The following is a 55928-nucleotide window of genomic DNA, read 5'->3' on the forward strand; positions in this document are numbered from 1 at the left end:
TAAATACATCCATTACTACAACCATACGCGAATCAAAGTGAAGCTTGGCGGACTGAGCCCTGTAGAGTACAGAGCTCGATCCGCTGCAGCCTAACCAACAGCTGTCCAACTTTTGGGGCGCACTTCAGTGGGTCAGTCGATATCTATGGTGACTGACACTCAGCATTCGCGAGCAAGCCCGCTCCCACATTTTAACGGCGTACATCCGTGGTTACTGAATGTCCTCAGGCTTGACGATCACCCAGTTCTTGTCCGCCGTCACCGCCTGCCCTTCCTTGGCCTGCGCCGCCGCGTGCTTGGCGATCATGCCGTTAAGCTGCGTCATGTATTTGTCCTTGCGGTTGATCCACAGGTGGATGCCGCCCTTGGCCACGTCCACATCATGGAACAGCATATAACCATCGCTGGTCGGGGTATCGCCGCCTACCAGTACCGGTTTTTTCCATTCGTCGATGTAGGTCAGGATCGCCGCGTGCTTGCCGGCCATCCAGGTGGCCGGGGTCCACAGGTAAGGCGTGAGTTCCAGGCCGAGGTTGGCCTTCTCGTCATACGTGCCGGCGGTGATCTGTTTGCGTGCGGTGGTCAGCTCGCCGGTTTTGCGGTCCTTGAGCAAGGTGGTCACGCCGATCACGTTCTGGGGCTTGACGTTGTAGCCATACTTCGGATCGGCGGCGACCATGCGCACCAGCTCTTCCGAAGCGGCGGTCATCACGTACACCTCGATGCCGTTTTCCATCAGCTTGTTGTACAGCTCGGCCTGGCCGGTGAAGACTTTTGGCGGTTGCACCTCAGACTTTTTCACCACGTCGCCTTCGAAGTAGCTGACCGGCACGGGCTTGCCGGAGGCCATCAGCTCATCGACCTGCACCTTGAGCTCCTTGAGGGTGAAACCCGAGAACACTTGGGCGACCCACGGGTAGCAAACCATGTCGTCCACTTCGCAGAGGCGATAGTAGTAACTGAACAGGCTCTCCTTATGGTCGGCGGTGTCTTTGAACGGCATCAGCTTGAGCGACGGGTCAAGGCTGTCGCGGGTGATCAGGCCTTTGTTTTCCATGTAGGGCAACAGCGACTCTTCCAGGTCGTAGCGGTAGCTGGTGTTGTCCATGTCGAACACCGCGAAATTACCCTTGTTGGCGTTGGCGGCGATCATTTCGTTCAGTTGCTTGGCGGCAGGCGCGGGCCAGTGTTTCAACTCGGTGGCGGCGAACGCCTGGCTGGCGAGTCCCAGGCAAAGTGCGGCGGCTAGTAGTTTCGGCGCGAGCTTCATAGGCGTTGTCTCCCTGAGTGAAAGACATCGACGCTAACAAATCCCTGTGACAGTTACCGCCCGAGCGCGACCGCTTGCATCGTGATCGCGCCAGCGGCATGTGCCTGAGCGCCAAATGCTTATTCCAAAAACGACAGTCTTCATTCCACATTGATATTAAATCAATATATTTCAAAGTGTTAGGCTGCCCGGCTCGCAATCGCAGGCTCACGCGATTGGCTGCCCTTTCAACGGAGCTTCAATGAATCTGCCCCTGATTCTCAACTTATTGGTGTTCGTGGCCCTGTTGCTGGGCCTGGCACAAACCCGTCGCACGAACTGGAGCCTGGCCAAGAAGGTGCTATTCGCCCTCGTCCTTGGCGTGGTGTTCGGTGCGGTTCTGCACACGATCTACGGCGACGGCCATCCGGTGCTCAAAGCCTCCATCGGCTGGTTCGACCTCGTGGGTAACGGCTACGTCCAATTGCTGCAGATGATCGTTATCCCGCTGGTGTTCGCCTCGATCCTCAGCGCCGTGGCGCGCCTGCATAACGCCTCGTCACTGGGCAAGATCAGCTTCCTGACCATCAGCACGTTGCTGTTCACCACCGCCATCGCGGCGCTGGTCGGTATCGCCCTGACCAACCTGTTCGGCCTTACCGCCGAAGGCCTGGTGGCCGGCACCCAGGAAATGGCGCGCCTGCAAGTGATCCAGAGCGATTACGCCGGCAAGGTGGCCAACCTGAATGTCCCGCAACTGCTGCTGTCGTTCGTGCCGGCCAACCCGTTCGCCGACCTGGCGCGGGCGAAGCCGACCTCGATCATCAGCGTGGTGATTTTCGCCGCCTTCCTGGGAGTTGCCGCGCTGCAACTGCTCAAGGATGACGTGGAAAAAGGCCAGAAAGTGCTCAACGCCATCGACACCTTGCAAGCTTGGGTGATGCGCCTGGTACGCCTGGTGATGAAGCTCACGCCCTACGGTGTGCTGGCGCTGATGACCAAAGTGGTCGCCGGTTCCAACCTGCAGGACATCATCAAGCTCGGCAGTTTTGTGGTGGTGTCTTACCTGGCCCTGGGCCTGATGTTCATGGTGCACGGCCTGCTGCTGTCCCTGGCCGGGATCAACCCGCTGCGCTTTTTCCGCAAGGTATGGCCGGTGCTGACCTTTGCCTTCACCAGCCGCTCCAGCGCGGCGGCGATCCCGCTGAGCATCGAAGCGCAGACCCGCCGCCTGGGCATCCCGCAATCCATCGCCGGGTTTGCCGCCTCGTTTGGCGCGACGATTGGCCAGAACGGCTGCGCCGGTCTGTACCCTGCGATGTTGGCAGTGATGGTCGCCCCGACGGTGGGCATCAACCCGCTGGACCCGCTGTGGATCGCGACCCTGGTGGCGATAGTGACCCTGAGTTCGGCCGGCGTTGCCGGGGTGGGCGGCGGAGCGACCTTCGCCGCGCTGATCGTACTGCCGGCCATGGGCCTGCCGGTGTCGCTGGTGGCGCTGCTGATTTCCGTCGAACCGCTGATCGACATGGGCCGCACGGCGTTGAACGTCAACGGCTCGATGACGGCCGGGGCGATTACCAGCCAGGTCATGGGGCAGACGGATAAAGCGTTACTGGATGCCGATGAGCATGCGGAGTTGGCGCAGGTTTAACGAAATCGGCTAGCAGGGATTTTGCTCCCTGCTAGCTCAATCGATCGCCAGCCTTTCGGTAAGCTTCTTCACGCTCACGCTTGTCGACAGCAACGACAAATACCGTGATCTCCTGCTCAATCACTTGATACACCAACCGATAACCGCTGCTGCGAAGCTTGATCTTGTAGCAATCGGGCAAACCATGCAGGCGGCTGGCCTCAATACGTGGATTGATCAAAATCTGAGCCAGCTTCTTTTTAAACTGTTGGCGCACGGTAGCGCCGAGTTTGTGCCATTCCTTTAAAGCGCGTGCATCGAAATCGAGTTCATAGGTCATCCAGTGAGACCTTCACCCGCTGAGGCGCAGACAGCCGTTCCCGAACTGTTGCCAACAATGCCTCATCGTCTTCGGTCATGAGGACAGGCTTGAACGGTAACTGGCCGCGCTCTGCCACATACTGCAAGGCTTGGCGCATTAATTCAGATGGAGTGACGCCGAGTTTTTCCAGCTCGTGATAAGCACGAGCCTTAAGGTCGTCGTCGATACGTACGTTGATAGAGGCCATTGGGCAGCCCTCACTGTAAAGACATTGGTCATTACAGTGGCGCATAAAGGTTCCTTTTGCAAGCCTGACTAATCGGGTGCCAGTCAGGCCTTTTATGATCGTTCCCACGCTCCGCGTGGTAATGCAGCCCTGGACGCTCTGCGTCCGCTCTTGAGAGCGGGACGCGGAGCGTCCCAAGAGGCGTTCCCACGCGGAGCGTGGGGACGATCTTAAGTTAGATTTTTTCCCACATTTCGAAGCTGTATGCCGGCTTGTCACCTTCGGCCGCATTCTCGACATTCGACACTAGCTTCCACTGGCTCCGATCAAACTCCGGAAACCACGCGTCCCCTTCCGGGCTCAACGCGACCCGCGTCAAATACAGGCGATCCGCGTGTTCCAACCCCTGCGCATATAGCTGCGCACCGCCGATCAGCATCAGCTCGTCCACGCCCTGCTCCAGCGCCCAGGCCTCGGCGCGCTGCACTGCGGCATCCAGTGACGGAAAAACTTCCGCACCTTCCAGCACCAGGCCGGTCTGACGGCTGACCACCAGGTTCAAGCGCCCCGGCAACGGTCGGCCCAGGGAATCCCAGGTCTTGCGCCCCATGATGATCGGCTTGCCGAGCGTGGTGGCCTTGAAATATTTGAAATCCCCCGGCAAATGCCAGGGCATGCTGTTGTCGACGCCGATCACGCGGTTTTCACCGAGGGCTGCGATCAGGCTGAGAGGGAGAGTTTTTTTCATGCCGACGAGAATACCAGAGCCACGACCCAGCGGTTATGCTCCAACCTCATTGACTCAACAGGAAGGCGCGTGACTGCACTGACTCCTCTGCACACACTGTGGCTGACAGAAACCGTGCGCCTGCGCGAAGAACACGCAGGCAACCTGGAAGACCTGGAAGCCAACCGCCTGGCCCGCGCGGCCGGTGGCGACTTGCCCACGCGCATCCAGCACCGCGCCCTGCACCTGGCCGAGCGCGACGGCCTGACAGGCGCCCTCACCCGCTGGCTGCAAGGCGCGCGCCTGGCGCTGGTGCTGCTGGCGATCGTCGCGGTGATCAGCGGCGCCGGACTGGCCTTTGCCGCGATGGGCAATGGCCTGACGCCAGTGAATGTGTTCTGGGCCTTGGGCAGCCTGCTCGGTTTGAATCTGCTCTTGTTGATCAGTTGGGCCCTGGGCCTGCTGTTTGCCGGCGAACACAGCGCCAGCCTCGGGCGCCTGTGGCTGTGGCTCAGCGAAAAACTCGCGCGTGACGCCAAGGCCGCGCAATTGGCCCCGGCGTTGTTACTGCTGTTGCAGCGCCAGAAGCTCAACCGCTGGGCCGTGGGCGTGCTGGTCAACAGCCTGTGGTTGCTGGCGCTGCTCAGCGCCATGGTAATTCTTCTTACGTTGCTTGCCACCCGCCGCTACGGCTTCGTGTGGGAAACCACCATTCTTGGCGCCGATACCTTCGTTGCCGTGACCCAGGCGCTCGGCACCCTGCCGGCGTTGCTGGGCTTTAACGTGCCGACCGTCGACATGATCCGCGCCAGCGGCGATTCCGCGCTGAACATCGAGAGCGCGCGCCAGGCCTGGGCCGCCTGGTTGGTCGGCGTGCTGCTGGTGTATGGCCTGCTGCCGCGCCTGATCCTCGCCCTGCTGTGCCTGTGGCGCTGGAAACGCGGGCGCGCCGCCCTGCGCCTGGACTTGAACCTGCCCGGCTACAGCCAACTGCGCGAACGCCTGATGCCGAGCAGTGAACGCCTGGGCGTCAACGATGCCGCGCCGCAACAACTGCATCAGGTCAGCGGTGGCGTCAACGAACTGGAAAGCGAAGGCGCCCTGGTGGTCGCCATCGAACTGGACGACCAGCACACCTGGCCACCCAAACTGCCCGCCGGCGTAAAAAACGCCGGCATCCTAGACAGCCGCGAATCGCGCCACACACTGCTGGAACAACTGACGCGCTTTCCGCCCGCACGCCTGGCCATCGCCTGCGACCCGCGCCGCTCGCCGGATCGCGGCAGCCTGGCGCTGATCACCGAACTCGCGCGCAGCGCCACCGCCACCCGCGTATGGCTGCTGCAAGCGCCGCCAGGCCAGGCGCTGGACGCCGAGCGGCTGGGCGATTGGCACGCCGCGCTGCAACAACTGGAACTGCCCTTCGCCGATTGCGCGCCGCTGAACTGGCTGGAGACCGGTCATGACTAAACCGCTGAAGCTCGCCGTGGTCGGCCACACCAATGTGGGCAAGACTTCGCTGTTGCGCACGCTGACCCGTGATGTCGGCTTCGGCGAGGTGTCCCATCGCCCCAGCACGACGCGGCATGTCGAAGGCGCGCGGTTATCGGTGGAGGGCGAAGCCTTATTGGAGCTGTACGACACGCCCGGCCTGGAAGACGCCATCGCCCTGCTCGATTATCTGGAGCGCCTCGACCGCCCCGGCGAACGCCTCGACGGCCCGGCTCGCCTGACACGCTTCCTCGAGGGCAGCGAAGCACGCCAGCGTTTCGAACAGGAAGCCAAGGTGCTGCGCCAACTGCTGGCGTCCGATGCGGGGCTGTATGTGATCGACGCCCGCGAACCAGTGCTGGCCAAGTACCGCGATGAGCTGCAAGTGCTGGCCAGCTGCGGCAAGCCGTTGCTGCCGGTGCTCAACTTCGTCAGCAGCAACGACCACCGCGAGCCCGACTGGCGCGAAGCCCTGGCCCGCCTGGGCCTGCATGCGCTGGTGCGCTTCGACAGCGTGGCGCCGCCGGAAGACGGCGAGCGGCGGCTGTATGAAAGCCTGGCCCTGCTGCTGGAAACCGCGCGACCGCAATTGGAGCGCTTGATTCTTGACCAGGACGCGCAACGCCAGGCCCGTCAGCAAAGCGCTGCACGGCTGATCGCGGAACTGCTGATCGACTGCGCCGCCTGCCGACGCAGCGTGGTCACCGAAGATGAACCGCAAGCCATTGGTGAGCTGCGCAAAGCCGTGCGCCAACGGGAACAAAAGTGTGTCGAAGCGCTGCTCAAGCTGTTCGGCTTCCGCCCCCAGGACGCCGCCGCCAGCGACTTGCCGCTGTTGGACGGGCGCTGGGGCGATGACCTGTTCAACCCCGAAACCCTCAAGCAGCTCGGCGTGCGCGTCGGTGGCGGAATCGCCGCAGGCGCGGCGGCAGGTGCCGGGGTGGATTTACTGGTCGGCGGGCTGACACTGGGCGCCGCTGCCCTGGCCGGCGCGATTGCCGGTGGCGCGCTGCAAACCGCGCGCAGCTACGGCGGGCGCCTGCTGGGCAAGATCAAGGGCCAGCGCGAACTGACCGTCGACGACAGCGTTTTGCGCCTGCTGGCCCTGCGCCAACGCCAGTTGCTCAAGGCCCTGAATCTGCGCGGGCATGCGGCGATGCACAGCATCAAGGTCGACACGCCCCAGGACAAGACCTGGCGCGAAGGCAAATTGCCCGACGCCTTGCACAAAGCTCGCGCCCATCCGCAATGGTCGTCCCTCAACCCCTACGCCAAGCTGAGCCAGGCCGAGCGTCAGGAACAGGTCGAAGCCCTGGCCCGGCGCCTGGACGAAACCTAAGCCGCCAGCACTTGCCGAGCCTTGGCCTTGAGCAGTTCAAGGTCGAGTACAGGCACGTGCGTTTGCTTGGCCTGTTCGTCCCAATGACGCAGGCGCAGGCTGATCGCGTAGAGCGGGTCCTGCTCGAAGGCCTTGGCTTCTTCGGCACTCATCACCCCGCCTTGGTACGCCAGTGTGCGACGGCTGGCTTCGCTCAGGCGAGCGTAGTAGTCCGGCTGGCTGAAGGTGAGGTAGCGCTTGGCCAGCACGTGGTACTCCACCAGTCTGGCCAGGCGTTCGCTGAACCCTGCATGACGCAAATAATCCGCGCCCAAGCGCTCATGGCTGACCACGCCGTAACCGCCCATGTTTTCGCCGCCCTGCCCGCATAAATGCCCGATGTCGTGAAAAAACGCCGCCAATATCACTTCGTCATCAACGCCTTCGGCCATGGCCAACTGCGCCGCCTGGGACATGTGTTCGAGTTGCGACACCGGCTCGCCGATGTAATCCGCCGCGCCGTGCCGCTCGTACAAGCCGAAGACGTCGGCAATCGCCTGTTCCGGGCTCATCATGCCGGGCCCCACAAAGCGCGGATATTTCGCTCGGCCAGTGCGGGCCCCACGCTCATGCCCACGCCGGTGTGCATCAATGCCGCGCTCACGCCGGGCGCTGCCCGCAGGAACGAAAACGGCCCCGGCCCGCGCGAGCCGTAAACACCCTGCCAACGCTCCACCACCTGAACCGCGCAGCCGAGGGTCTGCTCGGCCAGTTCGATCATCCAGTCATCGACCTGCTCGGCGTTGAAGGGCGACGCATCGCGGCCGTAATCATGGGAGTCGCCGATGATCAGCTCGCCATGGGGCGTCGGGCTGATCAACAAGTGAATGCCGTGTTCCTGCAGGTGCGGTGCCTCACGCAGGATCTGCGCCTGTACCGGCGCCGCTTCCGGCAGGTCGGCAAAAGCGCCGTAATGCACGCAACTCAGGCCGGTGAGCAAGGCGTGTTGCAGGTTCAGGTTCACCGCCGGCCGCGCGCGCAGCATTTGCAGGCGGCAGACACTCGGGTTGAGCTCGGCGAGCGCTTCGGCCAGCAGGGTCTGATAGTCGTGGCCGGAGCAGACGATGATCTGCTCGCCGCGAAAACTTCCCGCCGTGCTGTGGACCTGGCCTGGTTCGACGTCGCGCACCAAGGTGGAGAAGTGAAATTCGACGTTCAGCTCAGTGCGCAGGTAATTAATCAACGCCGGGATCGCTTCGCGCGAATACAGCTGCTGATCGTCCTTGCCATGCAGCGCGGCGCGGTGATGGCGGAACTGGCCGCCGTACAGGGCCTTCATTGCCGGACCTTGCAGCAGGTCGACGTTGTAGCCGTGTTCTTTCGCACGACCGCTGCAAAAAGCTTCGAGTAAGTGCTCTTCGGCTTCGGTGCGGGCGAACAGGTACGAACCGTTGCGCTTGAGTTGCAGGCCCGCGGCCTGGGCCCAGTGGCCCCAGATGCCACGGCTTTCTCGTGCCAAGTCGAGCATCGGCCCCGGTGGTTGGCCGGTCACCAGTGCCTGACCGAAGTTGCGTACCGAGGCGCCAAGCGGTGTGGCGCTGCGTTCGAAGACTTTGACCTTGAGGCCGCGTTTGGCGGCGGCGAAGGCATGGGAAAGGCCGAGGATGCCGGCGCCGATGATCAGCAAGTCGCTGTGGTGTGTCATGAAGTGGTGTCCTGAATTCGAGGCCGCCATCGCAGGCAAGCCAGCTCCCACCTTTGGAATGCATTCCCCTGTGGGAGCCGGGCTTGCCCGCGATGAGGCCATCAGCCCAAACCGAGCATTTACTGACCGGCGACCTTCTCCGACTTACCGTCATAGCGCTTGCGCCACTCAGCCAGAATGCTGTCGCGGTTCTTCGAGGCCCAGGCAAAGTCGTTCTTGATCAGACGCTGTTCATAGTCAGCCGGCAATTCGGTCTGCGGCTTGGCGATACCCGGCTGGGCGAGGACGGCAAAGTTGTCCTTGTACAGGTCCATCGCGGCGGGGCTGGCGGAGAAGTCGGCGAGTTTTTTCGCGGCATCGGCGTGGGCCGTGCCCTTGATCACGGCCGTGGCTTCGATGTCCCAACCCAGGCCTTCCTTGGGCAGGATGATGTCCAGTGGCGCGCCCTGGCGTTTCAACTGCACGGCCGGGTACTCGAAGGATATGCCGATCGGGAACTCGCCCGACGCCGCCAGCTTGCACGGTTTGGAGCCGGAGTGAACGTACTGGCCGATGTTCTGGTGCAGGTCATCCATGTACTGCCAGCCCTGCTTTTCGCCAAAGGTCTGCAGCCAGGCGCTGACGTCCAGGAAACCGGTGCCGGACGAGGCCGGGTTGGGCATGACGATCTTGCCCTTGTACTCAGGCTTGGTCAGGTCTTGCCAGCTCACGGGCTTGGTCAGGCCCTGCTTTTCGGCTTCGACGGTGTTGAAGCAGATGGTCGCGGCCCATACGTCCATGCCGACCCAGGCCGGCGGGTTGGCGGCGTCGCGGTAGTTTTTGCCGATCTTGTCCAGGTCCTTCGGTGCGTAGCTATCGAGCATGCCCTGCTGGTCGAGGATCGCCAGGCTGGAGGCGGCCAGGCCCCACACTACGTCGGCCTGGGGGCGGTCTTTTTCGGCCAGCAGCTTGGCGGTAATAATGCCGGTGGAGTCGCGCACCCATTTGATCTCGATATCCGGGTTGGCCTGTTCGAAGGCCTTTTTGTAGGTCTTCAGTTGCTCGGCTTCAAGGGCCGTGTACACGGTGAGTTCGGTCTTGGCGAAGGCATTCAGGCTGAATGCGGTGAGTACGGCAGCGACCAGCGCCAGGGGCTTGAACATGGAGCACCTCCTTCGGGATGTTTATTGACCGGGCGCCGTCTGGCGCCAGGCTTGGGAGCGACGCAGCGCGCCACGTGAGGCCCACGCCAGCAGCAGCGAAACGCTGGCTGAGGTGAACAGGATCAAGGTGGACATGGCCGCCGCGCCGCCCACGTTGCCGGCGTCGTCCATGTTCAAGACGGCGACGGCCGCGAGGATGGTGTCGGGGCTGTAGAGGAAAATCGCGGCGGAAACGGTGGTCATCGCCGACACAAACAGGTAACGCAGGATATCCAGCAGCGCCGGCAGGCAGATCGGCACGGTGACGCGCAAATAGTGGCGGTACAGCGGCGCTTTCAGGGACAACGCAGCGGCTTCGAACTCGGCGTCCAGCTGGCGCAATGCGGTGGTCGCGGTCATCTGCGCGGTGGTCAAATAGTGCGCAATGGTGCACACCACCAGCAGGGTCATGGTCCCGTAGAACACATGCAGCGGGTTGCCGCTGAGGTTGAAAAAGAACACGTAGCCCAGGCCAAGCACCAGCCCCGGCACTGCCATCGGCACAAAAGTGAGCATGCGCAGCGCCAGGTTCAGGCCCTTCTGGCCCTTGGTTTTCTCCATCAGGTAGGCGCCGGTGAAGATCAGCACGCTGCCGATCAATGCCGTGCACAACGCCAGGGTCAGGCTGTTGCGATAGGCCAACCAGCCGCCGCCCGCCGTGTCCTCGAACTGGTAATGCTTGAGCGACAGCGACAAGTTATACGGCCAGAATTTCACCAGCGAGGAATACACCGCCATGCCGAACACCAGCAGCAACACGGCGCAAACCAGCAGCACGATCACCAGGTAACAACCGTCTCGCAACCTGGATGGCGCCGGTTGGAACACCTGGGCGCGGCCACTCATGGAATCGCCCTGACGACGGCGCAGCCAGGCATCCACACCAAAGCTGAACAGCGCCGGCAGCAGCAACACCATGCCGATCAGGGCGCCGCGACCGAACTGCTGCTGGCCGACCACCGCCTTGTAGGCTTCCAGCGCCAGCACCTGATAATCGCCACCCACCACCACAGGCACGCCGAAGTCGGTGATGGTCAGGGTGAACACCAGGCAAAACGCGGCGAACACCGCCTGGCGCGTGGCCGGCCACGTGATGCTGCGAAACGCCCGGGCCGGGCTGGCACCCATGCTTGAGGCAGCGTCAAACAGGCGCGCATCCGCCAGGGACAGCGCCGACAGCAAAATCATCAAGGCATGTGGGAAGGTGTAGATCACCTCACCCAGCACAATGCCCCAGAAGCCGTAGATATTCTCCGAGAGTAATCCGCGCAGCAGGCCCTGGTTGCCGAACAGATAGACCAACGCAATGCCCGGCAGCATCGACGGCGCCATCAGCGGCAGCAATGACAGACCGCGCCAGATCGCCTTGCCGGGAATCAAGGTGCGTTGCAGGGCGTAGGCAAACAGATAAGCCAGCGGTACGACAATGGCCGCCACGCTGAGGGAAACTTTAAGGCTATTGCCCAACAGCCAGTGGAAGTTGGCGCTGGTGATCAATGCTTGCGCAGCGACCAGGCCACCGCCCTGCCCGGCTTCGCTGCTGAAACCACGCCAGAAGATCGCCAGCAATGGCAGCAACACCGCCACCGCCAGCAGGCACAGCCACAGCCATTTGCCGCCGACCACGAAAATACGATCACCCAGCTCGGCACGGGACACCTGCCGTGGCGCGGGCAATGTCATGACAGCGGCCATCTCAGGCAAACACCTGCAGGCTGCTCGGCGGCAAAGCGACCCAGATGTCCTGGGCGCCCAGGCGCGGCAAGGCGTGCGGAGCCACCTCGGCCAGCAATGGATGGCCGGGCAATTGCTCCAGCTCAAAGCTCATGCGGCAGCGGTTGCCGAGAAAGGTGATCTCACGGACCTTGGCCGGGAACAGGTTTTCTTCGTGCACCGGCGGGTTGACGTTGATGGCCTCCGGGCGGCAGAACAGACGGCCGGACGTGGCCACGCCGGCATCGTTGGCCAGGCGCACGTTCATTCCGCCGACTTGGGCGTGGCTGGCGCTGTTGCGGCTGAACGGCAGCCAGTTGCCCTGGCCGACAAATTCCGCCACGAACGGCGTCGCCGGGCGGTCGTAGATCTCCTGGGGCGTAGCGTATTGCTCGACCCTGCCGTTGTTCATCACGGCAATGCGGTCGGCCATCAGCATGGCTTCGTCCTGGTTGTGAGTGACCATCAGTGTGGTGACGCCCAGGCGCCGTTGCAGCTGGCGCAATTCGGTGCATAGATGTTCGCGCACGCGGGCGTCGAGGGCCGACATCGGCTCATCCAGCAACAGCAATGAGGGCGCCGGCGCCAGCGCGCGGGCCAGCGCCACGCGTTGCTGCTGGCCGCCGGACAGTTGGCCGGGGTATTTCTTTTCGCTGCCGAGCAGGCCGACCAGTTCAAGCATCTGCCCGACGCGCTTGCGCATTTCGTCGCGGCCGCTGCCGGTGAGGCCATAGGCGATGTTTGCTTCGACGGTGAGGTTGGGAAACAACGCGTAGGACTGGAACAGAATGCCGTAGTCCCGCGCCTGTGGCGGCAGCAGGGAAATGTCACGGCTGCCCAGGTAAAGTTCGCCGCTGTCCTGGCGCTCCAGGCCGGCGATGCAGCGCAGCAAGGTGGTCTTGCCGCAACCAGACGGGCCCAGCAGGCACACCAGCTCGCCGGCGGCGATGTCCAGGGAGACGTTATCCAGCGCGGTAAAGGCGCCGAAGCGTTTCTGGATACTGCGCACCTTCATGGGCGCGCCGGGTTGGGTCAGGGCTGTGTTCATGGGGGCACCTCATCAAACGGATGAGGGCCATGCTAGGCAGGCAATGCGTCGCTGGTGTGGCAGGAAGGCAAAAGGGGGTGATAGTGGTATTGGTGGATTTGGGTAGGACCTTTGGAATGGGTTGCCTGAGCTGACGCCATCGCGGGCAAGCCCGGCTCCCACAGTTTTGATCTGTGAATACATTCAAAGGTGGGAGCTGGCTTGCCTGCGATGGCGATTCAAAGGCCACCCCACAACTTCAGAGCGGCGACATTTCCTGCGCCAACCCCAAAAACGCCGCCGGCAGCCGCGCACTTTTTCTTTCCTTGAGGCAGTACAAATACTCCGGAATCTGCGGCGCATTCTCCAGGGTAAGCACCCGCAACTGTGGATCATGCGGCACTTCCTGGCGCGCAATGATGCTGATCCCGATGTTGCGCAGCACCGCTTCGCGGATCGACTCGCGGCTGCCGATTTCCAGCAACGGGCCGAAGCTCACACCTGCATCTTTCAACATGTCTTCAGTCAAGCGTCGCGTGGTGGACCCCACTTCGCGCATCAACAACGTATGCCCGGCGAGCGCGCTCAGCGGCACATGATCGAGCTTGGCCAGGGGATGGTTGCGATGCACCGCCAGCACCAGCGGGTCGGTGCCCAGCACGCGGCGAACCAGGCGCGGGTCTTCCAGCAGTTGCGACGAGGCCGCGACATCGACGCGGTAATCGTCCAACGCTTCGAGCACCTGCTGGGAGTTGCCGATCTCTACCGACACCTCCACCTGCGGCAGGCGTTCGCGGAAGGCTTTGACCAGGTCAAGGATGTAATACGGCGCCGTCGCGGCGATCCGCAATGCCCCCTGGACCTGGCCATTGTTGCGCAGGAAGAATTCGATATCCGCTTCCTGCTGCAGCAGCGCCTTGACCATCGGCAGCAGGCGCGCACCGTCGTCGCTGACGGTGAGGCGGCGACCGCCTCGGTAGAACAGCTCCACGCCGTACTGGCTTTCCAGGTTACGGATCTGGGTGGTGACCGTGGGCTGGCTCAGGCCGAGTTTCTTCGCCGCCTGGGTAATGCTGCCCAGGCGGGCGACCATGAAAAACGCCTTCAGCTCAGCACTCAGCACACCACCCTCTCATCGGTTATTTGCGCAACAGGCGCAGGCCATTGAACACCACCAGCAGGGCCACGCCCATGTCGGCGAAGACTGCCATCCACATGGTCGCCAGCCCCAGGAAGGTGACCACCAGGAAAATCGCCTTGATCACCAACGCCAGGGCGATGTTCTGCTTGAGGATACTCGACGTTTGCCGGGAGAGCCGAATGAAAGCCGGGATCTTGCGCAAATCATCGTCCATCAGCGCCACGTCGGCGGTTTCGATGGCGGTGTCGGTACCGGCGGCGGCCATGGCAAAACCGATTTCGGCGCGGGCCAGTGCCGGGGCGTCGTTGATGCCGTCGCCGACCATGCCTACGCGGCGGCCTTGACTGTACAGGGCCTCGATGGCGTGCAGTTTGTCGGTGGGCAACAAGTCGCCCTGGGCCTGATCGATGCCGACTTGAGCCGCAATGGCCTGGGCGGTGTGGGTGTTGTCGCCGGTGAGCATCAGGGTCTTGATGCCCAGTTCGTGCAGTTGCTGGATGGCTTCACGGCTGCTGTCCTTGACCGTGTCGGCCACGGCGAACAGCGCCAGCGGGCCGGACTTGTCGAGCAACAGCACCACGGACTTGCCTTGTTTTTCCAAGGCAAAGAGTTTTTCCTCCAGCGCCGGCGAGCACAGGCCCAGGTCTTCCACCAGGCGGTGGTTACCCAAGTGATAGGTTTCGCCGTTGATGTCGCCGCGCACGCCGCGTCCGGGCAGGGCCTCGAAGTTATCCACAACGTGGCCCGGCAGGTTTTTATCCACAGCCGCATTGGCGATGGCCAGGGACACCGGATGGTCGGAGCGCCCGGCCAGGCTGGCGGCCAGGGCCGGCGCGCTGTCTTGCACATTCGGGAACAGCGCCAGGTAATCGGTTTGCACCGGCTTGCCGTGGGTGAGGGTGCCGGTCTTGTCCAGGGCCAGGTAGTCGAGCTTGTAACCGCCCTCCAGGTACACGCCGCCCTTGATCAGGATGCCTTTGCGCGCCGCCGCCGCCAGGCCGCTGACAATGGTCACCGGGGTGGAAATCACCAGGGCGCAGGGGCATGCGACCACCAGCAGCACCAGGGCGCGGTAGATCCAGTCGAACCAGGCGCCCGCCATGAACAGGGGTGGAATCAGCGCCACGCCCAATGCGAACAGGAACACGGCCGGGGTGTAAATCTTCGAGAAACTGTCGACGAAACGCTGGGTCGGCGCCCGCGCGCCTTGGGCCTGTTCCACGGCATGAATGATGCGCGCCAGGGTGGAGTTGTTGGCGGCCGCGGTGACTTTATATTTCAGGGCGCCGGCCTGGTTGATGGTACCGGCGAAGACTTTATCGCCCACGGTCTTTTCAATCGGCAGGCTTTCACCGGTGATCGGCGCCTGGTCGATGGTGGACTGGCCGGCGGTGACCTCGCCGTCCAGGCCGATGCGTTCGCCGGGCCTTACCCGCACAATCGCGCCGAGATCAATGCCTTTGACCTCTTTTTCAACCCAAGAACCGTCCGCCTGTTGCACGGTGGCCTGTTCCGGGGTCATCTGCATCAAGCCACTGATGGCGTTGCGCGCACGGTCCAGGGACTTGGCTTCGATCAATTCGGCGACGGTGAACAGGAACATCACCATGGCCGCTTCCGGCCACTGGCCGATCAGGATTGCGCCGGTCACGGCGATGCTCATCAGGGCATTGATGTTCAGGTTGAAGTTTTTCAGGGCAATCCAGCCCTTTTTATAGGTGGTGAGGCCGCCGCTGAAAATCGACACCAGCGCGACGACTGCGATCACCCAGGTGGGCGCGGCGTTGGTGAAGTGCAGCACTTCGGCACCCAGTGCGCCGACGCCGGACAACGCCAGCGGCCACCAATGTTTCTTGGCGACAGGCGCGGCGGCGGGCGCGCCCTCTTCAAGCGGATCGGCTTGCATGCCCAAGGATTTGATGGCGTCGATGATCGGCGCGGTGCTCGGCAAGTCATGAGTGACGCCGAGGATGCGGTTGATCAGGTTGAATTCCAGCTGGTGCACACCGGCGAGCTTGCCCAGTTTGTGCTGGATCAGCGTCTGCTCGGTGGGGCAGTCCATGGCTTCGATGCGGAACGTGCTCAGGCGCGCGCCGGCGGTGGGCGCCTCGCTCAGTTGCACCACCGCAGGAGCCGGGGTGCTGGAGCAGCACGAGCCGCTGTGGCCGTGGTTCTGGGCAGGATTATGCGCAGGCGTCAGCTTCTTCTCGCCGTGGTCATGGTCATGTTTGTGCGGGGTGTGGATCGAATCGCTCATCAGGTCGCGTCCGTAAAGGTGCCTGTTGCCAAGTAAAGACCCTGTAGCCACTATAGGGTCAAGCACCCATTTGGAGATTGCTGCGATGAAGATCGGCGAACTGGCCAAACTCACCGACTGCCCGGTGGAAACCATCCGTTACTACGAGAAGGAAGCCCTGCTGCCGCCGCCGGCGCGCACCGACGCCAACTACCGCGTATACACCCAGGCACACACCGAGCGGCTGATCTTCATCCGCAACTGCCGCAGCCTGGACATGACCCTGGAGGAAATCCGCAGCCTGCTCGGGCTACGCGACAGCCCCCAGGACCAGTGCGAAAGCGTGAATGCGTTGATCGATGAGCATATCCACCATGTAAAAGCGCGGATCGACGGGCTGCTGGCGTTGCAGGAGCAATTGCTGGACCTGCGCCAGCGCTGTGGTGGCGGGGATCATTGCGGGATTCTGCAGCGGCTGGAGGTCAGCGGGAGTGTCCAGGCCAGTGAAGCTGAGCCGTCACATGTGGGCCGAAGCCACGGTCACTGATCTGGCGTGAAATGCAGTCCAAATGTGGGAGCTGGCTTGCCTGCGATAGCGGTGTGTCAGCGCCTGATATGTGTCTGATACACCGCTATCGCAGGCAAGCCAGCTCCCACAGTTCTAACCGAGTTAGCCTTTAGATCGCCACGTCAGCCTTGATGCTTGGATCGGCGTCGTAGCCCACGATCTCGAAGTCTTCGAACTTATAGTCGTAGATCGAAGCAGGCTTACGCTTGATCACCAGTTCCGGCAGCTTCTTCGGCGTACGCGCCAGTTGGGTACGGATCTGTTCCATATGGTTGCTGTAGGCGTGGGTGTCGCCGGTGGTGACGATGATCTCGTGGGGGACCAGGTCGCATTGCTGGGCCAGCATGTGGGTGAGCAACGCCAGCGCGGCCGTGTTGTACGGCAAGCCGAGGAACACATCCGAGCTGCGGATGTACAGCTGCATCGACAGATGACCGTCATGCACGAACGCCTGGTACAGCAGATGGCACGGCGGCAAGGCCTGCTTGCCGTTGCGTGCGTTTTCCTGCGGGCTTTTGGTTTCGTCCGGCAGGTACTCGACGTTCCAGCCGTGGAACAGGATGCGGCGGCTGTTGGGGTTGGTCTTGAGCGTGTGCACCATGTAATCGATCTGGTTGATCGTGCCGCCGTCCTTGGTCGGCCAGGCGGTCCACTGCTCGCCGTACACCGGGCCCAGGTCGCCGTCTTCGGTGGCCCATTCGTCCCAGATTTTTACGCCGTTTTCGTTGAGCCACTTGATGTTGGTATTGCCACTCAACATCCAGATCAGCTCGTTGGCGATGCTTTTGAAGTGAAGCTTCTTGGTGGTCAGCAGCGGGAAGCCGTCGGCCAGGTTATGCCGGTACTGACGGGCGAACACGGCCTTGGTGCCGGTGCCGGTGCGATCGCCCTTGGTCAGCCCGTTGGTCACGACGTCGTTCAAGAGTTCGAGATATTGCTTCATGTGTGTACCCGTATCGTTGAAGCCGAGGCTCTGGAGCAAAAGCCTCGGCATTCGAATTTAAAGCGCGGTGTTCTTGATCGGTTGCGGGCGATTGTACGCCCACCACAACAGGCCCAGGCCGCCAAGGATCATCGGCAGGCTGAGGATTTGGCCCATGGTCACCCAACCGAACGCCAGGTAGCCCAACTGCGCATCCGGCACGCGCACGAACTCGACGACAAAGCGGAAGATCCCGTAGAACAACGCGAACATGCCCGACACCGCCATGGTGGGCCGTGGCTTGCGCGAAAAGAGATACAGGATAAGGAACAGGGCCACGCCTTCCAACGCGAACTGATAGAGCTGCGACGGATGGCGTGGCAGTTGCGCCGGGTCGCTGAACGGCGGGAATACCATGGCCCATGGCACGTCGGTCGGCTTGCCCCACAGTTCGGCATTGATGAAGTTGCCGATACGCCCGGCGCCCAGGCCGATCGGCACCATCGGTGCGATGAAGTCCATCAACTGGAAGAACGACTTGCCATTGCGTCGGCCGAACCACCAGGCGGCGATCATCACGCCAATAAAGCCGCCGTGGAACGCCATGCCGCCCTTCCACACTTCGAAGATCAGCGTCGGGTTGGCGATATAGGCGGAAAGATCGTAAAACAGCACATACCCCAGGCGCCCGCCGACAATCACGCCCATCGACAGCCAGAAAATCAGGTCGGAGAGTTTCTCCTTGGTCCAGGTCGGGTCGAAACGGTTCAGGCGTCGGGAGGCCAGAAACCAGGCACCGCCGATGCCGACCAGGTACATCAGCCCGTACCAGTGGATTTTCAGCGGACCGATGGCCAGGGCCACCGGGTCGATCTGCGGGTAAGGCAGCATTGCGACTCCTCGTTAATCATTCGTTATAGCGACCGGACCTTGCCCGGGCGCGATTAAGCCTGCATTACTCAGGTTGTTTAAAGCAAAAAGTTGATGCCGACACAGAACAGCAGCCCGGCGAACAACCGCTTGAGCAAGCGCGGCGACAACCGGTGTGCCAGGCGTGCGCCGAAGCGGGCAAACACCATGCTGGTCAGGGCAATGCCCAACAGCGCCGGCAAATACACGAACCCTAGACTATGAGCGGGCAACAACGGGTCATGCCAGCCCAGAATCATGAAACTCAATGCGCTGGCCAGCGCGATCGGCAGGCCACAGGCGGATGAAGTGGCCACGGCCTGCTGCATCGGCACGCTGCGCCAGGTCAGGAACGGCACGGTCAGCGAGCCGCCGCCAATCCCGAAGATCGCCGAGGCCCAGCCAATAAACGTACCCGCCAGGGTCAGGCCGACCTTGCCCGGCACCGTTCGGCTGGGGCTGGGCTTGACCTCCAGCGCAAGCTGCACGGCCACCAGCAAGGCGAATACACCGATGATTTTTTGCAGGTGAGGGCCGGAAATCGCCTCGGCGGTCAGCGCGCCAAAGCCTGCGCCGATCAGGATACCCACGGTCATCCACACAAATATCGGCCAACGCACCGCGCCACGCCGGTGATGCTCGCGCACGGCATTCACCGAGGTAAAGATGATCGTCGCAAGTGAAGTGCCGACGGCCAGGTGGGTCAGCACCTGCGGGTCGAAGCCCTGCAAGGTGAAGCTGAACACCAGCACCGGCACGATGATGATCCCGCCGCCCACGCCAAACAGTCCGGCAAGCACACCCGCACAGGCGCCGAGCAGCAAATACAGCAGAAATTCCATGGGAGCCCCCGAACCAAGTCCGGCATGTTAACGGATGGAAGGCGCGCAACCCAACTGGAGACGATGGAACGCCTGTGCCTGAGTGGGTAAAGTGGCAAAAACACAAAGGGAAATCGCCTGATGTGCCTGATTGTATTCGCCTGGCGGCCGGGCCACGCCCAGCCGCTGATCGTTGCGGCCAACCGCGATGAGTTCTACGCCCGCCCCAGCCTGCCGCTGGCCCAGTGGCCGGATGCGCCGCACGTGTATGCCGGCCGCGATCAGGAAGCGGGCGGCACCTGGCTGGGGGTGAGTGCCGACGGACGCTTCGCCGCCTTGACCAACATCCGCGACCCGCACCAGCCGCCGACACGCAAATCACGCGGTGAGTTGGTGGCGCGGTTTCTCAGTGGTTCGCTGCCGATCGAGGATTATTTGGCCGATGTTAACGGCCGTTCGATTGAATATGCCGGGTTCAACCTTCTGGTGGGCACGCGGGATGAGCTGTGGCACTACAACGCCAATCAGACCGAACCCACGCGCTTGGAAGCCGGGGTGTATGGGCTGTCCAATGCCGGGCTGGATACGCCTTGGCCCAAGCTGCTCAAGGCCAGGGCGGCGTTGAGCGAAGTACTGGAAGATCCACAACCTGAGGCGTTGCTGGCGATTTTGAGTGATCCGCAGACGGCAGCGTTTGCCGAACTGCCGGATACCGGTGTGGGCTTGGCGACGGAAAGCCTGCTGTCGAGCGTGTTTATCGCCAGCCCGAGTTACGGGACGCGGGCAAGTACAGTGTTGATTGTGAATGCCGACGGGACGCGGCGGATGGTGGAGCGCAGTTTTGGGCCGCAGGGTGGCAGGCTGGGTGAGGTAGAGCTGAGGATTTGATGGCGCCTGGACTGGCGCCATCGCAGGCAAGCCAGCTCCCACATTTGGAACGCATTCCCCTGTGGGAGCTGGCTTGCCTGCGATGGCCGCGACGCGGTCTAGAGGGTTTTCGCCGACGCCGGGTTGATCATGCGCGTCAGCCCGAGGTTCTTCAGCGCCAATTGCAACGAGCTGTGGATAACTTGCGGGTTGTTGATGGTCATCAGCTCCGCCAGCAGATCCTTGGCCATGCTCAATTCAACCTGGCGCAACATCTTGTGAATGCCGACGGGACGCGGCGGATGGTGGAACGCAGTTTTGGGCCGCAGGGTGGCAGGCTGGGTGAGGTAGAGCTGAGGATTTGATGGCGCCTGGACTGGCGCCATCGCAGGCAAGCCAGCTCCCACATTTGGAATGCATTCCCCTGTGGGAGCTGGCTTGCCTGCGATGGCCGCGACGCGGTCTAGAGGGTTTTCGCCGAGGCCGGGTTGATCATCCGCGTCAGTCCGAGGTTCTTCAGCGCCAATTGCAACGAGCTGTGGATAACTTGCGGGTTGTCGATGGTCATCAGCTCCGCCAGCAGGTCCTTGGCCATGCTCAATTCAACCTGGCGCAACATCCACTTCACCTTTGGCAAGTTGGTGGCGTTCATCGACAGGCTGTCAAAGCCCATCGCCATCAACAGCACCGCCGCCGCCGGGTCGCCGGCCATTTCACCGCAGATGCTTACCGGCTTGCCTTCGGCATGGGCGTCGCGCACTACGTGTTGCAAGGCTTGCAGCACCGCCGGGTGCAGGTAGTCGTAAAGGTCGGCCACCCGTGGGTTGTTGCGGTCCACGGCCAGCAGGTATTGGGTGAGGTCGTTGGAGCCCACCGACAGGAAGTCCACCTGCCGCGCCAGCTCCTTGGCCTGGTATACCGCCGCCGGAATTTCGATCATCACGCCAATTGGCGGCATCGGCACATCGGCGCCTTCGTCGCGCACTTCGCCCCAGGCACGGTGGATCAGGTGCAGCGCCTCTTCCAGCTCATGGGTGCCGGAGATCATCGGCAGCAGGATGCGCAGGTTGTTCAGGCCTTCGCTGGCCTTGAGCATGGCGCGGGTCTGCACGAGGAATATTTCGGGGTGGTCGAGGGTCACGCGAATGCCGCGCCAGCCAAGGAAGGGGTTGTCTTCCTTGATCGGGAAATACGACAGTGACTTGTCGCCGCCGATGTCCAGGCTGCGCATGGTCACCGGCAACGGGTGGAAGGCTTGCAATTGCTCGCGATAAATCGCCAGCTGCTCCTTCTCGCTCGGGAAACGCTGGTTGATCATGAACGGCACTTCGGTGCGGTACAGCCCCACCCCTTCGGCGCCGCGCTGTTGCGCGCGGGCCACATCGGCGAGCAGGCCGGTGTTGACCAGCAGCGGCACACGGTGGCCATCGGTGGTCACGCACGGCAGCTCGCGCAATGAGTCCAGGCCCAGCGCCAGCTGTTTCTCTTCTTCCACTACTTCGGCGTACTGCTTGCGCAGCAGCTCGCTGGGGTTGGTGAAGACTTCGCCACGATGGCCGTCGACGATCATGTCGATGCCGTCGACCTTGGAGTACGGCAGGTCCACCAGGCCCATCACCGTCGGGATGCCCATGGCCCGGGCCAGGATCGCGACGTGGGAGTTGCCCGAACCGAGTACCGACACCAGGCCCACCAGTTTGCCTTCCGGCACTTCGCCGAGCATGGTGGCGGTCAGCTCTTCGCTGATAAGGATGGTGTTGTCGGGGTAGACCAGGTTGGTGGTGCGGTCTTCCTGCAGGTAGGCCAGCAGACGGCGGCCGAGGTCGCGCACGTCCGAGGCGCGCTCGCGCAGGTAGGCGTCGTCCATCAATTCGAAACGGTTGACGTGATCGGTCACCACCTGGCGCAGCGCGCCCTGGGCCCACTGGCCGGTCTTGATCACGGTCTTGACTTCGTTACCCAGGGAGGCGTCGTCGAGCATCATCTGGTACACGTCGAACAACGCGCGCTCTTCAGGACGCAACTGGGTCGCCAGCTTGGTCGACAGGTTGCGCATGTCGGCGCGCACGCCTTCCAGGGCGGTCTTGAACAGTTTGATTTCGGCGTCGATGTCTTTGACGGTCTTGTCCGGCACTACGTCCAGGTCCGCCGGCGGCAACATAACCACCGCCGTACCGACCGCAGCGCCCGGCGAACCCGGCACGCCCACGAACTTGGCTTCCTGGATGCCCTTGCCCTCGCGGCCCAGGCCACGGATCGAGCCCGTCGCTTCGGCGTGGGCGATAACCCCGGCCAATTGCGCGCTCATGGTCACCAGGAAGGCTTCTTCACCTTCGTCGAACTGGCGCCGCTCTTTTTGCTGGATGACCAACACGCCGACAACGCGACGGTGGTGAATGATCGGGGCGCCGAGAAACGAGGCGTAACGCTCTTCGCCGGTTTCGGCAAAGTAGCGGTAACGCGGGTGATCGGCCGCGTGTTCAAGGTTCAGGGGTTCTTCACGCGTCCCCACCAGGCCCACCAGACCCTCGTTGGGCGCCATGCTGACCTTGCCGATAGAGCGTTTGTTCAGGCCCTCGGTGGCCATCAGCACAAAACGGTTGGTCTCGGGGTCCAGCAGGTAAACCGAGCAGACCTGGCTGCCCATGGCTTCCTTGACGCGCAACACAATAATCCCCAACGCCGCCTTGAGATCCTTGGCGGAGTTAACTTCCTGGACGATCTTGCGCAGCGTATTGAGCATGGCTCGGGGTCGAACTCCGTCGTCAGTCGCGCGCTAAAAGGCGCGGGGCAAGCTCTTTGAGCGCGCGACGATAAACCTCGCGCTTGAATGTCACCACCTGGCCCAACGGATACCAATAACTGACCCAACGCCAGCCATCGAACTCCGGTTTACCGGTCAAATCCATCCGCACCCGCTGCTCGTTGGAGATCAGGCGCAGGAGAAACCATTTCTGCTTCTGGCCGATGCACAGCGGTTGGCTGTGGGTACGCACCAGGCGTTGCGGCAAACGATAACGCAACCAGCCACGGGTACAGGCCAGAATTTGCACATCTTCACGCTCAAGGCCGACTTCTTCATTCAACTCACGGTACAAGGCGTCTTCAGGGGTTTCGTCGGGGTTGATTCCGCCTTGAGGAAACTGCCAGGCATCTTGGTTGATTCGGCGAGCCCATAGCACCTGTCCGGCATCATTCGTAAGAATAATCCCGACATTAGGACGGAAACCATCGGGGTCGATCACGGCAACAACCTCGCAAACGCATGTCGCCGCATTGTTCCACAAAGGTTGTTCCAGCGGCAACGAGGCTTCTTACCTTATGTGCACTCTTGTGAAAAGACCGTATTCTGGACGCCTTTTTACAGACTTTTCAGCGAGTAACTGCAATGCGCCTGGCTTTATTCGACTTGGACAACACCCTTCTGGGCGGTGACAGTGACCACGCCTGGGGCGATTACCTGTGCGAACGCGGGATTCTCGACCCGGTGGCCTATAAAGCCCGCAACGATGAGTTCTACCAGGATTACCTCGCCGGCAAGCTGGATAACGCCGCCTACCTGAACTTTTGCCTGGAAATCCTCGGCCGCACCGAGATGGCCCAGCTCGATGAGTGGCACAACGACTATATGCGCGACTGCATCGAACCGATCATGTTGCCGCGGGCTGTGGAACTGCTGGCCAAGCACCGCGCCGCCGGTGACAAGCTGGTGATCATCACCGCCACCAACCGTTTCGTCACCGCGCCAATTGCCGCACGCCTGGGCGTGGACACCCTGATCGCTACCGAGTGCGAGATGGAAAACGGCCGCTATACCGGGCGCAGCACTGATGTGCCGTGCTTTCGTGAGGGCAAGGTGACGCGGTTGAACCGTTGGCTGGAAGAAACCGGCTTCAGTCTGGAAGACAGCTATTTCTACAGCGACTCGATGAATGACCTGCCGCTGCTGGAGCAGGTGACTCATCCGGTGGCGGTGGATCCGGACCCGAATCTGCGGGCTGAGGCCGAGAAGCGCGGCTGGCCGGTGATTACGCTGCGTAGCTGATGGCCTTATCGCGGGCAAGCCCGCTCCCACATTCGACCGCGTTGCCCTTGAAGAAACCGGATCAACTGTGGGAGCTGGCTTGCCTGCGATGCAGTCGACTCGGTCCAATGCCTTACATGGGCTTGGCCACCATCAAATAGAAAATCACCATGAATGCCAGGAACGCCGGCCACCCCAGGCCAAACCACCAGCGCATATAGGTCGCCGCCTTGAGCGGCATCGCCGTGCCTTCCCTCAGCGCCTGCTCCGCCATTTTGTGCACACGAATCTGCAACCACACCACCGGCAGCCAGCAGATCCCCGCCAGCACGTACAACCCGAACGTCCATTGCAGCCAACTCTGCTGCAACGACCACCCCGCCAGGTGCATCAAGCCGATGCCGCTCAACGGCTGGAACACCGCCGTGGTCGCGGTAAACGCCCAGTCGGCGAACACCAGGTGCTTGAAGGTCACGGCGATGACTTCCACCTTGCCGCTGCGCCAGGCGCGCAGCGCGTAATAAGCCGAGCCAGCGCCCAGGCCGAACAGGACGGTGGATGACAGGATATGCAGGGTTTTCAACAGCAGGTAAGCGCTCATCGACGGGGCTCAGTCCAAAATAACCATAAAGTGGCCACCATCAACACCAGGTTCTTGGCGACGGCGGCATAGGGGTCGAACCAGTAGTGGGGCAAAATCACGCTGATACACAGGGTGTAGCCGGTCATCAGCAGCAGTTGCAACATCAGGGCTGGGCGCCGCCAGCGCCGGACCAGCAGCCCCAGGCCCAGCAGAGCATCGCACAGCGCACCGCCGATCACGGCCAGCATCGCCCAGGCACCGTGCACGCCGGCTTGCGCCATGATGCGCAAGCCCCAGTCGTATCCCGGCCCCAGGCACACGGCTGCGGTGCCCAGCCAGATCAGCACCAGCACCGCCAGCATCAGGGGCCGGATCGTGAGCTGGCTGCTCACGGCCGCTGTCGGCCAGCCCTGCAAACGCGAGGACAACGGCGCCGCCGAATAGCCGCAGACCGAAGCCAGCACCTCGGGGTCGGCCACGTTGCCCTGTTGCGCCAGGGTGATACTTTGTCTGTTGAGCGCGCGCCAACCCAGGCGGTCGCCCATCCAGCCGCCCAATTTCAGCAACGGGGCTTGCACGTATCGACCCGGCCCCCAGCCTTGGGCGGCGCGCAAATGATCGATGACCTGGCTCAGCCGCATCGGTTCAGGCCCCACCAAGGGCAATACCATCGATTCGGCAGGCCAGCGCCGCAGCAGCGCCAGCACGGCACCGACCACGTCATCGATGTGCACCGGTTGCAGGTGGGCCTTGAGGTCCAGCAGCGGGATCAGCGGCCAGGGCGAAAGCGCAGCGAGCCAGGCGCTGCTGGCGCCGCCCTCACCCACCACCAATGAGGGGCGCAGCACCACTGAATGGATGTTCAGGCCGAGCAGGTAATCGTCAGCTACGCCTTTACTGGCAAGAAAAGGCACGTCGGCCTGCGTTGAGGCGCCCAAGGCCGATATCTGCAGGACCCGAACGCCACGCCGCGCCGCCAGATCAAACAACGCGCAAGTGCCCCGATCCTGCACCCGGCTTAATTCGGCCGCATCCACGCTCAGCAGACCGGCTGCATTGATCAATACATCAACGGACCCGGGAAAGTTGAAAGCTTCGGGGTCAGTAGCCAGCAGGCCCAGATCCAGCGAGCGCCACTGCACCCCAGGCCAATCCTGGCTTCGAGGCTCGCGACAGGTTGCAACCACGCAGTGCCCCGCTTGCTGCAAGGCCCACAACAGGTGGCGCCCGACAAACCCGGTGGCGCCAACCAGAAGAATGTTCATGAAACTCCTTTAGACCGGTTTGGCACCCATCAACCCGGCAATCGCCACAAAACCCACCAGGCTGACCACCGCCAGCACGAGGGTGAAATTCAGGCTGCCACCCTCGCCCTTGCGCAGCCGATTGAGCCGCGCCACCAGCCAGAACCACGCCAGCGCCGCTACGGTGTAAAGGATGCTGGACCCCAGGATCCAGGTCTGCCCCAACGGCCAGCCAACAAGGTGCACCAGCCACCAGCCGGTGAACGGCATGCTGACCAGGCAAACGCCCATCAATAACCAGATGAAGGCCCACGGCCGCTGCACCATCACCGCCGGACCGGCGCTGCGTTTGCGCCAGGCCAGCAACGCCAGGCCAAGGCCACTGAGCAGCAACAACACGGTGGCCGCGATGTGGATAACTTTCAGGGTGGTCAGGGTTTCCATGTCATCTTTCCTTAAAGGCCGTCCCCACCAGCGTAGCCGCTCAGCCGAGGAACAGGGTGTAGGCCGGGTTATCGCTTTCATCCCAGTAAGGGTAGCCAATCGCTTCCAGCGCGGCCGGTACCAGGTGACGCTCGTTCGCCGGCACTTGCAGGCCGGCGACCACACGGCCATCGGCTGCGCCGTGGTTGCGATAGTGGAACATCGAGATGTTCCAGCGCCCGCCCAATTTGTTAAGAAAGTTGAACAAGGCACCCGGGCGCTCCGGGAATTCGAAGCGAAACACCACCTCATCGCTGACCTTGGCCGCGTGCCCGCCGACCATATGACGGATGTGCAACTTGGCCAGTTCATTTTCAGTCAGGTCCAGCACCGGGAAACCCTGGCTGGTAAGGCTGGCGATCAGCGCGCTGCGTGGGTCGTTTTCCGGGTGCGTCTGCACGCCGACGAAAATGTGCGCCTCGCTGCCGGTGTGGTAGCGGTAGTTGAATTCGGTGATCTGGCGCTTGCCCACGGCCTCGCAGAAGGCCTTGAAGCTGCCGGGTTTCTCGGGGATGGTCACGGCGATGATGGCTTCGCGCCCTTCACCCAGCTCGGCGCGCTCGGCCACATGGCGCAGGCGGTCGAAGTTGACGTTGGCACCGGAGTCGATGGCCACCAGCGTCTGCCCCGTAACGCCGCGGGTCTCGACGTACTTCTTGATACCGGCCACACCCAATGCCCCTGCCGGCTCAGTGATGGAACGGGTGTCGTCGTAGATGTCCTTGATCGCCGCACAGATTTCATCGGTGCTCACGGTGATCACTTCATCGACATAGTCTTTGCAGATTTCAAAGGTGTAATGGCCGATCTGCGCCACTGCCACGCCATCCGCAAACAGGCCCACGGTCGGCAATACCACGCGCTCACCCGCCGCCATGGCGAGCTGCAGGCAGTTGGAATCGTCCGGCTCGACGCCGATGATCTTGATCTCCGGGCGCAGGTATTTCACATACGCCGCGATACCGGCGATCAGCCCGCCGCCGCCCACCGGCACGAAGATCGCATCCAGCGGCCCTGGGTGCTGGCGCAGGATTTCCATCGCCACGGTGCCCTGCCCGGCAATGGTGTGCGGATCATCGTAGGGGTGAATGTAGACGTAGCCTTTTTCGTCGACCAGCTTCAGCGAATAGGCCAAGGCTTCCGGGAAGGAATCGCCATGCAGCACCACTTTGCCGCCACGGGAGCGCACGCCTTCGACCTTGATCTCCGGCGTGGTCTTGGGCATCACGATGGTAGCTTTGACCCCCAGCACTTTGGCCGCCAGGGCCAGGCCCTGGGCGTGGTTGCCGGCCGAGGCCGTGACCACGCCGCGCGCACGCTCTTCACCGGTCAGTTGGGTCAGCTTGTTGTAGGCACCGCGAATCTTGAACGAGAACACCGGCTGCAAGTCTTCACGCTTGAGCCAGACCTTGTTGCCCAGCCGCTCGGAAAGCTGGCGGGCGGTCTGCAAAGGGGTTTCTACGGCAACGTCGTAAACGCGCGAGGTAAGGATCTTTTTGACGTAGTGTTCAAGCATCGGCGCAGGTTCACTTGGGCGGGTTGGACAGGGCCAGGGAGTCTAACCCAGCGTTTGGCCGGGCGACCACACGAATCCCGAGGTTTTGTTGGGTTATACTCGCGCCCCCCTTTAGTTCCCGCCCGTTCCGGAGCCCGCATGACCCAGGATCAACTCAAACAGGCAGTGGCCCAGGCCGCTGTCGATTTAATCCTTCCCAAACTCGACGACAAGAGCATCGTCGGCGTCGGCACCGGCTCCACCGCCAACTGCTTCATCGATGCGCTGGCCAAACACAAAGGCGCGTTCGACGGCGCCGTGGCCAGCTCCGAAGCCACCGCCGCGCGCCTCAAGGGTCATGGCATTCCGGTGTACGAGCTCAACACCGTGAGCGACCTGGAGTTCTACGTCGACGGCGCCGATGAAAGCGACGAACACCTGAACCTGATCAAGGGCGGCGGCGCGGCCCTGACCCGCGAGAAGATCGTCGCAGCCGTGGCCAAGACCTTTATCTGCATCGCCGACGCCAGCAAGCTGGTGCCGGTACTCGGCGCGTTCCCGCTGCCGGTGGAAGTGATCCCGATGGCCCGCAGCCACGTAGCTCGCGAGCTGGTCAAACTGGGCGGCGACCCGGTGTACCGCGAAGACGTGTTGACCGACAACGGCAACATCATCCTCGACGTGTTCAACATGCAGATCACCGATCCGGTGAAGCTGGAGACGCAGATCAACGCGATCGTCGGCGTGGTCACCAACGGTCTGTTTGCCGCGCGCCCGGCGGATGTGTTGCTGCTGGGCACCTCCGAAGGTGTCAAAACCCTCAAGGCCTGATGCAAATCGGCTGTGCTTTTTGTGGGAGCTGGCTTGCCTGCGATGGCATCGACCCGGTTTGACTGACAGACCGAGGTGGCTGCATCGCAGGCAAGCCAGCTCCCACAGGGGTTCAGCAGCGTGCTCAGGAATCCGGTTTTTTGAAGACGTAGAACAGGTTCGGCTCGCTGGTCAGGTACAAGTTACCGTCATCGTCCATCGCGATCCCTTCCGCCTGGGGCACGCGCTTTTTCAGGCCATGGCGCCCGTTGAGCAGTGACAGACTGCTCAGCGGGCGACCGTCGATATCCAGCTCCAATACCAGGAACGACTCATCCGACAGCGCCAGCAAATGGCCGCTGCGCTCATCGTATTGCAGGCTCGACAGGTCACGCACAAACAATCCTGCGTCGCGCTTGGGGTTGTTGATCACATGCACCGAGTAGGTTTTTTCCGGTTTGAAATGGGGGAAGCCGTGGACCTCGTAGATCAGCATCGGGTCGCGCTCCTTGGCCACGAACAGGCGCTTGCCTACCGAGTCATAGGCCAGGCCTTCAAAGCCTTTATTGCCGCCAACGTGCAGGCCCAGGGTCATTTGCTCCGCATCGGCGGCGTCGAGAAACTGCGTGTCGTCATCCACATGCACCTTGATCAGGCGCTGCTGGCGTTCATCGCTGATGACATAGATGTTGTCGCTGATAAATTCCACCGCTTCCGCATCGCCAAACCCCACCAAGGGGATGCGTCGCAGGATTTTGCCCTCCAAGGACAGTTCAATCAGCTCGGCATTTTTATTGGTGACGGTAAACAGGCTTTTGCGCACAGGGTCGTAGGTCAGGGCCGAAACATCGTCATTGAGCCCTTCGATTACCTGAGCCTCGATGGCCACACGGTAATCCGCCAGGCCAATGGAGCGCTCATTGGCCGGCTGGCGCCACGCTTGCCAGTTGAACCAGGCGCGCTCGAACAGGCGAAAGTGCTGCGCAACGGCCCCGGCGCTGACCAGAGCGATCAGCGCAAGAAGAAAGAAGATAGATTTGGGGCGGACTAGTCGTCGCATTGGGCGGGCTCAAAATCAAAAGTGGCGAATGAATATCACGCCTGTCTGAATTTAAACTTAAACGCACCACGGTGTCTGGCCAATGCCGCTTTTAGAGAAATATCCGACGTGATTTATCTGCTATTTCTGCTTTTCGAAGCGATAGAACAGATTTGGCTCACTGACCATGTAGAGCGTGCCGTCCTCGTCCATGGTCACCCCTTCCGCGCGTGGAATGGTGTTTTTGAGGCCGTTAAACCCGCCGAGCAAAGTCATGAAGCTGACCTGCCCGCCCTTCTCGTCCAACTCCAGCAACAGATGGGAATCGGCCGATAGCATCAGCAGATGGCCCGTGCGAGGGTCGACGGCCAGGGCAGAGAGGTTACGCATGTCCAGTTCGGAACTGGCCCGCTTTTGCTTGTCGCCGGCCAACGTCTGGCTGCCGTCGCTTTTCCAGGTAAACAGCGCCGGCGGGCGCTCTTCGCCCAATATCAGCTGTTGGTTGCGCTTGTCCCAGGTAACGGCTTCAAACGCTTTGTTCTGGTCCTTGGACGGGCCCAGGTCATACGTTGGGAAGTCAGCCTTGTTCAATTGCTGGGTGGCGGCGTCGACCTTGACGATGGACAGGCTGTGCTGGCGCTCGTCGACTACGGCGATCAGGCCATTTTCCATCACCGCCACGCCTTCCGGGTTATCCCAGCCGTTGAGCGGCATCTTGCGCAGCACCTCGCCTTGCAGGCTCAACTCGACGAGGAACGGGTTCTTGCCCATCACTGCAAACAGGGTTTTGGTCTGAGGGTTGTAGGCGATGTCGGACGCTTCGTCCTTCTCCATCCCCAGTAAAAGCTTGCCGTCGATGACCGCATGGTAGTCCGGCAGCCACACGCTTTCCTGGCGCTCGGCGGAAGTTTCGAAGCCTTCAAGCACCCACAGCACACCGCGATCATCCCAGTGCATGATCCAGGCAACGCCGTACACGATCACGCCGGTCAGCAGCAGCCAGGAGTACCAGCGCAGGGCAAAACGAGAACGCGGCTTGGGTGTGGCGGAGGGCAGAGGCACGGCCATTGGGCGCTTTTTCCGGAAAGTCAGCATTAGGGGGGATAGCACAAGGCCAAGGATTATCCGGATGGCGTGTGAAAAAAATGCAAAACCTTGGATTTTGCGGCTCACACAAACCCTTGTGGGAGCCGGGCTTGCCCGCGATGCAGGCGACTCGGTGTGTCAGTCACACTGAGGCGATGCTATCGCAGGCAAGCCAGCTCCCACATGTAGACTGCATTCAACTATCAGCGAACGCTGCTTTCGAAGCGATTCACACCCGACAACTCCAGCACCAGCTCATCACCCACATTCAGCGGACCCACGCCAGCCGGGGTGCCGGTGAGGATCACGTCGCCCGCTTGCAGCGAGAAGCAGCCGGCCATGTGCTGGATCATCGGGATGATCGGGTTGAGCATTTGCGAGCTGTTGCCGTTCTGACGCACTTGGCCATTGATGCTCAGGCGAATGCCGATGTCGGTCACGTCCGCAAAGGTACTGCTGACCACAAACGGTGCAATCACCGCCGCGCCGTCGAAGGACTTGGCGATTTCCCACGGCAGGCCCTTGGCCTTCAGCTCGGCCTGCTTGTCGCGCAAGGTCAGGTCCAGGGCCGGAGCGAAGCCGGAGATGGCATCCAGCACTTCTTCACGGCTTGGCTTGTTCGACAGAGGCTTGCCGATCAGTACCGCGATTTCCGCTTCGTAGTGCACCGAACCGCGCTCGGTCGGGATGCTGAAACCGCCTTCCAACGGCACCACGCAACTGCCCGGTTTGATGAACAACAACGGCTCGGTCGGTACCGGGTTGTCCAGTTCCTTGGCATGTTCGGCGTAGTTACGCCCGATACACACCACTTTGCCGACCGGAAAGTGGATGTTGGTGCCGTCGACGTACTTGTGCTGGTAGCTCATGAAACGACTCCTTCAGGGGCGGTTAAACAGCGAAGATCTTGCCAGGGTTCATGATCCCGTTGGGGTCGAACACGGCTTTCACTGCTTTCATGTATTCGATTTCAACCGGCGAACGGCTGTAGGTCAGGTAATCGCGCTTGGTCATGCCCACGCCGTGCTCGGCGGAGATCGAACCGTTGTACTTCGCAACTGTTTCAAATACCCACTTGTTCACGGTGGCGCACTTGGTGAAGAACTCATCCTTGCTCAGGGTTTCCGGCTTGAGGATGTTCAGGTGCAGGTTGCCGTCGCCGATGTGGCCGAACCAGACGATTTCGAAGTCCGGGTAGTGTTCACCGACAATCGCATCGATTTCCTGCAAGAACGCCGGCACTTTGGAGACGGTGACCGAAATGTCGTTCTTGTACGGTGTCCAGTGGGAAATGGTCTCGGAGATGTACTCGCGCAGCTTCCACAGGTTGTGCAACTGGGTTTCGCTCTGGCTCATCACGCCGTCCAGCACCCAGCCCTGCTCGACGCAGTGCTCGAAGGTTTCCAGGGCATGGTTGGCGACTTCTTCAGTGGTGGCTTCGAATTCCAGCAGCGCATAGAACGGGCACTCGGTTTCGAACGGCGCTGGCACGTCGCCACGGCCGAGGACTTTGGCCAAGGCCTTGTCCGAAAAGAACTCAAAGGCGGTCAGGTCGAGCTTGCTCTGGAACGCGTGCAATACCGGCATGATCGAGTCGAAGTCGGTGGTACCCAGCACCATCGCGGTAAGGTTTTTCGGTGCACGGTCCAGGCGCATGGTGGCCTCGACCACGAAGCCCAGGGTACCTTCGGCGCCGATGAACAGCTGGCGCATGTCGTAGCCGGTGGCGTTCTTGATCAGGTCGCGGTTCAGTTCCAGCACATCGCCCTTGCCGGTGACGACCTTCATGCCCGCCACCCAGTTGCGGGTCATGCCGTAGCGAATCACCTTGATGCCGCCGGCATTGGTGCCAATGTTGCCGCCAATCTGGCTGGAACCGGAGGACGCGAAATCCACCGGGTAGTACAGGCCGTTTTCTTCGGCGACGTTCTGCAATTGCTTGGTGACCACGCCCGGCTGGCACACGGCGGTGCGGTCGGTGAGGTTCACGTCGAGGATCTGGTTCATGTAGTCGAACGACACCACCACTTCGCCATTCGCCGCCACGGCGGCTGCCGACAGGCCGGTACGCCCGCCGGAGGGCACCAGCGCTACCTTGTGCGCATTGGCCCAACGCACGATGGCCTGTACCTGCTCGGTGGTCTTGGGGAAGACAATGGCGGTCGGCGCGGGTGCGAAGTGCTTGGTCCAATCCTTGCCGTAAGCCTCCAGGGAGTCGGCGTCGGTCAGCACTTTGCCGGGCTCAACCAGGGTCTTCAGCTCATCAATCAGGGCAGGATGGGTCATCGACAGAACTCTCGAACAATTCATGGTCATCCTGAGAACGCTTCACGTCGCAGGAATAGGTGTTTAGCGGGGCGCGTATGCTAGCATACCGCCCCCGCAGGACAGACCCAAAGGGCGTTTCTGCGGTGACGGCTTTCCTGCCGTCCGGGTCAGCTTACGTGATCCGATTCCCTGCCATTTTTCTCCGGGATACAGGTTTACGCAGATGAGCAAGACTTCTCTCGATAAGAGCAAGATCAAGTTCCTTCTTCTGGAAGGCGTCCACCCATCGGCTGTCGACGTTCTGAAAGCCGCCGGGTACACCAGCATTGAGTACATCACCAGTTCTCTGCCGGAAGCCCAGCTCAAGGAAAAGATCGCCGACGCGCACTTTATCGGCATTCGCTCACGCACTCAGCTGACCGAAGAGATCTTCGACCACGCCAAGAAGCTCGTGGCGGTTGGCTGTTTCTGCATCGGCACCAACCAGGTCGACCTCAACGCAGCGCGCGAGCGTGGCATCGCGGTGTTCAACGCACCGTACTCCAACACCCGTTCCGTTGCGGAGCTGGTGCTGGCCGAGGCGATCCTGCTGCTGCGCGGTATCCCCGAGAAGAACGCTTCCTGCCACCGTGGCGGCTGGATCAAAAGCGCGGCCAACTCCTTCGAAATCCGCGGCAAGAAGCTGGGCATCGTCGGTTACGGCTCGATCGGTACGCAGCTGTCGGTACTGGCAGAAGGCTTGGGGATGCAGGTGTTCTTCTACGACACCCTGACCAAGCTGCCGCTGGGCAACGCCACGCAAGTGTCGAGCCTGACCGAGCTGCTGGGCATGTCCGACATCGTCACCCTGCACGTTCCGGAAACCGCTGAAACCCAGTGGATGATCGGCGAGAAGGAGATCCGCGCCATCAAGAAAGGCGGGATCCTGATCAACGCCGCACGCGGCACCGTGGTCGAGCTGGACGCCCTGGCCGACGCGATCAAGGACAAGCACCTGATCGGCGCCGCCATCGACGTGTTCCCGGTGGAGCCACGCTCCAACGACGACATCTTCGAAAGCCCGCTGCGTGGCTTGGACAACGTGATCCTGACCCCGCACATCGGCGGCTCCACCGCTGAAGCCCAAGCCAACATCGGCCTGGAAGTCTCGGAAAAGCTGGTCAAGTACAGCGACAACGGTACCTCGGTATCGTCCGTCAACTTCCCGGAAGTGGCCCTGCCGGCTCACCCTGGCAAGCACCGCCTGCTGCACATCCACCAGAACATTCCTGGCGTAATGATGGAGATCAACAAGGTCTTCGCGGAAAACGGCATCAACATCTCCGGTCAGTTCCTGCAGACCAACGAGAAGGTCGGCTATGTGGTGATCGACGTCGATGCCGAGTATTCGGACCTGGCGCAAGAGAAGCTGCAGCACATCACCGGCACGATTCGTAGCCGCGTGTTGTTCTAACGTTTCAAACGCCGCATAAAAAATGGGAGACCCGCAGGGGTCTCCCATTTTTTTGTCTGAACAACGCTTACTTAACGTTAACCGTGATGACTTTCGAGGCGACAGTGGGCTCGAATTGGCGATGCACGTTATCGCCAGCCACCAGTTGCAAGGTGTGCTTGCCTGGGCTCAGGGTCAGTTCGGTTTCGGTTTGCGCCTTGCCGAAATGAATCGAAGTAGCAGTGGCCGGGATGGCTTCGTCCGCCTTAAGCGCCTTCACATCCTGATCCACCAGCAGGTGGTGGTGGCCGGCGCCCGGCACCTGCTTGTCGATCGGCTCCAGGTCCAGACCCTTGACGCCAAATTTGACGGTGAAGGTTTTGTCGACGGTAGCGCCGTCTTTAGGCGAGACGATAAACACCTCGGCCCCTTTGGGGGCAGGCGTACGAGGAACATCAGCGGCATTGGCCAACATCGAGGCGCCCAGCAACACGCTGGCCAGGGTTGCACGTGACAAAAGGGCTTTCATTCGCTTCTCCAGTTTTTCTGTGAAATCTGTAGGGGGATGACAACTTCGTGACAAATTGCTGTCCAAGGCACTCGACACCATAGCAAAGCGATGCTGAACGGCGCCTCGCACATCTGAATTTTCTAGGAGTGACCATGCGCTTTTCGCCTGGCCTGTTACTGCTGCTTCCTCTTCTGAGCCCATTGGCCCATGCCGAATTGATCGACGACGTCAATGACCGTGGCGAATTGCGCATCGCCGTTGAAGCCAACACACCGCCGTTCAATTTCAAGGAAGGCGACAAACTCACCGGCTTCGAAGTGGAGCTGGGTGAGCAACTGGCCAAGGAGATGGACGTGCGCCCCTCGTTTATCACCACCGATGACACCGACCTGCTGCCGGGGGTGGAAACCGGCAAGTACGACGTGGCCATCAACCATATCGCTATGACTGCCGCGCTGCAGGATCGTTTCGATTTCAGTGCGCCTTACAACGAGAAGCCTGAGCTGGCGATACCGTTTCAGAAGGGTAATCCAGCGTTCAAGGTAAGTCTGGACGGGGCGTTGAAGCGGGTGAAGGACGACGGGCGATTGAAGGCACTGGCGCAGAAATGGTTGGAAGGCGACACACCAGTAGTCAAGGCACAGTAGATCCATTGTGGGAGCTGGCTTGCCTGCGATAGCCATAGGTATCTACACAACGTTCAAAGGCTGACAAATCTCCCTGTAGTGAGCGGGCTTGTCCCGCGCTGGGTGGCGAAGCCGCCCCAGTAAAGACACCGCGCAGTTTCAGAAAAACCCAATTCGCCTGGTTTGGGGCCGCTTCGCAGCCCAGCGCGGGCGGTGCGACGATTCGTCAAGCCCGCTCACTACAAAATGTGTAGATACCGATCCGCCATCGCAGGCAAGCCAGCTACCACATTTGACCTATCATGGCTTCACAGAGCTGGGCAGGCTCAAAACGGCTCGTTGCCCCGCCGGCGAAACCAGCCGGTGAGGGACAGGCGTTCACGCGTGGCGGGCATGACTTCGTGCGGCACTTCGCCCGAGAGGAACACCACCAGGCAACCGCCGATGGGCACCACGTCGTATTCGACGCCGTCCTTGAGGTACATGCGCAACTGGCCGCCATGCTCGGGCAGCCAGGCGTCGTTCAAATAGATGACCGCCGAGACCATGCGCCGGTCATCGTCGCGGAAACGGTCCAGGTGCTTGAGGTAAAACGCTCCCGGCGGGTACATCGCAAAGTGGCTTTCGAAATCTTCCAGGCCAAGGAAAAGGCCGCGGTTCATCGCTAGGCGCAGGCTGTCCATGATCGTCATGTAACTCTCGCAGACTGGCGCATCGCCCTCTTCCAGCCACTGGATATGGTCACCGCGAATGCCCTCGCGGATTTCCTGGGCCGGGCCGCGTCCAACCGCCGCCGGGGCCAGTTCACCCTCGGCCGCACGTTTACGGCACTCGGCCGCCAGTTCCAGGGTCAGAGCCTGGGGCAGGAAGCCGTCCTGCCGGGACCAGCCCTTTCCGGCCAGGTCGTCGACAATGCGTTGCAGCAAGGGGTGATCGAGGGGTATTTGCATGGCGCGCATAGTATCCATACGCCTGTGAATCCGACAGAGCCGCCGAGCGTCTGAATACACTTTAGTCAGGTGACTGATAGGACTTCTCGACAAATCCTACGCCCGACACGGACAATAGTGGCCGACTGACAGGAGTCCATATGCGTCGTTTGTTTTTTTCCTTGTTGATGTTCTGCGTTTTGCCCGCTTGGGCAGACGGCCATGACCAGTTGTACACGGTCGCCGGCTGGGCCGAACAACGTGCGCATTTCAATGACGCCCTCAGTGCCGCCCAGCAGCGCTACCGCAACAGCCTGCCGCCGGCGGTGTACCAGGCGCTGGTGGACAACAGCAATAAGCGGTTTGCCGCCCAGGCCATGGACCAGCGTGCCGAAGCGCAATTGCGCAAGCACTTGGCGGACCCCAAACCCGCCTTGGCGTTTTTTCAATCGCCCTTGGGCCGCAAGATTGTGGCCGCCGAGTTGCAGGCCACCCGCCGCGACCAATTGGCGAAAAACGCCCAGGGATTGCCGAAAATCGAAGCCGACGCCACCCGCAGCCTCATCATCGGCCACCTGGCCCAGGCGCTGCCGGCCCGTGAAGCCGGCGCCGAAGTCAGCCTGGCGATTGCCGGTGTGGCGGCCGATAGCCTGAGCCAGATGATCCCCGGCCTGTTGGGCGGCGGTCAGGCACAGGGCATGTTGAACGGCCAGCGTGAGCGGTTGATGCAGCAGATCGACAAGGACCTGAACAACACCCTGTTGTATGTCTATCGGGATTTGTCTGACCCGGAGCTGGAAGAATTCGCGACCTTTGCCGAATCGCCGGAGGGCAAGGCGTATTACCAGGCGGCGTTAGCGGCCATACGTGCCGGGCTTGCTGTCGGCCAGAGTACCTCCAGCCTGGCGCAGTAACCTGTGGGAGCTGGCTTGCCTGCGATGGCGGTGGTGACTGACACACCGCTATCGCAGCATAGGTATCTACACAACTTTCAAAGGCTGAAAAATCTCCCTGTAGTGAGCGGGCTTGTCCCGCGCTGGGTGGCGAAGCCGCCCCAATAAAGGCATCGCCGAGCTTCAGGTAGAATCCGGTCGCCTGGTTTGGGGCTGCTTCGCAGCCCAGCGCGGGACAAGCCCGCTCACTACAAAGATGTGTAGATACCTATGCCCATCGCAGGCAAGCCAGCTCCCACAGTTGGATCGTGTTACTTCAGGTGGTCCGTCAAATACTTAAAGTACTCCTCGCGAATCTGCGCAATCTCATTCGCCAAATGATGCCTGCCACGCGCCAGCATCAACACCTCGGGCTGGTCGAACTTGCTGCGCAGCACCTGCAGGTTGTGCTGCCAGTCCACCGTCATGTCCTCCTCGCCCTGCACAATCACCGGCCGCCTCGGGCTGCGCGGCGCGGCTTCGATGCGTTTGATCCAGCGCGCCAATGCGCCCACCCAGGCAGTCGGCAGTTGGCGTGGCTGCAGCGGGTCGGCTTCAAGGAAAGGTTTGAACGCGGGATCGTGGGTGTTCTCGCTGAACCGCCGCGCGATGCCGTTGACGAACGGCCGCAGCAGGTAATAGCTGAGTTGCGACCAGCCCCAGGCACGTGGCCGCACCAACGGCGACAGCAGGAAGGTCTTGCCCTGGGCCGGGCTGCCAGCGCCATGGTTGAGCAGGTGATCCACCACCACCGCCCCGCCGGTGCTTTGCCCGAACAAGTGCCAGGGCTGCGGCAGTTGCAGTGCCTCGGCCTGGCTGAACAGGGCCTGCACCACGTCCTGATACACCGAAAATTCATCGATGCTGGCGCGCGGGCCGCTGGATAAACCATGGCCGGGCAGGTCGCAGGCGATCACCACGAACCCCTGGTCCAGCGCCCAGTCCACCACATGTCGGTACAACCCCATGTGGTCGTAGAAGCCGTGGAACAGGAACATCGTCGCCACCGGCACTGGCGGCCACCACACCTGGGCGACCACCTCAAAGCCATCCACCCCGAAACGCCCCAGCCGGCTCACCACCGGGACGGTGCGTGCAGCCAGATCCAGCCCATAGAAACGCTGGTAGACCCGCGCCTCGGCCGAAAGCGGTTGCGCATCCACCAGGGGCCGCAGGCTTTCGCGCAGATGATCGGGGTCAAAGGTCACAGGCATAAAGGGTTCCAGACTGACGGCAGAGATGAATTTCAAGCTGCGATATTCATCTGTCAGGACAAGCATGGCAAGCTACGCGACCTTCGAGGATACATCTGAATGCGACAGCCCCACCGCACCGCCTTGTTCGCCAGCCTGATCCTGGTTATCTGCGCCGGCGTGCTGTGGGTGGCCTATGACTGGTTCCAGGGCCGCTACCTGCGCGCCTTCAGCGAACACACGGCGGTCTTCTCCGGTGACCCGCTGAGGCTGCCGGCCGAGCTGGCGGGCCCGGGTCCGATCCGCCTGGTGCACTTCTGGGACCCGGCCTGCCCCTGCAACGTTGGCAACCAACAGCATCTGGGCGAGTTGATCGAGCAATACGCGCCCAAAGGCGTCGAGTTCTACGCCCTGCAAAAACCCGGCAGCCACGGCCAACTGCCCGAGAACCTGCGCAGGATGAAAATTCTCGATGCCCTGCCCGGCGCTGATCAAGTGCCGGCCAGCCCAGCCGTGGGCATCTGGGATCGCAGCGGCAAGCTGGCCTATTTCGGGCCCTACAGCGAAGGCCTCACGTGCAATTCCAGCAACAGCTTCATCGAACCGATCCTGCAGGCCCTTGAAGCGGGGCGCGCGGTGAATGCCACGCACACCCTGGCGGTGGGCTGCTATTGTTCGTGGCCAAAAGGCTCGTAGCTGCCACCAACTCTCCATAAGGAATGCCCATGAAGCGCGTCTTGAGGACCCTCGCGGTGCTTGCGGTACTGATCGCCCTCGGCGCCGGCTGGTACGTGTACAGCAAGCAGCCCACGCGCCAGGGCACAGTGACGCTGGCCAACCTGCAGGGCGCGGTCACCGTGCGTTACGACGACCGCGGCGTGCCGCACATTCGTGCCCAGAACGAAACCGACCTGTATCGCGCCCTGGGTTATGTGCACGCCCAGGACCGGCTGTTCCAGATGGAAATCATGCGGCGCCTGGCCCGTGGCGAGCTGGCCGAGGTGCTGGGGCCCAAGGTGCTGGAGACCGACAAGCTGTTTCGCAGCCTGCGCATTCGCGAGCGCGCCGACACCTATGTGGCGCAGCTCGATCATACCTCGGCCCACTGGAAGGCCTTGCAAGCCTACCTGGACGGGATCAACCAGTATCAGGACAGCCACGCGCGGCCGATGGAGTTCGACGTACTGGGCATCCCCAAGCGGCCGTTTACCGCCGAGGACAGCATCAGCGTCGCCGGGTATATGGCCTACAGCTTTGCTGCTGCGTTTCGCACCGAGCCCCTGCTGACTTACGTACGCGATCAATTGGGCAGCGATTACCTGAAAATCTTCGATCTCGACTGGCAGCCCCAAGGCGCCCTCAACCTCGTCGCCAGTGACTGGCAAGCCCTGGGCGCCATCGCCGCCCTGAGCGAACAGGCGCTGGCCGACAACGGCTTGCCGCAGTTCGAAGGCAGCAACGCCTGGGCCATCAGCGGTAACCGCACCAAGAGCGGCAAGCCGTTGCTGGCCGGTGATCCGCACATTCGTTTTTCGGTGCCGTCGGTATGGTACGAGGCGCAGCTGTCGGCGCCGGGTTTCGAGTTGTACGGTTATCACAACGCACTGGTGCCGTTCGCGTTCCTGGGGCACAACCTGGATTTCGGCTGGAGCCTGACGATGTTCCAGAACGATGACCTCGACCTGATCGCCGAGAAGCTCAACCCAGACAACCCCAACCAGATCTGGTACCACGACCAATGGGTGGACATGACCCGCACAGAGCAGCAGATTGCGGTGAAAGGCCAAGCGCCGGTGACCTTGACGCTACGCCAATCCCCCCATGGGCCGATCATCAATGACGTGCTGGGCGAGAGCGCCGGCAAGACCCCGATCGCCATGTGGTGGGCATTCCTGGACACCCAGAACCCGATCCTCGAAGGCTTCTACCAGCTCAACCGCGCCGATACCCTGGCCAAGGCACGCGCGGCGGCGTCGAAGGTGTCCGCGCCGGGCCTGAATATCGTGTGGGCCAATGCCAAGGGCGATATCGGCTGGTGGGCGGCGGCGCAGTTGCCGATTCGCCCGGCTGGAACCCACCCTGGTTTTATCCTCGACGGCAGCACCGCCCAGGCTGACAAGCTGGGCTTTTATCCCTTCAGCGCGAACCCACAGGAAGAGAACCCGGCGCGCGGTTATGTAGTCTCGGCCAATGCCCAGCCGATTTCACCGACCGGCATGGAGATCCCCGGCTATTACAATTTGGCCGACCGTGGCCAGCAATTGAACCTGCAACTGAGCGATAACCGGGTGAAGTGGGATGTCGACAACAGCCAGGCCTTGCAGCTGGGCACCACCACCGCCTTCGGCCCGCGCCTGCTGACGCCGCTGTTGCCGGTGCTGCGCGAAGTGGTCAAGGACCCGGCGCAGTTGCAACAGGTGGAGCAACTGGCCGCCTGGAAAGGCGATTACCCGCTCGATTCCACCAGCGCCACGTTGTTCAACCAGTTCCTGTTCAACCTGGCTGACGCGGCCTTGCGCCCGAAGCTCGGCGACGCCATGTTCAAGACCCTGCTCAGCACCCGTGTAGTCGACGCCGCCCTGCCACGCCTGGCCGCCACGCCGGATTCGCCGTGGTGGGACGGCAAGCGCGCCGACACCGTCAAGCTCGCCTGGGACAACAGCCTCGCGCATCTGAAGGCCACCTTCGGCGATGACCCGAGCCAATGGCAATGGGGCAAGGCGCACACCCTGACCCACGGCCACCCGCTGGGCTCGCAGAAGCCGCTGGACCTGATCGTCAATGTCGGCCCGTTCCCGGCGCCTGGTAGCCACGAAGTGCCGAACAACCAGTCGGCCAACATCGGCCCGGCGCCTTGGCCCGTCACCTATGGGCCATCCACCCGCCGCCTGATCGACTTCGCCGACGCGGCCCACGCACTGACCATCAACCCGGTGGGTCAAAGCGGTGTGCCGTTTGACCGGCACTACGGCGACCAGGCGCAAACCTACATCGAAGGCGGCTACGAACAGGCGCACTTTAGCGATGAGGAAGTGACGGCGAATACGCGCGGTACGCTCAAGCTGCTACCTGCCAGATGACCGCAATCAATGTGGGAGCTGGCTTGCCTGCGATGCAAACGCCTCGGTTTTTCAGTTAAACCGACGTGATGCTATCGCAGGCAAGCCAGCTCCCACACTGAATCTAAGCTGCGACTGTTATTTTGCCCGCAACCGCCCCGGCGCCTCGCCGTAGGTCTCCTTGAATTTCTTGCTGAACGCCGCCTGGGACTGGTAACCCACCTGGGCGGCGATATCCAGCAGGCTCAGGCGCGACTGACGCAGCAGGTTGAATGCCCGTTCCATGCGCAACTGGGTCAGCAGCACCCAGGGCGACACGCCCGCCACTTTGACGAATGCACGCATGAAAGTGGCGCGCGACATGGTTGCGGCAGCCGCCAGGCTGTCGATGGTCCACGCATGCCCAGGATCGCTCAGCATCGCCTGCCAGCTCTTGCTCAAGCGCTTGTCGGCGAGCAGGGCAAAGGTGCCGGCGACCGGCGCCTGCAGGTTCAGCCAGGTGCGAAGAATCAGGGTGAACAGGGCTGACGACAACGCGTCGATAAAGGCGCGCGCGCCCACCTGCTGGCCGTCCGCTTCACTGCGCAACAAGGCGATCAAGGCCGCAAGCTGCCCATCGGCCTGCCATTGCCGGCTGGACACCACGAGGTATTCGGGCAACGCGCCGAACAACAGTGACTGGCGGTTGTAATGAAAGCTGCCGCAGAGCATGTCCAGGTCAGGCCGGTCGCCCCCCAATTGGTGCACCGTAAGCACACCGCCTTCGATCACCTTGGGTTGCATCGGCTTGATCCGCGCGCCCTGGCTGCGCAACAGGTGAGTGGCGCCGCCAGGCATCAACAGGATATCGCCCTCCTCCAGGGTCACGTGCTGCCCGCCCGACAACTCGGCACGGCAGGTACCGCTGAGCACGATGTGATAAGGCGCTACGCCCAGGTTTTCCGGGGCGTGGTCCAGGGCCCACTCGCCTTGGAACTGGCAGCGCAAATCCAGGCTGCCGCGCAGGTTGGCCAATGCGATAAGGGTGTCGATCGAGTTCATTTGCGAGCATCGGTCAAAAAGATGAGCGGATTGAACAATAACGCCGCGCCCGAACGGAACAGACTAGCTTTACACCACCCACCCGTTCAGGAGTTACCGCAATGTTCAATAACTGGTCCGACTTGCTGCCTACCGTGAAGAAAGCCTTTGGCACGCTGGGCAAGAGCAACCCGAAGATGGTCAAAGCGTACATGGCGCTGGGCGAAGCTGCCGAGGAAAACAATGTACTCGACGCCAAGACCCGCGAGCTGATTTCCATCGCCGTGGCCATCACCACACGCTGCGACGGTTGCATCGGCGTGCATGCCGACGCTGCGATCAAGGCCGGCGCCACCCGCGAGGAAGTCGCCGCCACGCTGGCCACGGCGATCTCGCTGAATGCCGGCGCGGCGTATATCTACTCGCTGCGCGCGCTGGAAGCCTACGACACGCTCAAACCGGCGCCGCAAAGTTAAGCCGGAACTGTTGCGGCGTCACGCCCAGCCGGCGGTTGAACACACTGCGCATGTGCTGGGCATCACGAAACCCGCATCGGTAGGCCACGGTCTTGAGCGGCGCGCAGCTGCTTTCGAGCATCACCCGCGCCGCGTCCACCCGCGCGCGCTCGACAAACTCCGCGGGCGTTATCCGCGCCTCACGGGCAAACACCCGGGAGAAATTGCGCGCGCTCATATTGGCCGCCCTGGCCAGGTCGGCGATGGCCAAATCCCCCGTCAGGTTCGCCAGTACGTAAAGCTGCACCTGCGCTACCGCTGACGTTGTTTCGGCGTGCGGCGTGAGGAACGGGCTGAACTGCGACTGCCCGCCTGCGCGCTGGGTGAATACAACCAGTCGCTTGGCCACGCTCAGCGCGACTTCCGGGCCGTAGTCCTGGGCCAGCAGATACAACGACAAATCGATACCCGCCGTCACCCCGGCCGAGGTGTAGAGGTTACCGTCCTGAACATAAAGGCGGTCGGCTTCGACCTGGGCCGTGGGGCACAGGCGCGCCAGCTCGGCGGCATCGTTCCAATGGGTGGTGACGGTTTTGCCGTCCAGCAACCCGGCACGGGCCAGCATGAAAGCGCCGTTGCAGATCGAACCGAAGCGCCGCGCACGCGCGGTGGCTCCGCGAAGCCAATCATCGAACTCGGCACCGAAATCTTCAAAGGGCAACTGCGGGCCACCGGCGACCAGCAGCAGGTCGTAGGCCTGCAGGGCTTCGCTGTAATGCCGGTGGGCCTGCAACGACAGGCCGTTGGAAGCCGCCATATTGCCGTGGCCGAAACCGATGACCTCCAACTGATAGTGCTCCTGCGGCGGCAAAAACCGGTTGGCCTCGCAGAACACATCCATGGGGCCGGTCACGTCCAATGACTGGACGCCGGGGAAGATCAGGATGGCGACGGTTTTGCCCATGCACGACACACCTTTATCTAACTGGAGAAACACAAATCCCTGTGGGAGCTGGCTTGCCTGCGATGCAGACGCCCCGGTCCATCAGGTATACCGAGTAGATGCTATCGCAGGCAAGCCAGCTCCCACATTTGAACGGGTACACCCTTGGCGCGATGTGAAGGCACATTGGCCGACATCGCTCCCCCGCCAAGGTAGCTGCCTCACGGACACGCGACCAGACTGGAACCCTTTCCAGAGGAGAACCACCATGCGCAACACCATCGCCGGCATCCAGATCCCCGATAGCGCCCTGGCCAGGGCCACCACCGAATACATCCGCGATGTCGAATCCGACCTGCTCTATCACCACTCCCGCCGGGTGTTCCTGTTCGGCGCGTTGAGCGGTGAGCGCCAACAGTTCGCCTACAACCCGGAGCTGCTTTATGTCGGCGCGATGTTCCATGACCTGGGCCTGGTCGAAGGCCACCGCAGCGACGACCAGCGGTTTGAAGTCGACGGCGCCAACGCGGCCGCAGCCTTCCTCAAGCCTTACGGGCTGAGCGATGACGATATCGAGCAAGTGTGGCTGTCCATCGCGCTGCACACCACGCCAGGCGTGCCGCAGCATCTGCGGCCGACCGTGGCGCTGGTGACTGCCGGGGTGGAGATGGATGTGCTGGGCATGGACTACGCTGCGTTTTCCAGCGTGCAGCGCGAAGCCGTGGTGCATGCGCATCCACGCGGTGAAGGGTTCAAGGAGTGCATAATCTGCGCCTTCGCCGACGGCTTGCGCCATCGCCCGCAGACCACGTTTGGCAACGTGAAGACCGATGTGCTGGTGGATCAGGAGCCGGGGTTCAAGCCGATGAACTTTGTGGAGGTGATTCGCAAGTCGCCGTGGGCGGCTTAACTGACGTTAATCGTTCCCACGCTCTGCGTGAGAATGCAGCCCAGGACGCTCCGCGTCCGCTTCTAAAAGCGTGACGCAGAGCGTCACAGGAGGCGTTACCACGCGGAGCGTGGGAACGATCAACCCTGCTTCATCAGTTAGACCGGTGCAGGCGCGCGGCGCTTGTCCGGCTGCTGCCAACCGTCGGCAGCCGCTTCTTCGATCGCTTGCTGGATGGCCTTCTTGCGGTGTTCCTCGGCACGGCGGCTGAAGAACCACACCAGGAAGGTCACCAACGACACCGCCAGCAGGATCAGGCTGGCCACGGCGTTGATCTCGGGTTTAACCCCAAGGCGCACCGCCGAGAACACTTCCATCGGCAACGTCGTCGACCCCGGCCCCGAGACGAAACTGGCCAGTACCAGGTCGTCCAGGGACAGCGCGAACGACATCATGCCGCCCGCCGCCAATGACGGTGCGATCATCGGAATGGTGATCAGGAAGAACACCTTCCACGGCCGCGCGCCCAGGTCCATCGCCGCTTCTTCGATCGACAGGTCCAGCTCACGCAGGCGCGCCGACACCACCACCGCCACATAGGCCGCACAGAACGTCGTGTGGGCGATCCAGATGGTGACGATGCCACGCTCCTGGGGCCAGCCGATCATCTGCGCCATGGCCACGAACAGCAGCAACAGCGACAGACCGGTGATCACTTCCGGCATCACCAGCGGCGCCGTCACCAGGCCCCCGAACAGCGTGCGGCCCTTGAACTGGCTGATGCGCGTCAACACGAATGCCGCCAGCGTACCCAGGGCGACCGCGGCCACCGCCGTGTAGCAGGCGATTTCCAGCGAACGCGCCACCGAGCCCATCAACTGGGTGTTGTCCAGCAGGCCCACGTACCACTTGATCGACCAGCCGCCCCACACCGTCACCAGCTTGGACTCGTTGAACGAGTAGATCACCAGGATCAGCATCGGCAAGTAGATGAACAACAACCCCACGACCAGCATGAAGCTGGAGAAACGAAAGCGTTTCATATCTTGCCCTCCAGCTCTTTGGCCTGGCTGCGGTTGAACAGGATGATCGGCACGATCAGGATCGCCAGCATCACCACCGCCAGGGCGGACGCCACCGGCCAGTCACGGTTGTTGAAGAATTCCTGCCACAACACTTTACCGATCATCAGGGTTTCCGGGCCGCCGAGCAGTTCCGGGATCACGAACTCGCCCACTACCGGGATGAAGACCAGCATGCACCCGGCGATGATGCCGTTCTTGGACAGCGGCACGGTGATCTTCCAGAAGCTGTTGAAGGTGCTCGAGCCCAGGTCGGAAGCGGCCTCCAGCAGGCTTTGGTCGTGCTTCACCAGGTTGGCGTACAGCGGCAGGATCATGAACGGCAGGTACGAATAGACCACGCCGATATACACCGCAATATTGGTGTTGAGGATCTGCAGCGGTTCGTTGATCAGCCCCATGGACATCAGGAAGCCATTGAGCAGACCGTTGTTGCTCAGGATGCCCATCCACGCATAGACGCGGATCAGGATCGCGGTCCAGGTCGGCATCATGATCAGCAGCACCAGCACGGTCTGCATCTCTTTGCGCGCAGTAGCAATGGCGTAGGCCATCGGGTAGCCGATCAGCAGGCACAACAGCGTGCTGAAGAACGCCATCTTCAGCGAGCCCAGGTACGCGGAGATGTACAGGTCGTCGCCGGCCAGCAGTTGGTAGTTGGCCAGGTTCAGCACCAGTTGCAGCTTTTGCTCAACGTAGGTGTAGATCTCGGTGTAGGGCGGAATCGCCACATCGGCTTCGGCAAAGCTGATTTTCAGCACGATGAAAAACGGCAGTGCGAAAAATAGGAACAGCCACAGGAACGGAATCCCGATGACCACCTGCTTGCCGGTGGGGACGATGCGATCCAAGCGCCGCTTGAACTTCTTCATGTTCATGAGCGAAGTACCACGCCGCTGTCGTCTTCCCACCACACGTAGACCTGGTCACCCCAGGTCGGACGCTGGCCACGGCGCTCGGCGTTGGCGACGAAGGACTGCACCAGCTTGCCGCTCGGCAGCTCCACGTAGAACACCGAGTGGCCGCCCAGGTACGCGATGTCATGCACCTTGCCGCTGGACCAGTTGTGCTCGCAGGTCGGCATTTGGGTGGTGACCAGCAGCTTTTCCGGGCGAATCGCGTAGGTCACCGACTTGTCTTCCACCGCGGTGGCGATGCCGTAGCCGACGTAGATGTCGCGGTCCAGGTCCGGGCACTTGAGCACCGCATGGCCTTCGGCGTCATCCACCACTTGGGTGTCGAAAATATTGACGTTGCCGATGAACTCGCACACCAGGCGGCTGGTGGGTGTTTCGTAGATATCGACCGGGCTGCCGATCTGCGCGATCCAGCCCAGGTGCATGATCGCGATGCGCTCGGCCATGGTCATGGCCTCTTCCTGGTCGTGGGTCACCATCACGCAGGTCACGCCGACGCGTTCGATGATCTCCACCAGCTCAAGCTGCATCTGCGAACGCAGTTTCTTGTCGAGGGCGCCCATCGGCTCATCGAGCAGCAGCAGTTTCGGGCGCTTGGCCAGAGAGCGGGCCAGGGCCACACGCTGGCGCTGGCCGCCGGACAACTGGTGCGGCTTGCGCTTGGCGTACTGACTCATCTGCACCAGCTTGAGCATCTCGGCCACACGGGCGTCGACCTCGGCCTTGGGGATCTTGTCCTGTTGCAGGCCGAAGGCGATGTTCTGCGCCACGGTCATGTGCGGGAACAAGGCGTAGGACTGGAACATCATGTTGATCGGCCGCTCGTAGGGCGGCATATCGGTGATGTCCACCCCGTCTAGGTAGATGCGGCCTTCAGTCGGGCGCTCGAAGCCTGCGAGCATACGCAGCAAGGTGGACTTGCCCGAACCCGAACCGCCGAGCAGGGCGAAGATTTCGCCTTTCTTGATTTCCAGGGACACGTCGTCCACGGCAATCGTCTCGTCGAACTTCTTCGTGACCCGGTCGATTTTGACCAGCACCTTTTTCGGTGTCTGGTCGCCCTCGAGGGCTTTCTTATAGGCGCCGGAGGCAACTGCCATTTACGAAACTCCCAACAAATTTGCAGTCCGCCCCAGGTGAGCGAACTTGGATAGTTTGAGCCTTACTTGCCCGTCTTGACCTTGGTCCAGCTGCGGGTCATTAAACGCTGCACCTTGGGGGGCAACTCGAAGTTGACGAATGTCCTGTCGAGCACCGCCTGCGGTGGGTAAACCGCTTCGTCGGTGCGTATCGATTGCTCCATCAGTTTGTCCGCCCCAGGGTTGGGGTTGGCGTAACCGACATAATCACTGACCTGGGCGATCACCTCAGGTTGCAGTAAATAGTTGATGAACGCGTGGGCCTCCTTGACGTTGGTCGCATCCTTGGGGATGGCCAGCACGTCAAACCACAGGTTGCCGCCTTCCTTGGGAATCACGTAGGCAATGTTCACGCCTTTGCCCGCCTCGCTTGCGCGGGCCTTGGCCTGGAACACATCGCCGGAGAAACCTGCCGCTACGCAAATGTTGCCGTTGGCCAGGTCCGAGATGTACTTGGAAGAATGGAAGTAGGTCACGTAAGGACGCACTTTGAGCAGCTTGGCTTCGGCCTTCTTGTAGTCTTCCGGGTTGCTGCTGTTGGGATCCAGGCCCATGTAGTTGAGCACCGCCGGCAGCATTTCATCCGCCGAGTCCATGAACGATACGCCGCACGAGGCCAGCTTCTTCATGTTTTCCGGCTCGAACAGCACGGCCCAGGAATCGATATGGTCGACGCCCAGCACTTCCTTCACTTTATCGACGTTGTAGCCGATGCCGTTGGTGCCCCACAGGTACGGCACGGCGTACTGGTTGCCCGGGTCGTTCTTTTCCAGGCGTTTGAGCAACGCCGGGTCGAGGTTGGCGTAGTTCGTCAGCAGTGACTTGTCGAGCTTCTGGAACGCCCCGGCCTTGATCTGCTTGCCGAGAAAGTGGTTGGACGGCACGACCACGTCGTAGCCGGTACGCCCGGCCAGCAGCTTGCCCTCCAGGGTTTCGTTGGAGTCGAAGACGTCATACACGGGCTTGATGCCGCTGGCTTTTTCGAAGTTGGCCAGGGTGTCGGTACCGATGTAGTCCGACCAGTTATAAATATGCACCGTGGGTGCGGCCTGCACGCTGACAGCCAGCGTGATACCTGCACCCACCAGCAAGGCTTTGCGAAATAAAGAAATTGGCAAGTGGAGGTCCTCTAAAATAGTTGGGCCTTAAAGTTGTTGCCCGGCAACAAAACCGGCGCGCAACTTACCCTCGATAAACCGATCCGGCAAAACTTTCTGTCATTTAATTGTAGGAGCGAGCTTGCTCGCGAAGGTCGTCAACGATCATGCGGGGCATCAGGCACCCCGCAGCGCTCTTGAATTTTTCGCGAGCAAGCTCGCTCCTACAGGTTTTTTGCGTTACTTGCCGGATTTGATCTTGGTCCAGCTGCGTGTCATTTCACGCTGGGTTGCAGCCGGCAAATCAGCAATGGCGTAGAGCTTGGCCTGCACATCCGCTGGCGGGTAGATGCCCGGGTCGCTGGTGATGTCTTTGTCGACCAGTGCGGTAGCCTTCTCGTTACCGTTCGGGAAACGCACGCTGTCGGTGATCGAAGCCATCACTTCTGGCTTGAGCAGGTAGTTCATGAACGTGTAGGCGGCGTCGACGTTTTCGGCATCTTTAGGGATGGCGACCATGTCGAAGAAGCTACCGGCGCCTTCTTTCGGAATGTCGTAGGCCACTTTCACCTTGCCGCCGGCTTCAGCCGCGCGGGACTTGGCCTGCTGGATGTCACCCGAGTAACCCACGGCTACGCAGATGTTGCCGTTGGCCAGGTCGGAGATGTACTTGGACGAGTGGAAGTAACCGATCGAAGGACGGATCTTGAGGAACAACGCCTCGGCTTGCTTCAAGTCGTCTTTTTTCTGGCTGTCGGTTGGCAGGCCGAGGTAATGCAAGGCGATCGGCAGCATTTCGGTGGGCGAATCGAGGAAGCTCACGCCGCAGCTCTTGAGCTTGGCGATGTTCTCCGGCTTGAGCAGCACGTCCCACGAATCGATCTTGTCCACGCCCAGCGCGGCCTTGACCTTCTCCGGGTTGTAGCCGATGCCGATCGAACCCCACATGTACGGGAAGGCATGCTTATTGTCCGGGTCGCTGACCGACACGGCTTTAAGCAGGGACTTGTTCAGGTTGCCATAGTTGGACAGCTTGGACTTGTCCAGCTCCTGGTAGACGCCGGCCTTGATCTGCTTGGCCAGAAAGTTGTTCGACGGCACGACGATGTCGTAGCCGGACTTGCCCGCCAGCAGCTTGGCTTCCAGGGTTTCGTTGCTGTCGAAAACGTCATACACCACCTTGATGCCCGACTCTTTCTCAAAGTTGGCGATGGTGTCCGGTGCGATGTAGTCGGACCAGTTGTACACATGCAGCACTTTATCGTCTGCCTGCACCGCGCCCGCCATTGCGCCCATCAGGGACAAGGCGAGGAGGGTCTTGCCGGCGTTCTTCAAACCTGATGCCTTCATTTGGTGATGCTCCAATTTTTTCTTTATTAGCCACAGCCTGCGTTATTTGCCGCAGGCGCAGACTAGCACTTAGCCCTGCAATGCCGCCAAGGTCAGGTCCAGGCATGTACGCGCCTTGGTCACCAACTCGTCGATTTCGGTCTTGCTGATCACCAGTGGCGGCGAAATGATCATGGTGTCGCCCACCGCGCGCATGATCAGGCCGTTATTGAAGCAGAAATTGCGGCAAATCATACCCACGCCTTTGCCGTCATAACGCTTGCGCGTGGCTTTGTCCTGCACCAGTTCAATCGCCCCGAGCATACCCACGCCGCGCACTTCGCCCACCAGTGGATGATCCGCCAGTTCCCTCAGACGCTTCTGCAAATACGGTGCCGTTTCGTCGTGAACGCGGCTGATGATCTTTTCATCGCGCATGATGCGGATGTTTTCCAGCGCCACCGCAGCGGCCACCGGGTGGCCGGAGTAGGTGAAGCCGTGGTTGAAATCACCGCCTTCGTTCAGTACGGCCACCACTTCATCGCGCACGATCAGGCCACCCATGGGGATGTAACCCGAGGTCAGGCCCTTGGCGATGGTCATCATGTGGGGCTTGAGGTCGTAGAAATCGCTACCGAACCACTCACCGGTGCGGCCGAAACCGCAGATCACTTCATCGGCGACAAACAGAATGTCGTACTTGGCGAGGATTTCCTTGATGCGCGGCCAGTAGGTCGCAGGCGGAACGATCACGCCACCGGCGCCCTGGATCGGCTCGGCAATAAAGGCACCGACGCTGTCCACGCCCAGTTCCAGGATCTTTTCTTCCAACTGGTTGGCCGCCCAGATGCCGAACTCGTCGGGGCTCATGTCGCCGCCTTCGCCAAACCAGTACGGCTGGGCGATGTGGCAGATGCCCGGGATCGGCAGGTCGCCCTGCTCATGCATGTAGGTCATGCCGCCCAGGCTGGCGCCGGCCACGGTGGAGCCGTGGTAGCCGTTCTTGCGGCTGATGATGGTTTTCTTGTCGGGCTGGCCCTTGATCGCCCAGTAGTGGCGGACCATGCGCAACATCGTGTCGTTGCCTTCGGAGCCGGAACCGGTGAAAAACACGTGGTTCATGCCGGCAGGCGCGATATCGGAAATGGCCTTGGCCAGTTCCAGCACCGGCGGGTGAGCGGTCTGGAAGAACAGGTTGTAATACGGCAGTTCTTTCATCTGTTTGGCGGCGGCGTCAGCCAGTTCATCGCGACCGTAACCGATCGCCACACACCACAGGCCGGCCATGCCGTCGAGGATCTTGTTGCCTTCGCTGTCCCACAGGTAAACGCCGTGGGCTTTGGTAATGATGCGTGGACCTTTCTCCTTCAATTGCTTGAAGTCGCTGAACGGCGCCAGGTGGTGATCGCTGCTCAAGGCTTGCCATTCACGGGTTTGCGGGTTGTTGCTGGACATACCAATCTCCTAGACTTTTCAGTGAAGGACGCGCTGTTCCCACAGCGCGCCCGGCGCATCAGACGGCGAAGAGCAGGAATTCCCGCTCCCACGAACTGATCACGCGCTTGAAGTTTTCATGCTCGGCCCGCTTGACCGCGACGTAGCCTGTGATGAACTTCTGACCCAGGTATTTCTCGATGGTCTTGCTGTTTTCCATGCGCTCCAGAGCGTCTTCGATGGTCAACGGCAGGCGCAGGTTGCGGCGCTCGTAACCACGGCCCACCACCGGCGCGCTCGGGTTATGGCCTTCGACCATGCCGATGTAGCCGCACAGCAGGCTGGCGGCAATCGCCAGGTACGGGTTGGCGTCAGCGCCCGGCAGGCGATTTTCCACCCGGCGGTTCTGCGGGCCGGCATCCGGTACGCGCAGGCCGACGGTGCGGTTTTCTTCGCCCCACTCCACGTTCACCGGCGCCGAGGTGTCAGGCAGGAAGCGGCGGAACGAGTTCACGTTGGGGGCAAACAACGGCAGCAATTCGGGAATGAATTTCTGCAGGCCGCCAATGTGGTTGAGGAACAGCTGGCTCATGCTCCCGTCTTCGTTGGAGAACACGTTCTTGCCGGTGGTGATGTCGATGATGCTCTGGTGCAAGTGCATCGCGCTGCCAGGCTCGCCGGTCATGGGCTTGGCCATGAAGGTGGCGGCCACGTTGTGCTTGAGCGCGGCTTCACGCATGGTGCGCTTGAACACCAGGATCTGGTCGGCCAGGGACAAGGCATCGCCGTGACGGAAGTTGATTTCCATCTGCGCGGTGCCGTCTTCATGAATCAGGGTATCGAGGTCCAGTTCCTGCAGTTCGCACCAGTCGTAGACGTCTTCGAACAAAGGGTCGAATTCGTTGGCCGCTTCTATAGAGAAGGATTGGCGACCGGTCTCCGGGCGACCGGAACGGCCAATTGGCGGTTGCAGCGGAAAGTCCGGGTCTTCGCAGCGCTTGGTCAGGTAGAACTCCATCTCCGGCGCGACGATGGGCTGCCAGCCGCGATCAGCGTAGAGCTTGAGGACTTTCTTGAGCACGTTGCGCGGCGACAGCTCGATCGGGTTGCCTTGCTTGTCGTAGGTGTCGTGGATCACCTGGGCGGTCGGCTCGATGGCCCAGGGCACCAGGAACACCGCGTTCTGGTCGGGGCGGCAGATCATGTCGATGTCCGCCGGGTCGAGCAATTCGTAATAGATGTCGTCTTCGACATAGTCCCCGGTCACGGTCTGCAACAGAACGCTCTCGGGCAGGCGCATGCCTTTTTCGGCGATGAACTTGTTGGTCGGCGAGATCTTGCCCCGGGTGATACCGGTGAGGTCGCCAATCATGCATTCGACTTCTGTGATCTTGTGGTCTTTCAACCAATCGGTGAGCTGGTCGAGGTTGTTACTCATAAATGCCTCTGGGCTGGGTTTCCTGGCATCCATTAAAGGCCAGGCGTTGGTTGACGCAGCATCCGCGTCGTTTTTTCATTCAGGGTAGGAGCTTACCTGCCATTTGCTGCAACGTTGCATTCCTCACGCCAACGTTGTGCGTAATTTTGAGCAGCGTAGTGGGCTCAGGCGGTTCGGCGCAGAATGAGGAGGTAAAAAGAAGGTCGGCCCGGGCGTCAAGAATATTGGCCGGTTCGCGGGCATTTACGCGGGAAGGATGAACGGGTGACACAGCCTGTCTGGAGCAGGCCAAGACGCCAGGCGGCGGCAGGAGAAACATGAAACACCCCGGTATTATTGCTGTTATGGGTTTGAATCGAGCTTAGCCTTGTTCATTTTTTTACACAACACCCCCGTAAAAAATACAACACGGGCCGCTCAAGCCTGCGAGTCCCAAGACCTTCAAACCCAAAAAACCGCCCCAAAAAGCCCCAAAAAAGCCTTCGTGGCGCTTTTTTAGGGCAAAAAAGCCCTCGCTTGACTTCGGCATGCCGTTCGGGTTGACTGAAACCAGAAAAGATCAATGATTGATATTTTTAACAACAAAGGTGTTGCATCATGTCGGTACCCCCGCGTGCCGTTCAGCTTAACGAAGCGAACGCGTTCCTTAAGGATCATCCTGAGGTTCTGTACGTAGACCTTCTAATTGCGGATATGAATGGTGTGGTGCGCGGCAAGCGCATCGAACGCACCAGCCTCCACAAGGTTTACGAGAAGGGCATTAACCTGCCTGCCTCTTTATTTGCCCTGGATATCAACGGCTCTACGGTGGAAAGCACCGGCCTGGGCCTGGACATCGGTGATGCTGACCGAATCTGTTATCCAATCCCCGACACCCTGTGCAATGAGCCTTGGCAAAAGCGCCCTACCGCGCAACTGCTGATGACCATGCACGAACTGGAAGGTGAACCCTTCTTCGCCGATCCGCGCGAAGTGCTCCGCCAAGTCGTCAGCAAGTTCGACGACATGGGCCTGACCATCTGCGCTGCCTTCGAACTCGAGTTCTACCTGATCGATCAGGAGAACGTGAATGGCCGCCCACAACCGCCGCGCTCGCCGATCTCGGGCAAACGCCCGCACTCGACACAGGTCTACCTGATCGACGACCTCGACGAATACGTCGACTGCCTCCAGGACATTCTGGAAGGCGCCAAGGAACAAGGCATCCCGGCCGACGCCATCGTCAAGGAAAGTGCCCCGGCGCAGTTCGAAGTGAACCTGCACCACGTGGCCGACCCGATCAAGGCCTGCGACTACGCCGTACTGCTCAAGCGCCTGATCAAGAACATCGCCTACGACCATGAGATGGACACCACCTTCATGGCCAAGCCTTACCCGGGCCAGGCAGGCAACGGTTTGCACGTACACATCTCCATTCTGGACAAGGACGGCAAGAATATCTTTGCCAGCGAGGATCCCGAGCAGAACGCCGCATTGCGTCACGCGATCGGCGGTGTGCTCGAGACCCTGCCCGCCCAGATGGCGTTCCTGTGCCCTAACGTGAACTCCTACCGTCGTTTCGGCGCACAGTTCTACGTGCCGAACTCGCCGTGCTGGGGCCTGGATAACCGTACCGTGGCGATTCGCGTACCGACCGGCTCGTCCGATGCCGTACGTATCGAACACCGCGTGGCCGGCGCCGATGCCAACCCTTACCTGCTGATGGCCTCGGTCCTGGCAGGCGTGCACCACGGTTTGACCAACAAGATCGAACCTGGCGCACCGGTGGAAGGCAACAGCTACGAGCAGAACGAACAAAGCCTGCCGAACAACCTGCGTGATGCACTGCGCGAGCTGGACGACAGCGAGGTGATGGCCAAGTACATCGATCCTAAATACATCGATATCTTTGTGGCCTGTAAGGAAAGTGAGCTGGAGGAGTTCGAACACTCCATCTCCGACCTTGAGTACAACTGGTACCTGCATACCGTGTAAGCGGTTGCAGCAGTAGAGGAACGCCGCTGACTTGGGTCAGCGGCGTTTTTTTATAGGTTTCTTCCGGTAGACCGCAGTGGCTTCATCGCAGGCAAGCCAGCTCCCACATTTGATTTGTGAATGCATTCAAGTGTGGGAGCTGGCTTGCCTGCGATGGCGTCCTGGCAGACAACACCAGCTCCTGCTCATACAATGCCCGCTGCCTTGTAGGAGACTTCCATGACCACCCGCCCCGCCCCTCGCAAACCCCGCGCCCGCAGCCAGGCGCGGATCGACGCGATCCTCGACGCGGCCCGCACCTTGCTGGCCACCGAAGGCGTGGCGAGTTTGTCGATCTACAGCGTGGCCGAGCGGGCGCAGATTCCGCCGTCGTCGGTGTATCATTTTTTCGCCGGCGTTCCGGCGCTCCTGGAAGCGCTGACCGCCGATGTGCACGCCGCT

General features: G+C 61.4%; 53 protein-coding genes and 2 pseudogenes (1 of these 55 running past the window's edge). 18 read left to right on the forward strand and 37 right to left on the reverse strand.

The annotated features are described in order from the left end of the window. On the forward strand, window positions 1–94 hold a 94-nt coding region (locus tag BLL36_RS13285), incomplete at its 5' end, for an IS3 family transposase (RefSeq protein ID WP_130925931.1). A gap of 117 nt (window positions 95–211) precedes the next feature. Here the strand turns inward: BLL36_RS13285 and BLL36_RS13290 are convergent. Then, complete coding sequence (locus tag BLL36_RS13290) at window positions 212–1270, reverse strand: HAD family hydrolase (RefSeq protein WP_076951896.1); 1059 nt, start codon at window positions 1268–1270, stop codon at window positions 212–214. Between the two features lie 241 nt (window positions 1271–1511). Here BLL36_RS13290 and BLL36_RS13295 point away from each other — a divergent pair, with 241 nt between their 5' ends. Further along, window positions 1512–2903: an L-cystine transporter gene (locus tag BLL36_RS13295; protein WP_076951897.1), complete on the forward strand. Its 1392-nt coding sequence runs from the start codon at window positions 1512–1514 to the stop codon at window positions 2901–2903. Window positions 2904–2934: 31 nt separating this feature from the next. Here the strand turns inward: BLL36_RS13295 and BLL36_RS13300 are convergent, their stop codons facing one another. The 3 genes from BLL36_RS13300 to BLL36_RS13310 form a co-directional block, all read right to left on the reverse strand. Beyond that, window positions 2935–3222 (reverse strand): type II toxin-antitoxin system RelE family toxin, encoded by a 288-nt coding sequence (locus BLL36_RS13300; RefSeq protein WP_076951898.1) that lies wholly within the window; start codon window positions 3220–3222, stop codon window positions 2935–2937. Beyond that, window positions 3212–3451 carry a type II toxin-antitoxin system RelB/DinJ family antitoxin gene (locus BLL36_RS13305; RefSeq protein ID WP_003176725.1) on the reverse strand — a complete coding sequence of 80 codons (240 nt, stop codon included), beginning with the start codon at window positions 3449–3451 and terminating at the stop codon, window positions 3212–3214. Before BLL36_RS13305 ends, BLL36_RS13300 begins: the two co-directional genes overlap by 11 nt. A 214-nt stretch (window positions 3452–3665) precedes the next feature. Further along, window positions 3666–4178, reverse strand: coding sequence for a dihydrofolate reductase (locus BLL36_RS13310; RefSeq protein WP_076951899.1), 513 nt, complete (start codon window positions 4176–4178; stop codon window positions 3666–3668). 69 nt (window positions 4179–4247) lie between these two features. Here BLL36_RS13310 and BLL36_RS13315 point away from each other — a divergent pair, with 69 nt between their 5' ends. Together BLL36_RS13315 and BLL36_RS13320 are read left to right on the forward strand one after the other, a co-directional pair. Beyond that, entirely contained in the window at window positions 4248–5627 is a 1380-nt protein-coding gene (locus tag BLL36_RS13315; protein WP_076951900.1) for a DUF2868 domain-containing protein, read from the forward strand. Beyond that, a complete protein-coding gene (locus BLL36_RS13320) occupies window positions 5620–6987 on the forward strand; it encodes a DUF3482 domain-containing protein (RefSeq protein WP_076951901.1) in 1368 nt (455 codons plus the stop codon). Before BLL36_RS13315 ends, BLL36_RS13320 begins: the two co-directional genes overlap by 8 nt. On the opposite strand, the gene BLL36_RS13325 is transcribed toward BLL36_RS13320, so the two are convergent. The 7 genes from BLL36_RS13325 to BLL36_RS13355 all read right to left on the reverse strand — a co-directional run bounded on the left by BLL36_RS13325 (window position 6984) and on the right by BLL36_RS13355 (window position 15990). Then, on the reverse strand, window positions 6984–7538 hold the full coding sequence (locus BLL36_RS13325) for a phosphonate degradation HD-domain oxygenase (protein WP_076952261.1): 555 nt from the start codon (window positions 7536–7538) through the stop codon (window positions 6984–6986). The genes BLL36_RS13320 and BLL36_RS13325 overlap by 4 nt on opposite strands. Beyond that, complete coding sequence (locus tag BLL36_RS13330) at window positions 7538–8671, reverse strand: TIGR03364 family FAD-dependent oxidoreductase (protein WP_076951902.1); 1134 nt, start codon at window positions 8669–8671, stop codon at window positions 7538–7540. Before BLL36_RS13330 ends, BLL36_RS13325 begins: the two co-directional genes overlap by 1 nt. Window positions 8672–8790: 119 nt before the next feature. Beyond that, entirely contained in the window at window positions 8791–9813 is a 1023-nt protein-coding gene (locus BLL36_RS13335) for a putative 2-aminoethylphosphonate ABC transporter substrate-binding protein (protein ID WP_076951903.1), read from the reverse strand. Window positions 9814–9834: 21 nt separating this feature from the next. After that, entirely contained in the window at window positions 9835–11547 is a 1713-nt protein-coding gene (locus BLL36_RS13340; protein WP_076951904.1) for a putative 2-aminoethylphosphonate ABC transporter permease subunit, read from the reverse strand. Window position 11548: 1 nt separating this feature from the next. Next, window positions 11549–12613, reverse strand: coding sequence for a putative 2-aminoethylphosphonate ABC transporter ATP-binding protein (locus BLL36_RS13345; protein WP_076951905.1), 1065 nt, complete (start codon window positions 12611–12613; stop codon window positions 11549–11551). Window positions 12614–12851: 238 nt separating this feature from the next. After that, the gene (locus BLL36_RS13350) at window positions 12852–13715 is read right to left on the reverse strand and encodes a LysR family transcriptional regulator (protein ID WP_076951906.1); all 864 of its coding nucleotides are present in this window, start codon (window positions 13713–13715) and stop codon (window positions 12852–12854) included. Window positions 13716–13731: 16 nt separating this feature from the next. Next, a complete protein-coding gene (locus tag BLL36_RS13355; RefSeq protein WP_076951907.1) occupies window positions 13732–15990 on the reverse strand; it encodes a heavy metal translocating P-type ATPase in 2259 nt (752 codons plus the stop codon). An 85-nt stretch (window positions 15991–16075) separates the two neighbouring features. Here BLL36_RS13355 and cadR point away from each other — a divergent pair, with 85 nt between their 5' ends. Beyond that, a complete protein-coding gene (gene cadR / locus BLL36_RS13360; RefSeq protein ID WP_076951908.1) occupies window positions 16076–16516 on the forward strand; it encodes a Cd(II)/Pb(II)-responsive transcriptional regulator in 441 nt (146 codons plus the stop codon). A 130-nt stretch (window positions 16517–16646) separates the two neighbouring features. On the opposite strand, the gene BLL36_RS13365 is transcribed toward cadR, so the two are convergent. The 3 genes from BLL36_RS13365 to BLL36_RS13375 form a co-directional block, all read right to left on the reverse strand. Further along, a complete protein-coding gene (locus BLL36_RS13365) occupies window positions 16647–17480 on the reverse strand; it encodes a thymidylate synthase (RefSeq protein ID WP_076951909.1) in 834 nt (277 codons plus the stop codon). Between the two features lie 57 nt (window positions 17481–17537). Beyond that, window positions 17538–18350, reverse strand: a complete 813-nt coding sequence (lgt, locus tag BLL36_RS13370; protein WP_076951910.1) for a prolipoprotein diacylglyceryl transferase — start codon at window positions 18348–18350, stop codon at window positions 17538–17540. Window positions 18351–18427: 77 nt separating this feature from the next. Further along, window positions 18428–19210, reverse strand: a complete 783-nt coding sequence (locus BLL36_RS13375) for a sulfite exporter TauE/SafE family protein (protein ID WP_076951911.1) — start codon at window positions 19208–19210, stop codon at window positions 18428–18430. A 120-nt stretch (window positions 19211–19330) separates the two neighbouring features. Between BLL36_RS13375 and BLL36_RS13380 the strand changes: the two genes are divergently transcribed. After that, window positions 19331–20077 (forward strand): NRDE family protein, encoded by a 747-nt coding sequence (locus tag BLL36_RS13380; RefSeq protein ID WP_076951912.1) that lies wholly within the window; start codon window positions 19331–19333, stop codon window positions 20075–20077. Between the two features lie 98 nt (window positions 20078–20175). On the opposite strand, the pseudogene BLL36_RS31685 reads toward BLL36_RS13380, so the two are convergent. Beyond that, window positions 20176–20331 (reverse strand): annotated as a pseudogene (locus tag BLL36_RS31685) (hypothetical protein); the annotation flags it as partial. Window positions 20332–20334: 3 nt separating this feature from the next. Here BLL36_RS31685 and BLL36_RS31285 point away from each other — a divergent pair. Next, window positions 20335–20421 (forward strand): annotated as a pseudogene (locus BLL36_RS31285) (NRDE family protein); the annotation flags it as partial. Window positions 20422–20519: 98 nt separating this feature from the next. Here BLL36_RS31285 and ptsP read toward each other — a convergent pair. Together ptsP and BLL36_RS13395 are read right to left on the reverse strand one after the other, a co-directional pair. Next, a complete protein-coding gene (ptsP, locus tag BLL36_RS13390; RefSeq protein WP_076951914.1) occupies window positions 20520–22799 on the reverse strand; it encodes a phosphoenolpyruvate--protein phosphotransferase in 2280 nt (759 codons plus the stop codon). A gap of 22 nt (window positions 22800–22821) precedes the next feature. Beyond that, entirely contained in the window at window positions 22822–23301 is a 480-nt protein-coding gene (locus BLL36_RS13395; RefSeq protein WP_003176750.1) for an RNA pyrophosphohydrolase, read from the reverse strand. Window positions 23302–23444: 143 nt separating this feature from the next. Between BLL36_RS13395 and BLL36_RS13400 the strand changes: the two genes are divergently transcribed. After that, window positions 23445–24101 carry a histidinol-phosphatase gene (locus BLL36_RS13400; protein WP_076951915.1) on the forward strand — a complete coding sequence of 219 codons (657 nt, stop codon included), beginning with the start codon at window positions 23445–23447 and terminating at the stop codon, window positions 24099–24101. 112 nt (window positions 24102–24213) lie between these two features. Here the strand turns inward: BLL36_RS13400 and BLL36_RS13405 are convergent, their stop codons facing one another. The 4 genes from BLL36_RS13405 to ilvA are packed head-to-tail and all read right to left on the reverse strand — an operon-like array spanning window position 24214 to window position 27906. Beyond that, the gene (locus BLL36_RS13405) at window positions 24214–24681 is read right to left on the reverse strand and encodes a DUF2269 family protein (protein WP_076951916.1); all 468 of its coding nucleotides are present in this window, start codon (window positions 24679–24681) and stop codon (window positions 24214–24216) included. Next, on the reverse strand, window positions 24678–25928 hold the full coding sequence (locus tag BLL36_RS13410; protein ID WP_076951917.1) for an SDR family oxidoreductase: 1251 nt from the start codon (window positions 25926–25928) through the stop codon (window positions 24678–24680). Before BLL36_RS13410 ends, BLL36_RS13405 begins: the two co-directional genes overlap by 4 nt. 9 nt (window positions 25929–25937) lie before the next feature. After that, window positions 25938–26351 (reverse strand): DUF2269 family protein, encoded by a 414-nt coding sequence (locus BLL36_RS13415; RefSeq protein WP_076951918.1) that lies wholly within the window; start codon window positions 26349–26351, stop codon window positions 25938–25940. Window positions 26352–26391: 40 nt separating this feature from the next. After that, window positions 26392–27906 carry a threonine ammonia-lyase, biosynthetic gene (gene ilvA, locus BLL36_RS13420; RefSeq protein ID WP_076951919.1) on the reverse strand — a complete coding sequence of 505 codons (1515 nt, stop codon included), beginning with the start codon at window positions 27904–27906 and terminating at the stop codon, window positions 26392–26394. Window positions 27907–28044: 138 nt separating this feature from the next. On the opposite strand from ilvA, the gene rpiA reads away from it, so the two are divergent. After that, complete coding sequence (gene rpiA / locus BLL36_RS13425) at window positions 28045–28716, forward strand: ribose-5-phosphate isomerase RpiA (protein WP_076951920.1); 672 nt, start codon at window positions 28045–28047, stop codon at window positions 28714–28716. A gap of 124 nt (window positions 28717–28840) precedes the next feature. On the opposite strand, the gene BLL36_RS13430 is transcribed toward rpiA, so the two are convergent. The 4 genes from BLL36_RS13430 to BLL36_RS13445 all read right to left on the reverse strand — a co-directional run bounded on the left by BLL36_RS13430 (window position 28841) and on the right by BLL36_RS13445 (window position 33106). After that, window positions 28841–29755, reverse strand: coding sequence for an SdiA-regulated domain-containing protein (locus BLL36_RS13430; protein WP_076951921.1), 915 nt, complete (start codon window positions 29753–29755; stop codon window positions 28841–28843). Window positions 29756–29875: 120 nt separating this feature from the next. After that, window positions 29876–30802, reverse strand: coding sequence for an SdiA-regulated domain-containing protein (locus tag BLL36_RS13435; protein WP_076951922.1), 927 nt, complete (start codon window positions 30800–30802; stop codon window positions 29876–29878). A gap of 221 nt (window positions 30803–31023) precedes the next feature. Further along, the gene (locus BLL36_RS13440; RefSeq protein WP_076951923.1) at window positions 31024–31689 is read right to left on the reverse strand and encodes a fumarylacetoacetate hydrolase family protein; all 666 of its coding nucleotides are present in this window, start codon (window positions 31687–31689) and stop codon (window positions 31024–31026) included. Window positions 31690–31711: 22 nt separating this feature from the next. Next, window positions 31712–33106 (reverse strand): FAD-binding oxidoreductase, encoded by a 1395-nt coding sequence (locus BLL36_RS13445; RefSeq protein WP_076951924.1) that lies wholly within the window; start codon window positions 33104–33106, stop codon window positions 31712–31714. A gap of 205 nt (window positions 33107–33311) precedes the next feature. Between BLL36_RS13445 and serA the strand changes: the two genes are divergently transcribed. Then, a complete protein-coding gene (gene serA, locus BLL36_RS13455) occupies window positions 33312–34541 on the forward strand; it encodes a phosphoglycerate dehydrogenase (RefSeq protein WP_076951925.1) in 1230 nt (409 codons plus the stop codon). Between the two features lie 67 nt (window positions 34542–34608). Here serA and BLL36_RS13460 read toward each other — a convergent pair whose 3' ends face one another. Continuing rightward, the gene (locus BLL36_RS13460; protein ID WP_076951926.1) at window positions 34609–35049 is read right to left on the reverse strand and encodes a DUF4399 domain-containing protein; all 441 of its coding nucleotides are present in this window, start codon (window positions 35047–35049) and stop codon (window positions 34609–34611) included. A 134-nt stretch (window positions 35050–35183) separates the two neighbouring features. Between BLL36_RS13460 and BLL36_RS13465 the strand changes: the two genes are divergently transcribed. Then, a complete protein-coding gene (locus BLL36_RS13465) occupies window positions 35184–35678 on the forward strand; it encodes a transporter substrate-binding domain-containing protein (RefSeq protein WP_076951927.1) in 495 nt (164 codons plus the stop codon). A 305-nt stretch (window positions 35679–35983) separates the two neighbouring features. Here BLL36_RS13465 and BLL36_RS13470 read toward each other — a convergent pair whose 3' ends face one another. Beyond that, window positions 35984–36616 carry a 2OG-Fe(II) oxygenase gene (locus BLL36_RS13470; protein ID WP_076951928.1) on the reverse strand — a complete coding sequence of 211 codons (633 nt, stop codon included), beginning with the start codon at window positions 36614–36616 and terminating at the stop codon, window positions 35984–35986. Between the two features lie 131 nt (window positions 36617–36747). Between BLL36_RS13470 and BLL36_RS13475 the strand changes: the two genes are divergently transcribed. Continuing rightward, window positions 36748–37500, forward strand: a complete 753-nt coding sequence (locus BLL36_RS13475; RefSeq protein WP_076951929.1) for a DUF2059 domain-containing protein — start codon at window positions 36748–36750, stop codon at window positions 37498–37500. 290 nt (window positions 37501–37790) lie between these two features. Here BLL36_RS13475 and BLL36_RS13480 read toward each other — a convergent pair whose 3' ends face one another. After that, complete coding sequence (locus BLL36_RS13480) at window positions 37791–38732, reverse strand: alpha/beta hydrolase (RefSeq protein WP_076951930.1); 942 nt, start codon at window positions 38730–38732, stop codon at window positions 37791–37793. Window positions 38733–38831: 99 nt separating this feature from the next. Here BLL36_RS13480 and BLL36_RS13485 point away from each other — a divergent pair, with 99 nt between their 5' ends. After that, on the forward strand, window positions 38832–39407 hold the full coding sequence (locus BLL36_RS13485; RefSeq protein WP_076951931.1) for a DUF6436 domain-containing protein: 576 nt from the start codon (window positions 38832–38834) through the stop codon (window positions 39405–39407). A gap of 29 nt (window positions 39408–39436) precedes the next feature. After that, window positions 39437–41791, forward strand: a complete 2355-nt coding sequence (locus tag BLL36_RS13490; protein WP_076951932.1) for a penicillin acylase family protein — start codon at window positions 39437–39439, stop codon at window positions 41789–41791. Between the two features lie 117 nt (window positions 41792–41908). Here the strand turns inward: BLL36_RS13490 and BLL36_RS13495 are convergent, their stop codons facing one another. Continuing rightward, the gene (locus BLL36_RS13495; protein WP_076951933.1) at window positions 41909–42811 is read right to left on the reverse strand and encodes an AraC family transcriptional regulator; all 903 of its coding nucleotides are present in this window, start codon (window positions 42809–42811) and stop codon (window positions 41909–41911) included. A 101-nt stretch (window positions 42812–42912) separates the two neighbouring features. Between BLL36_RS13495 and BLL36_RS13500 the strand changes: the two genes are divergently transcribed. Then, on the forward strand, window positions 42913–43266 hold the full coding sequence (locus BLL36_RS13500) for a carboxymuconolactone decarboxylase family protein (protein ID WP_028618364.1): 354 nt from the start codon (window positions 42913–42915) through the stop codon (window positions 43264–43266). Here BLL36_RS13500 and BLL36_RS13505 read toward each other — a convergent pair. Beyond that, on the reverse strand, window positions 43244–44209 hold the full coding sequence (locus BLL36_RS13505; protein ID WP_076951934.1) for a GlxA family transcriptional regulator: 966 nt from the start codon (window positions 44207–44209) through the stop codon (window positions 43244–43246). The two genes, BLL36_RS13500 and BLL36_RS13505, sit on opposite strands and share 23 nt — an antisense overlap. Window positions 44210–44456: 247 nt before the next feature. Here BLL36_RS13505 and BLL36_RS13510 point away from each other — a divergent pair, with 247 nt between their 5' ends. After that, entirely contained in the window at window positions 44457–45098 is a 642-nt protein-coding gene (locus BLL36_RS13510; protein WP_076951935.1) for an HD domain-containing protein, read from the forward strand. 137 nt (window positions 45099–45235) lie between these two features. Here the strand turns inward: BLL36_RS13510 and BLL36_RS13515 are convergent, their stop codons facing one another. The 7 genes from BLL36_RS13515 to BLL36_RS13545 form a co-directional block, all read right to left on the reverse strand. Next, the gene (locus BLL36_RS13515; RefSeq protein WP_057723417.1) at window positions 45236–46120 is read right to left on the reverse strand and encodes an ABC transporter permease subunit; all 885 of its coding nucleotides are present in this window, start codon (window positions 46118–46120) and stop codon (window positions 45236–45238) included. Further along, on the reverse strand, window positions 46117–47037 hold the full coding sequence (locus BLL36_RS13520) for an ABC transporter permease subunit (RefSeq protein ID WP_076951936.1): 921 nt from the start codon (window positions 47035–47037) through the stop codon (window positions 46117–46119). The genes BLL36_RS13515 and BLL36_RS13520 overlap by 4 nt, the downstream gene beginning before the upstream one ends. After that, on the reverse strand, window positions 47034–48176 hold the full coding sequence (locus BLL36_RS13525; protein ID WP_076951937.1) for an ABC transporter ATP-binding protein: 1143 nt from the start codon (window positions 48174–48176) through the stop codon (window positions 47034–47036). The genes BLL36_RS13520 and BLL36_RS13525 overlap by 4 nt, the downstream gene beginning before the upstream one ends. A 62-nt stretch (window positions 48177–48238) precedes the next feature. Continuing rightward, entirely contained in the window at window positions 48239–49333 is a 1095-nt protein-coding gene (locus BLL36_RS13530) for a polyamine ABC transporter substrate-binding protein (RefSeq protein WP_076951938.1), read from the reverse strand. 219 nt (window positions 49334–49552) lie between these two features. Then, a complete protein-coding gene (locus BLL36_RS13535) occupies window positions 49553–50647 on the reverse strand; it encodes a polyamine ABC transporter substrate-binding protein (protein WP_076952262.1) in 1095 nt (364 codons plus the stop codon). Between the two features lie 84 nt (window positions 50648–50731). Beyond that, window positions 50732–52096 (reverse strand): aspartate aminotransferase family protein, encoded by a 1365-nt coding sequence (locus BLL36_RS13540; protein ID WP_076951939.1) that lies wholly within the window; start codon window positions 52094–52096, stop codon window positions 50732–50734. A 58-nt stretch (window positions 52097–52154) separates the two neighbouring features. Then, complete coding sequence (locus tag BLL36_RS13545) at window positions 52155–53513, reverse strand: glutamine synthetase family protein (RefSeq protein ID WP_076951940.1); 1359 nt, start codon at window positions 53511–53513, stop codon at window positions 52155–52157. A gap of 597 nt (window positions 53514–54110) precedes the next feature. Between BLL36_RS13545 and BLL36_RS13555 the strand changes: the two genes are divergently transcribed. Both BLL36_RS13555 and BLL36_RS13560 read left to right on the forward strand, forming a co-directional pair. Further along, entirely contained in the window at window positions 54111–55487 is a 1377-nt protein-coding gene (locus BLL36_RS13555; protein WP_003176781.1) for a glutamine synthetase family protein, read from the forward strand. A gap of 219 nt (window positions 55488–55706) precedes the next feature. Then, window positions 55707–55928, forward strand: partial view of a TetR/AcrR family transcriptional regulator gene (locus tag BLL36_RS13560; RefSeq protein ID WP_076951942.1) — the beginning only. The gene runs 405 nt beyond the window's last position; only the first 222 of its 627 coding nucleotides appear in the window; the start codon lies at window positions 55707–55709; its stop codon lies off the right edge, out of view.

It is taken from the genome of Pseudomonas cedrina subsp. cedrina (assembly GCF_001983175.1).
GTDB lineage: Bacteria > Pseudomonadota > Gammaproteobacteria > Pseudomonadales > Pseudomonadaceae > Aquipseudomonas > Aquipseudomonas cedrina.

Excerpts from the sequence above, each read along its gene's own strand:
- BLL36_RS13290 (WP_076951896.1), bottom strand. The coding sequence starts at position 1,270 with ATGAAGCTCGCGCCGAAACTACTAGCCGCCGCACTTTGCCTGGGACTC.
- BLL36_RS13295 (WP_076951897.1), top strand. The coding sequence starts at position 1,512 with ATGAATCTGCCCCTGATTCTCAACTTATTGGTGTTCGTGGCCCTGTTG.
- BLL36_RS13300 (WP_076951898.1), bottom strand. The coding sequence starts at position 3,222 with ATGACCTATGAACTCGATTTCGATGCACGCGCTTTAAAGGAATGGCAC.
- BLL36_RS13305 (WP_003176725.1), bottom strand. The coding sequence starts at position 3,451 with ATGGCCTCTATCAACGTACGTATCGACGACGACCTTAAGGCTCGTGCT.
- BLL36_RS13310 (WP_076951899.1), bottom strand. The coding sequence starts at position 4,178 with ATGAAAAAAACTCTCCCTCTCAGCCTGATCGCAGCCCTCGGTGAAAAC.
- BLL36_RS13320 (WP_076951901.1), top strand. The coding sequence starts at position 5,620 with ATGACTAAACCGCTGAAGCTCGCCGTGGTCGGCCACACCAATGTGGGC.
- BLL36_RS13325 (WP_076952261.1), bottom strand. The coding sequence starts at position 7,538 with ATGAGCCCGGAACAGGCGATTGCCGACGTCTTCGGCTTGTACGAGCGG.
- BLL36_RS13330 (WP_076951902.1), bottom strand. The coding sequence starts at position 8,671 with ATGACACACCACAGCGACTTGCTGATCATCGGCGCCGGCATCCTCGGC.
- BLL36_RS13335 (WP_076951903.1), bottom strand. The coding sequence starts at position 9,813 with ATGTTCAAGCCCCTGGCGCTGGTCGCTGCCGTACTCACCGCATTCAGC.
- BLL36_RS13340 (WP_076951904.1), bottom strand. The coding sequence starts at position 11,547 with ATGGCCGCTGTCATGACATTGCCCGCGCCACGGCAGGTGTCCCGTGCC.
- BLL36_RS13345 (WP_076951905.1), bottom strand. The coding sequence starts at position 12,613 with ATGAACACAGCCCTGACCCAACCCGGCGCGCCCATGAAGGTGCGCAGT.
- BLL36_RS13355 (WP_076951907.1), bottom strand. The coding sequence starts at position 15,990 with ATGAGCGATTCGATCCACACCCCGCACAAACATGACCATGACCACGGC.
- cadR (WP_076951908.1), top strand. The coding sequence starts at position 16,076 with ATGAAGATCGGCGAACTGGCCAAACTCACCGACTGCCCGGTGGAAACC.
- BLL36_RS13365 (WP_076951909.1), bottom strand. The coding sequence starts at position 17,480 with ATGAAGCAATATCTCGAACTCTTGAACGACGTCGTGACCAACGGGCTG.
- lgt (WP_076951910.1), bottom strand. The coding sequence starts at position 18,350 with ATGCTGCCTTACCCGCAGATCGACCCGGTGGCCCTGGCCATCGGTCCG.
- BLL36_RS13375 (WP_076951911.1), bottom strand. The coding sequence starts at position 19,210 with ATGGAATTTCTGCTGTATTTGCTGCTCGGCGCCTGTGCGGGTGTGCTT.
- BLL36_RS13380 (WP_076951912.1), top strand. The coding sequence starts at position 19,331 with ATGTGCCTGATTGTATTCGCCTGGCGGCCGGGCCACGCCCAGCCGCTG.
- ptsP (WP_076951914.1), bottom strand. The coding sequence starts at position 22,799 with ATGCTCAATACGCTGCGCAAGATCGTCCAGGAAGTTAACTCCGCCAAG.
- BLL36_RS13400 (WP_076951915.1), top strand. The coding sequence starts at position 23,445 with ATGCGCCTGGCTTTATTCGACTTGGACAACACCCTTCTGGGCGGTGAC.
- BLL36_RS13405 (WP_076951916.1), bottom strand. The coding sequence starts at position 24,681 with ATGAGCGCTTACCTGCTGTTGAAAACCCTGCATATCCTGTCATCCACC.
- BLL36_RS13410 (WP_076951917.1), bottom strand. The coding sequence starts at position 25,928 with ATGAACATTCTTCTGGTTGGCGCCACCGGGTTTGTCGGGCGCCACCTG.
- BLL36_RS13415 (WP_076951918.1), bottom strand. The coding sequence starts at position 26,351 with ATGGAAACCCTGACCACCCTGAAAGTTATCCACATCGCGGCCACCGTG.
- ilvA (WP_076951919.1), bottom strand. The coding sequence starts at position 27,906 with ATGCTTGAACACTACGTCAAAAAGATCCTTACCTCGCGCGTTTACGAC.
- rpiA (WP_076951920.1), top strand. The coding sequence starts at position 28,045 with ATGACCCAGGATCAACTCAAACAGGCAGTGGCCCAGGCCGCTGTCGAT.
- BLL36_RS13430 (WP_076951921.1), bottom strand. The coding sequence starts at position 29,755 with ATGCGACGACTAGTCCGCCCCAAATCTATCTTCTTTCTTCTTGCGCTG.
- BLL36_RS13435 (WP_076951922.1), bottom strand. The coding sequence starts at position 30,802 with ATGGCCGTGCCTCTGCCCTCCGCCACACCCAAGCCGCGTTCTCGTTTT.
- BLL36_RS13440 (WP_076951923.1), bottom strand. The coding sequence starts at position 31,689 with ATGAGCTACCAGCACAAGTACGTCGACGGCACCAACATCCACTTTCCG.
- BLL36_RS13445 (WP_076951924.1), bottom strand. The coding sequence starts at position 33,106 with ATGACCCATCCTGCCCTGATTGATGAGCTGAAGACCCTGGTTGAGCCC.
- serA (WP_076951925.1), top strand. The coding sequence starts at position 33,312 with ATGAGCAAGACTTCTCTCGATAAGAGCAAGATCAAGTTCCTTCTTCTG.
- BLL36_RS13460 (WP_076951926.1), bottom strand. The coding sequence starts at position 35,049 with ATGAAAGCCCTTTTGTCACGTGCAACCCTGGCCAGCGTGTTGCTGGGC.
- BLL36_RS13465 (WP_076951927.1), top strand. The coding sequence starts at position 35,184 with ATGCGCTTTTCGCCTGGCCTGTTACTGCTGCTTCCTCTTCTGAGCCCA.
- BLL36_RS13470 (WP_076951928.1), bottom strand. The coding sequence starts at position 36,616 with ATGCGCGCCATGCAAATACCCCTCGATCACCCCTTGCTGCAACGCATT.
- BLL36_RS13475 (WP_076951929.1), top strand. The coding sequence starts at position 36,748 with ATGCGTCGTTTGTTTTTTTCCTTGTTGATGTTCTGCGTTTTGCCCGCT.
- BLL36_RS13480 (WP_076951930.1), bottom strand. The coding sequence starts at position 38,732 with ATGCCTGTGACCTTTGACCCCGATCATCTGCGCGAAAGCCTGCGGCCC.
- BLL36_RS13485 (WP_076951931.1), top strand. The coding sequence starts at position 38,832 with ATGCGACAGCCCCACCGCACCGCCTTGTTCGCCAGCCTGATCCTGGTT.
- BLL36_RS13490 (WP_076951932.1), top strand. The coding sequence starts at position 39,437 with ATGAAGCGCGTCTTGAGGACCCTCGCGGTGCTTGCGGTACTGATCGCC.
- BLL36_RS13495 (WP_076951933.1), bottom strand. The coding sequence starts at position 42,811 with ATGAACTCGATCGACACCCTTATCGCATTGGCCAACCTGCGCGGCAGC.
- BLL36_RS13500 (WP_028618364.1), top strand. The coding sequence starts at position 42,913 with ATGTTCAATAACTGGTCCGACTTGCTGCCTACCGTGAAGAAAGCCTTT.
- BLL36_RS13505 (WP_076951934.1), bottom strand. The coding sequence starts at position 44,209 with ATGGGCAAAACCGTCGCCATCCTGATCTTCCCCGGCGTCCAGTCATTG.
- BLL36_RS13510 (WP_076951935.1), top strand. The coding sequence starts at position 44,457 with ATGCGCAACACCATCGCCGGCATCCAGATCCCCGATAGCGCCCTGGCC.
- BLL36_RS13515 (WP_057723417.1), bottom strand. The coding sequence starts at position 46,120 with ATGAAACGCTTTCGTTTCTCCAGCTTCATGCTGGTCGTGGGGTTGTTG.
- BLL36_RS13520 (WP_076951936.1), bottom strand. The coding sequence starts at position 47,037 with ATGAACATGAAGAAGTTCAAGCGGCGCTTGGATCGCATCGTCCCCACC.
- BLL36_RS13525 (WP_076951937.1), bottom strand. The coding sequence starts at position 48,176 with ATGGCAGTTGCCTCCGGCGCCTATAAGAAAGCCCTCGAGGGCGACCAG.
- BLL36_RS13540 (WP_076951939.1), bottom strand. The coding sequence starts at position 52,096 with ATGTCCAGCAACAACCCGCAAACCCGTGAATGGCAAGCCTTGAGCAGC.
- BLL36_RS13545 (WP_076951940.1), bottom strand. The coding sequence starts at position 53,513 with ATGAGTAACAACCTCGACCAGCTCACCGATTGGTTGAAAGACCACAAG.
- BLL36_RS13555 (WP_003176781.1), top strand. The coding sequence starts at position 54,111 with ATGTCGGTACCCCCGCGTGCCGTTCAGCTTAACGAAGCGAACGCGTTC.